47 protein-coding genes, 1 tRNA gene and 1 rRNA gene (1 of these 49 cut by a window edge) are annotated in these 50,318 nt (G+C 60.1%); 33 read left to right on the forward strand and 16 right to left on the reverse strand.

From position 1 onward, the window contains the following. Positions 1-974, forward strand: partial view of a hypothetical protein gene (locus U1A53_RS07735; RefSeq protein ID WP_322280075.1) — the 3' portion only. The gene continues 235 nt to the left of window position 1, outside the view; only the last 974 of its 1,209 coding nucleotides appear in the window; its start codon lies beyond the left edge, outside the window; it ends in the stop codon at positions 972-974. 2 nt (positions 975-976) lie between these two features. Here U1A53_RS07735 and U1A53_RS07740 read toward each other — a convergent pair whose 3' ends face one another. Genes U1A53_RS07740 through U1A53_RS07750 form a run of 3 tightly spaced genes read right to left on the reverse strand, consistent with a single transcriptional unit; the run spans position 977 to position 3,540 of the window. Continuing rightward, positions 977-1,825 carry an amidohydrolase family protein gene (locus U1A53_RS07740; protein WP_322280076.1) on the reverse strand — a complete coding sequence of 283 codons (849 nt, stop codon included), beginning with the start codon at positions 1,823-1,825 and terminating at the stop codon, positions 977-979. Positions 1,826-1,834: 9 nt separating this feature from the next. After that, complete coding sequence (locus U1A53_RS07745) at positions 1,835-2,746, reverse strand: dihydrodipicolinate synthase family protein (RefSeq protein ID WP_322280077.1); 912 nt, start codon at positions 2,744-2,746, stop codon at positions 1,835-1,837. Positions 2,747-2,760: 14 nt separating this feature from the next. Further along, positions 2,761-3,540, reverse strand: a complete 780-nt coding sequence (locus tag U1A53_RS07750; RefSeq protein ID WP_322280078.1) for an SDR family oxidoreductase — start codon at positions 3,538-3,540, stop codon at positions 2,761-2,763. Between the two features lie 51 nt (positions 3,541-3,591). Between U1A53_RS07750 and U1A53_RS07755 the strand changes: the two genes are divergently transcribed. Both U1A53_RS07755 and U1A53_RS07760 read left to right on the forward strand, forming a co-directional pair. Then, positions 3,592-5,028, forward strand: a complete 1,437-nt coding sequence (locus U1A53_RS07755) for a sulfatase (protein ID WP_322280079.1) — start codon at positions 3,592-3,594, stop codon at positions 5,026-5,028. A 22-nt stretch (positions 5,029-5,050) separates the two neighbouring features. Continuing rightward, positions 5,051-6,415 (forward strand): neutral/alkaline non-lysosomal ceramidase N-terminal domain-containing protein, encoded by a 1,365-nt coding sequence (locus tag U1A53_RS07760; protein ID WP_322280080.1) that lies wholly within the window; start codon positions 5,051-5,053, stop codon positions 6,413-6,415. Here the strand turns inward: U1A53_RS07760 and U1A53_RS07765 are convergent. The 3 genes from U1A53_RS07765 to U1A53_RS07775 form a co-directional block, all read right to left on the reverse strand. Further along, a complete protein-coding gene (locus tag U1A53_RS07765) occupies positions 6,399-7,034 on the reverse strand; it encodes a DUF3226 domain-containing protein (protein WP_322280081.1) in 636 nt (211 codons plus the stop codon). The two genes, U1A53_RS07760 and U1A53_RS07765, sit on opposite strands and share 17 nt — an antisense overlap. After that, complete coding sequence (locus U1A53_RS07770; RefSeq protein ID WP_322280082.1) at positions 7,034-7,999, reverse strand: AAA family ATPase; 966 nt, start codon at positions 7,997-7,999, stop codon at positions 7,034-7,036. The genes U1A53_RS07765 and U1A53_RS07770 overlap by 1 nt, the downstream gene beginning before the upstream one ends. Before the next feature lie 112 nt (positions 8,000-8,111). After that, entirely contained in the window at positions 8,112-9,092 is a 981-nt protein-coding gene (locus U1A53_RS07775; protein WP_322280083.1) for a DUF3500 domain-containing protein, read from the reverse strand. 131 nt (positions 9,093-9,223) lie between these two features. Between U1A53_RS07775 and U1A53_RS07780 the strand changes: the two genes are divergently transcribed. Genes U1A53_RS07780 through U1A53_RS07795 form a run of 4 tightly spaced genes read left to right on the forward strand, consistent with a single transcriptional unit; the run spans position 9,224 to position 13,135 of the window. Next, a complete protein-coding gene (locus U1A53_RS07780; RefSeq protein ID WP_322280084.1) occupies positions 9,224-10,294 on the forward strand; it encodes an ABC transporter substrate-binding protein in 1,071 nt (356 codons plus the stop codon). A gap of 13 nt (positions 10,295-10,307) precedes the next feature. Then, the gene (locus U1A53_RS07785; RefSeq protein ID WP_322280085.1) at positions 10,308-11,069 is read left to right on the forward strand and encodes an ABC transporter permease; all 762 of its coding nucleotides are present in this window, start codon (positions 10,308-10,310) and stop codon (positions 11,067-11,069) included. Positions 11,070-11,073: 4 nt separating this feature from the next. After that, complete coding sequence (locus tag U1A53_RS07790; protein ID WP_322280086.1) at positions 11,074-11,844, forward strand: ABC transporter ATP-binding protein; 771 nt, start codon at positions 11,074-11,076, stop codon at positions 11,842-11,844. Between the two features lie 34 nt (positions 11,845-11,878). Further along, positions 11,879-13,135, forward strand: a complete 1,257-nt coding sequence (locus tag U1A53_RS07795; protein WP_322280087.1) for an NAD(P)/FAD-dependent oxidoreductase — start codon at positions 11,879-11,881, stop codon at positions 13,133-13,135. Here U1A53_RS07795 and U1A53_RS07800 read toward each other — a convergent pair. Continuing rightward, on the reverse strand, positions 13,111-13,509 hold the full coding sequence (locus tag U1A53_RS07800; RefSeq protein ID WP_322280088.1) for a hypothetical protein: 399 nt from the start codon (positions 13,507-13,509) through the stop codon (positions 13,111-13,113). The two genes, U1A53_RS07795 and U1A53_RS07800, sit on opposite strands and share 25 nt — an antisense overlap. A gap of 78 nt (positions 13,510-13,587) precedes the next feature. Between U1A53_RS07800 and U1A53_RS07805 the strand changes: the two genes are divergently transcribed. Next, positions 13,588-14,052: an SRPBCC family protein gene (locus U1A53_RS07805; RefSeq protein WP_322280089.1), complete on the forward strand. Its 465-nt coding sequence runs from the start codon at positions 13,588-13,590 to the stop codon at positions 14,050-14,052. 7 nt (positions 14,053-14,059) lie between these two features. On the opposite strand, the gene U1A53_RS07810 is transcribed toward U1A53_RS07805, so the two are convergent. After that, positions 14,060-17,278, reverse strand: a complete 3,219-nt coding sequence (locus U1A53_RS07810; RefSeq protein WP_322280090.1) for a protein kinase — start codon at positions 17,276-17,278, stop codon at positions 14,060-14,062. A gap of 237 nt (positions 17,279-17,515) precedes the next feature. Here U1A53_RS07810 and U1A53_RS07815 point away from each other — a divergent pair, with 237 nt between their 5' ends. From U1A53_RS07815 to U1A53_RS07835, 5 genes are all read left to right on the forward strand, one after another. Beyond that, on the forward strand, positions 17,516-18,037 hold the full coding sequence (locus U1A53_RS07815) for an RNA polymerase sigma factor (protein WP_322280091.1): 522 nt from the start codon (positions 17,516-17,518) through the stop codon (positions 18,035-18,037). Beyond that, complete coding sequence (locus U1A53_RS07820; RefSeq protein WP_322280092.1) at positions 18,030-18,368, forward strand: hypothetical protein; 339 nt, start codon at positions 18,030-18,032, stop codon at positions 18,366-18,368. The genes U1A53_RS07815 and U1A53_RS07820 overlap by 8 nt, the downstream gene beginning before the upstream one ends. Then, a complete protein-coding gene (locus U1A53_RS07825; protein ID WP_322280093.1) occupies positions 18,365-19,207 on the forward strand; it encodes a periplasmic heavy metal sensor in 843 nt (280 codons plus the stop codon). The genes U1A53_RS07820 and U1A53_RS07825 overlap by 4 nt, the downstream gene beginning before the upstream one ends. Positions 19,208-19,214: 7 nt before the next feature. Beyond that, on the forward strand, positions 19,215-19,448 hold the full coding sequence (locus tag U1A53_RS07830) for a hypothetical protein (protein WP_322280094.1): 234 nt from the start codon (positions 19,215-19,217) through the stop codon (positions 19,446-19,448). A 130-nt stretch (positions 19,449-19,578) separates the two neighbouring features. Continuing rightward, entirely contained in the window at positions 19,579-20,040 is a 462-nt protein-coding gene (locus U1A53_RS07835; protein WP_322280095.1) for an RNA-binding protein, read from the forward strand. A gap of 46 nt (positions 20,041-20,086) precedes the next feature. On the opposite strand, the gene U1A53_RS07840 is transcribed toward U1A53_RS07835, so the two are convergent. After that, positions 20,087-21,385 (reverse strand): MFS transporter, encoded by a 1,299-nt coding sequence (locus U1A53_RS07840; RefSeq protein WP_322280096.1) that lies wholly within the window; start codon positions 21,383-21,385, stop codon positions 20,087-20,089. A 154-nt stretch (positions 21,386-21,539) separates the two neighbouring features. On the opposite strand from U1A53_RS07840, the gene U1A53_RS07845 reads away from it, so the two are divergent. The 7 genes from U1A53_RS07845 (at position 21,540) to U1A53_RS07875 (ending at position 27,691) form a co-directional block, all read left to right on the forward strand. Then, positions 21,540-22,400: a hypothetical protein gene (locus U1A53_RS07845; RefSeq protein WP_322280097.1), complete on the forward strand. Its 861-nt coding sequence runs from the start codon at positions 21,540-21,542 to the stop codon at positions 22,398-22,400. 149 nt (positions 22,401-22,549) lie between these two features. Further along, positions 22,550-24,103 carry a Gfo/Idh/MocA family oxidoreductase gene (locus U1A53_RS07850; protein ID WP_322280098.1) on the forward strand — a complete coding sequence of 518 codons (1,554 nt, stop codon included), beginning with the start codon at positions 22,550-22,552 and terminating at the stop codon, positions 24,101-24,103. 107 nt (positions 24,104-24,210) lie between these two features. After that, entirely contained in the window at positions 24,211-24,573 is a 363-nt protein-coding gene (locus U1A53_RS07855) for a DUF4870 domain-containing protein (protein ID WP_322280099.1), read from the forward strand. A 74-nt stretch (positions 24,574-24,647) separates the two neighbouring features. Then, a complete protein-coding gene (locus U1A53_RS07860; protein WP_322280100.1) occupies positions 24,648-25,148 on the forward strand; it encodes a hypothetical protein in 501 nt (166 codons plus the stop codon). Between the two features lie 11 nt (positions 25,149-25,159). Beyond that, entirely contained in the window at positions 25,160-26,908 is a 1,749-nt protein-coding gene (locus tag U1A53_RS07865) for a prenyltransferase/squalene oxidase repeat-containing protein (protein ID WP_322280101.1), read from the forward strand. A gap of 91 nt (positions 26,909-26,999) precedes the next feature. Next, positions 27,000-27,245: a DNA-binding protein gene (locus tag U1A53_RS07870; RefSeq protein ID WP_322280102.1), complete on the forward strand. Its 246-nt coding sequence runs from the start codon at positions 27,000-27,002 to the stop codon at positions 27,243-27,245. A 17-nt stretch (positions 27,246-27,262) separates the two neighbouring features. Further along, positions 27,263-27,691, forward strand: coding sequence for a hypothetical protein (locus tag U1A53_RS07875; protein WP_322280103.1), 429 nt, complete (start codon positions 27,263-27,265; stop codon positions 27,689-27,691). 8 nt (positions 27,692-27,699) lie between these two features. On the opposite strand, the gene U1A53_RS07880 is transcribed toward U1A53_RS07875, so the two are convergent. Further along, entirely contained in the window at positions 27,700-28,626 is a 927-nt protein-coding gene (locus U1A53_RS07880; protein ID WP_322280104.1) for a metallophosphoesterase, read from the reverse strand. A 210-nt stretch (positions 28,627-28,836) separates the two neighbouring features. Beyond that, entirely contained in the window at positions 28,837-29,457 is a 621-nt protein-coding gene (upp, locus tag U1A53_RS07885; RefSeq protein WP_322280105.1) for a uracil phosphoribosyltransferase, read from the reverse strand. A 77-nt stretch (positions 29,458-29,534) separates the two neighbouring features. Between upp and U1A53_RS07890 the strand changes: the two genes are divergently transcribed. Further along, positions 29,535-30,008, forward strand: coding sequence for a hypothetical protein (locus U1A53_RS07890; protein WP_322280106.1), 474 nt, complete (start codon positions 29,535-29,537; stop codon positions 30,006-30,008). Here the strand turns inward: U1A53_RS07890 and U1A53_RS07895 are convergent. Next, on the reverse strand, positions 30,005-30,655 hold the full coding sequence (locus U1A53_RS07895; RefSeq protein WP_345786482.1) for a DedA family protein: 651 nt from the start codon (positions 30,653-30,655) through the stop codon (positions 30,005-30,007). The genes U1A53_RS07890 and U1A53_RS07895 overlap by 4 nt on opposite strands. 131 nt (positions 30,656-30,786) lie before the next feature. Beyond that, entirely contained in the window at positions 30,787-31,566 is a 780-nt protein-coding gene (locus U1A53_RS07900; protein ID WP_322280108.1) for a hypothetical protein, read from the reverse strand. Positions 31,567-31,694: 128 nt separating this feature from the next. Here U1A53_RS07900 and U1A53_RS07905 point away from each other — a divergent pair, with 128 nt between their 5' ends. Together U1A53_RS07905 and U1A53_RS07910 are read left to right on the forward strand one after the other, a co-directional pair. Further along, a complete protein-coding gene (locus tag U1A53_RS07905) occupies positions 31,695-32,180 on the forward strand; it encodes a phage regulatory CII family protein (protein ID WP_322280109.1) in 486 nt (161 codons plus the stop codon). Positions 32,181-32,188: 8 nt separating this feature from the next. Next, entirely contained in the window at positions 32,189-32,563 is a 375-nt protein-coding gene (locus U1A53_RS07910; RefSeq protein ID WP_322280110.1) for a cupin domain-containing protein, read from the forward strand. Positions 32,564-32,603: 40 nt separating this feature from the next. Here the strand turns inward: U1A53_RS07910 and U1A53_RS07915 are convergent. Continuing rightward, positions 32,604-32,680, reverse strand: a tRNA-Met gene (locus tag U1A53_RS07915). A gap of 113 nt (positions 32,681-32,793) precedes the next feature. On the opposite strand from U1A53_RS07915, the gene U1A53_RS07920 reads away from it, so the two are divergent. The 9 genes from U1A53_RS07920 (at position 32,794) to U1A53_RS07960 (ending at position 45,490) form a co-directional block, all read left to right on the forward strand. Further along, positions 32,794-33,630, forward strand: coding sequence for a DUF1080 domain-containing protein (locus U1A53_RS07920; RefSeq protein ID WP_322280111.1), 837 nt, complete (start codon positions 32,794-32,796; stop codon positions 33,628-33,630). An 83-nt stretch (positions 33,631-33,713) separates the two neighbouring features. Then, positions 33,714-34,811: a polysaccharide deacetylase family protein gene (locus tag U1A53_RS07925; protein WP_322280112.1), complete on the forward strand. Its 1,098-nt coding sequence runs from the start codon at positions 33,714-33,716 to the stop codon at positions 34,809-34,811. Then, a complete protein-coding gene (locus tag U1A53_RS07930; RefSeq protein WP_322280113.1) occupies positions 34,775-35,986 on the forward strand; it encodes a glycosyltransferase in 1,212 nt (403 codons plus the stop codon). The genes U1A53_RS07925 and U1A53_RS07930 overlap by 37 nt, the downstream gene beginning before the upstream one ends. 544 nt (positions 35,987-36,530) lie before the next feature. Then, the gene (locus U1A53_RS07935) at positions 36,531-37,598 is read left to right on the forward strand and encodes a polysaccharide deacetylase family protein (RefSeq protein WP_322280114.1); all 1,068 of its coding nucleotides are present in this window, start codon (positions 36,531-36,533) and stop codon (positions 37,596-37,598) included. Further along, positions 37,595-38,851, forward strand: coding sequence for a glycosyltransferase (locus tag U1A53_RS07940; protein ID WP_322280115.1), 1,257 nt, complete (start codon positions 37,595-37,597; stop codon positions 38,849-38,851). The genes U1A53_RS07935 and U1A53_RS07940 overlap by 4 nt, the downstream gene beginning before the upstream one ends. Further along, complete coding sequence (locus U1A53_RS07945; RefSeq protein WP_322280116.1) at positions 38,848-40,599, forward strand: DUF4091 domain-containing protein; 1,752 nt, start codon at positions 38,848-38,850, stop codon at positions 40,597-40,599. The genes U1A53_RS07940 and U1A53_RS07945 overlap by 4 nt, the downstream gene beginning before the upstream one ends. Then, complete coding sequence (locus U1A53_RS07950) at positions 40,596-41,801, forward strand: GNAT family N-acetyltransferase (protein WP_322280117.1); 1,206 nt, start codon at positions 40,596-40,598, stop codon at positions 41,799-41,801. The genes U1A53_RS07945 and U1A53_RS07950 overlap by 4 nt, the downstream gene beginning before the upstream one ends. Further along, positions 41,798-43,042 (forward strand): glycosyltransferase family 4 protein, encoded by a 1,245-nt coding sequence (locus U1A53_RS07955; protein WP_322280118.1) that lies wholly within the window; start codon positions 41,798-41,800, stop codon positions 43,040-43,042. Before U1A53_RS07950 ends, U1A53_RS07955 begins: the two co-directional genes overlap by 4 nt. A gap of 12 nt (positions 43,043-43,054) precedes the next feature. Continuing rightward, positions 43,055-45,490: a hypothetical protein gene (locus U1A53_RS07960; protein WP_322280119.1), complete on the forward strand. Its 2,436-nt coding sequence runs from the start codon at positions 43,055-43,057 to the stop codon at positions 45,488-45,490. 7 nt (positions 45,491-45,497) lie between these two features. Here the strand turns inward: U1A53_RS07960 and U1A53_RS07965 are convergent, their stop codons facing one another. Then, positions 45,498-45,959 (reverse strand): PH domain-containing protein, encoded by a 462-nt coding sequence (locus tag U1A53_RS07965; protein WP_322280120.1) that lies wholly within the window; start codon positions 45,957-45,959, stop codon positions 45,498-45,500. Positions 45,960-46,077: 118 nt separating this feature from the next. Next, the gene (locus tag U1A53_RS07970; protein WP_322280121.1) at positions 46,078-48,957 is read right to left on the reverse strand and encodes an aconitate hydratase; all 2,880 of its coding nucleotides are present in this window, start codon (positions 48,955-48,957) and stop codon (positions 46,078-46,080) included. Positions 48,958-49,909: 952 nt separating this feature from the next. On the opposite strand from U1A53_RS07970, the gene U1A53_RS07975 reads away from it, so the two are divergent. Further along, positions 49,910-50,318, forward strand: a 16S ribosomal RNA gene (locus U1A53_RS07975); the annotation flags it as partial.

Genomic DNA, 50,318 nt, shown 5'->3' on the forward strand with positions numbered 1-50,318 from the left:
GTGTTTCGGGGCCGAAGGGCATGGAGAAGAACATCGGCTATCACGAAGGACGCGTCGGAGGCGAATGGAAGCACACGCTGGCCGTTTGCACGTTGGGTGAGCCGGACAAAACTGCACCTCTTGTCATCGGAGGACTGCCGGAAGGCTGGCATCCGGTGCAGATGGTGACGTTGCGGCTGAAGGATGGCCGCACGCGGCTCTATTTCTGGGCGCATGGCAAAGGCGTCGTACGCTACCTCGCTGCGGACAGTGCGGATGGCCGCGCCTTCAAGGTCGTGAATGCGCTGACACCCTGTTTGTATCACCCCGTTGATCGTGCGGTCGATGGCAAGACGGCGCTAGAGGGAGGATTGGAGCATTTCGCGAAACGCAAGGCGGCGCCCGTCGAAGGCGAGTCGCTCGCCCCAGCATCTTTGATCTCCAATGACGCGACGAATGTGTATCAGCTTCCCGATGGCAGCTTTGAGATGTATTCCGTCGGCTTGATCCAGGTGGGCAAGGACGATCCACGCTATGCCGCGCAGGACAACATTCCCGGCCTCGTACGCGTGATCGACCGCTACACCAGCGACGACGGCCTGATCTGGGGCAATCGTCAGCGCGTGATCACGCCCGATGAGCGCGATCCGCACGATTTGCAGTTCTACTACCTCTCCGTCACCCACACCGAGCGCGGTCGCATCGGCCTGCTCGGCCATTACCGGCTCGGCGGGCAGACCATCGACATCGAACCCTGCTTCTCCGCCGACGGCATCATCTGGCAGCGCGCGTTGCGCCAGCCTTGGATCAAACGCGATGCCCCCGGCACTACCGTCGCCAGCTACATCCTCCACGCCCCACACGCGATGGTGCTACGCGACGGCCAATGGCACCTCTTCTACACCGGCGGCAACTTCGCCCACAACCACCGCGACTCGCACGGCGCGCCGGATCGTGCGGTGATGCTGGCGACGTGCGAATCACTCTGGAAATAGCGTCAACGCGTCAATCCGAGCAGCTTCAAACTGTCGCGGTGGATCATGGCTTCGATCTGATTCACATCGAGACGTGGCAGCTTCGTGCCTTCCAGCATGTCATTGAGCTTGCGGATGCCGTCGATGGATGCGTTCACGGTGGTGAAGGGGAAATCCGTGCCGAAGAGCAGCTTGTGCCACACGCCGTATTCCTGCGCGAGCATGAGCGAGTTGTAGAGCTGCCACGGGCGATAATGCAGCGCGCTGACATCGGCGAAGACGTTTTCTTGCTTCCTGATCGTCACCAGGCACTCGCCTTCATATGGATGACCGAGATGCGCGAGGATGATCTTCACGCCCGGATGCTTTAGCGCCACCGGCTCGATCAAACGCGGCAGCGTGAAGGCCAGCGGTGCCTGCGCGATGAACGTGGTGCCCATGTGCAGCAGCACGGGGAGGCCGTTTTTCTCCGCATACTGCCACAGCGGCTCCAGCTTCGGGTCATCGGGGCTGAATCCGGCATACATCGGCAGCAGCTTGATGCCGCGCAGGCCGAGTTCATCGTGTCCGGCCTTCATTTCACGTTCCCAATCGTCTTGCGTCGGATCGACGGACAGAAAGCCGATCAAGCGTGACGGATCATGCGCGACGTAATCCGCCACGGTCTTGTCGTTGATCCAAAGGCCGCTGAGTTTGGCTTTGCCGCCGAAGACAATGGTGCAGGTATCCTCGGGTGCCGTGGCACGATAGGCTTCATACGTCGCGCTGAAATCAACGGCATGTCCGGGGCGTGCGCGGCCCGCTTGACGGATGAAGTCGTCGGAGAAGTCGGAGGGGAAGTTCCAGGCGTGGGTATGAACGTCGATGATCATGGCTTCAAATCACTGGGCTGCTGCAATCATCCGGTCAAACTGTCGCTCCACCTCGCGCGTGGTTTCGGCGTCGAGCTTGAAGCCCACCGGACCGCGAATGAGCGTGTTTTTGAAGATGCCTTGGCGGACGAGCAAATGCTTTTCAACGGCGAGAAAGCCGTCGAGGCTCGTCTGCATCGAAATGAGTGCGGAAAGCGGCCCGTGAATGCGGTCTGCTTTATCCGCATCTCCTGCCTCCAATGCTTTCCAGAGCGGGACAAGGCCGCGAATGAGGTCTGCGCCCGGCATGGTGCCGACGACACCGCGCTTGAAGGAATCGACGAGCGCAATGCCGCCGGTGCCTTCAAAGACACGGGCGCGGCCTTTCGTCGCATCGCGGAGTTCGCTGAGTTTGGGGCCAATCGGTGAGGCTTCGGGCTTGTACTGCACGCGCTCGGGGCCGAACTCGTCCAAAAGCCGCGCCTGCATCGCGATTGGCATCGGTTTGCCGACGTAGCCGCTGGCGTCCTGCACGATGACGGGAATCTGGATCGCTTCGATGATGCGCGTGTAGTAAGCGAGCAGCTCGCTCTCGCCGATGCCGATGGAAACCGGCGGAATCGCCATCACCGCATCCGCGCCGATACTTTCGGCATGTTTCGAGTAGCGTTCCGCTACCTTCGATGACTCCGCACCGACACTGATCACGACCACGCCGCGGTCTTTGCCGAAACGGCACGCGGCGGCGGCGAGTTGCTCGCGTTCTTCGCTATCGAGGCGCAGCGTCTCTGAAACCATCGCCATCACGATGCCATTCGCGCCGCAGTCGTAGAGCCAGGCGATCTCGCGTTCGAGCGTTTCGAGGTCGAGGGTTTCATCGTCAAGCCACGGCGTCTGAAAAACGGGCAGCACACCGCGGAGTTCGTGTTTGGGAGGAGTCATGTTCGATTTCAAGTTCACCACAGCAGCTTGCCGCCATCAATGACGAGCACGCTGCCGGTCATGTAACTGCTCGCTTCACTAGCGAGGTAGAGCGCGAGCGGCCCGATCTCATCAGGACGGCCCCAGCGGCCCATCGGGATGCTGGTGGCGACTTCGCCTTCAAATTCGGGCTTCTCCCCGATCCAGCGCTTGTTCGCATCGGTCAAAAACGGACCGGGCGCGATGGCGTTCACCGTGATGCCGTGCACGGCCCAGTCGGCGGCCACGGCCTTCGTGAACATCGTTAGCGCGCCTTTCGAGGTTTCGTAGCTACGGCCGCGCATCGCCTTGCCGGGCCAGAGGGCGTTGATGGAGGAGATGTTGATGATGCGGCCCCATTTTCGCGGGATCATCGCACCACCAATACGTTTCGTGAGGATGAAGGCCTGCGTGAGGTTCAAATCGAGGATGCGCTGCCAGTCTTCGAGTGCCAGATTCTCCGTCGGCGTGTTGATGCGGCGTCCGCCGACGTTGTTGATGAGGATGTCGATGGGCGCGTGATCGCGCAGCACGACATCGCAGAGGCGTTCGGCTTCCTCCGGCTTCGAGAGGTCGGCTTGGATCGAGGTGACGTGCAAATCCTCGCTGCACAGCTCCTCGCAGGCCTTGTGAAGATGATCGGCGTTCGAGCCTGAGATGATGATCTCCGCACCGGCTTCACCAAGCGCACGCGCCATCTCTAACCCAAGACCGCGTGAGCCTCCCGTGATCAAGGCACGGCGTCCGGTGAGGTTGAAACGGTCGAGGATGGGCATTGAAAAGGAATCGGTGGAGTGAAACGACTCTTTCAGCCGTTTCATCCATCCATGAAGCGATTCATCCCCATGGCTCTGGTTTGTCTGCTGGCAAACTCCTTGCACGCGAAGCAGCCGAACATCCTCTGGCTCGTCGGCGAGAACCTCTCGCACGATCTCGGCTGCTACGGCGCGAAGAACGTCCACACGCCCAATCTCGACCGGCTGGCGCAGGAGGGTGTGCGTTTCACCAATGTGTTCTCGACGAATCCGGCCTGCGCACCGAGCCGCAGCGCTTTCATGCTGGGCATGTATCAGACCACGACGGACACGCATCACATGCGCTCGCATCGCACGGATGATTTCAAGCTGCAGCAGGGCGTGCGGCCGCTGACGCACCGCTTGCAGGACGCGGGCTACACGACGGCGAACATCAAAATGATCGGTGAGCATTCCGTGGGCACGGGGAAGCTCGATTTGAACTTTGTGAACGAAGGCCCGACCTACCAGACCGACGACTGGGCGTCGCTGAAATCCAAGCAGCCATTTTTCTCACAGATCAACTCGCACGAGGTCGAGTATGACATCTACGACCGCCAAAGCGCGAAGAAGGAACGCGTCGAGTGGGTGGGCGAACGCGAGCATGTGAGACATGCGACGCCGGAAAACGTCACGCCGCCGCCTTACTACCCGGATCATCGGCTCGTGCGGGAGGAATGGGCACGCTATTTGAACTCGGTGTCTGGCATGGATGTGCGGATCGGCTGGGTGCTCGACCAGCTTCGCAAGGACGGCCTGGAGGACGACACCATTGTCATCTTCTTCGCCGACAACGGCCGCCTGGAGCCGCGCGGCATTCATTGGTGCTACGATTGCGGCCTGCGTGTGCCGATGATCATCCGCTGGCCGTCCCACCTCAAAGCTGGTACGGTGAACGATCAAATCGTGAGCCTCATTGATGTCACGGCGACCACACTCGATCTCGCAGGCGTCGCGAAGCCGCCGTTGATGCAGGGACGCGTCTTGTTTGGCCCGAATGCGGAATCACCACGGAAATTTGCCTTCGCGGCGCGTGATCGCATTGATGAAACCGTGCAGCGCATCCGCTCGGTGCAAGACGAGCAGTTTCATTACATCCGCACGTTCACCAAGGGGCCAACGTTTGCCTCGCTGAACCGCTACAAGGAGAAATGCTTCCCCATTCTGCCGCTGATGCGTGAGATGCAGTCTGCTGGCACGCTCACCGGCCCGCCGCTCGCGCTGATGCAGCGTTCAGGACCGTGCGAGGAATTGTATGACACGAAGGCTGATCCGCATGAGATCAGTGACCTCATTGATTCGCCGAAACCGGAGCATCGCGAGGCACTGACGCGGTTGCGGGCAGCGCTGGAGACTTGGATTGTCGAATCGGGTGATCGTGGCGGTATTCAGGAGGCTCCAGAGGTGTATGCGCCGTTTGAAAAGGAGATGGATGCGTGGTTCGGCACGCCGAAGTGGTTCAAGAAGTGAGTGCCGCTGCCGTATTGGTCCCATGACCACTCGACTGCTGTTCTGCCTTCTCCTTGTCACGATTCATGTTCAAGCCGGTGATTTCCGTGTCGGCGCTGCGAAGGTGGACATCACACCGAAGGACGGCACGCCGCTCGGCGGCTACTACAAGTTTCGCGGTTCCGCAGGAGTGCTCGATCCGCTCTATGCGAAGACCATCGTCGTCGAACAAGACGGCACGCATGCCGTGATCGTGGTGCTCGATCTCTCCGGCACAGTGCGGCCCGTGGTGGAGGCGGCGCGGAAGGCGATTCAGGAGCAGTGCGGCATCGAGGGTGATCATGTCATGATTTCCGGCACGCACACGCACACCGGACCGCAGCAGCCGCGTGGATCGCTCATGGATGACATCACAAAGGTGAATTCGCCGCCCGGTGTGTCCTACATCAGCGCGCTGCCGGGTCTCATCGCGCAATCGGTGAAGCAGGCGAAGTCCAGGCTGGTTCCCGCCACCGCTTCCGCCGCCATCGGCAAGGCTGAAGGCATCAGCTTCAACCGCCGCGTGCTGCGTGAAGGTGTGAAGGAGGCCATCTGGCAGCCGAAGTCGCTCACGGCGCTCGACAAGCCTGCGGGGCCGGTCGATCCTGATGTGGGCGTGCTGGTGTTTCAGTCCGGCGGCAAGCCCGTCGCGAGTTTCCTCAATTTCGCCATGCATCCGACTTCGGTCGGCGGCGGCGTGAAGATCTCGGCGGATTATCCCGGCGTGTTTACCAGACTCGTCAGCGAGCGTCAGGGCACAAGCATGATCTCCGTCTTCGCCAACGGCTGCTGCGGCAACATCAACCACACTGACTACATCACCGGCAAACGCCGCAGCACGCAGGAGCTTGGCACGGCGCTCGCCGATGCCGCCGATGCGGCGTGGCCGAGTCTGAAGACGGTCACGACGTTCAAGCCGCGCATCCGCTCCGAGCAGGTCACGCTGACGCGGAAGAAGTTCACCGAGGCACAGATCGAGAAGGCCAAGGACATGGCCGCCAACATGTTCACGAAGAACTTCGGCACGGTGCCGATGGCGGAGACCGTCTGCATTTTGGAGACCCTCGATAAGAAAAACGTGCCGCTGCTAGGCGAGGTGCAGGTGATCGCGTTCAGTGACGAACTGGCGATCGTCGCGTTGCCCGGCGAAATTTTCGTCGAACTCGGCCTCGCGATCAAAAAAGCTTCGCCGTTCAAGCACACGCTCATCGCCGAGCTGGCGAACGGCAGCGTCGGCTATGTGCCGAACCGCGAAGCCTACCCGCAGGGCAACTACGAAGTCGTCAGCTCACGCGCCGAGGCGGGCAGTGGCGAGAAGCTCGTCGAAGTGGCGCTGAAGCTTCTGGGTGAGATCAAGTCAAAGGACTGAAGGTGCGCAGCAGAAACGCCTTCAACGGGGCAAAGCATGAGTGATTGAAGTCCACCCACTTTTCTTGCATCCACGGCTTGTCCGTGTCTTTCCGCCCATGCCACGCAGCGATTCCGAATCGCTCGTTTGGAACGTCTTTGGTCGCGATCCAGAGCTGGGCTCGGGCTTTGTCGTTCTTAGCAAAGGTGTCGGAAGGCTTCCAGCCCTTGGCTTCGATGCAGCCAAGGAATTCCTCAACGCATGGCGCGAAAGGTTCATTTTCCAGAGAGGCCAGCCAGAGGGATTCCAAAGCCCCTTGCTTGTCATCGCCAGGCAGCACGAAAATCTGCGGTCCGAGAGCACGGATGGACGTGGAGGCATTGTCCATAGCATGCTGGACACTCTCCAAAGCTGACCCGGCATTTGCATCGGCATCACGGGTGATGCCGATCCGCCGCACTTGGCCAAACCCGCTCGCTTTGCCGAGATCGCCGAGGAACTCCGCGAGTTTCGTTTTTCCCTCATAGGCGATGACCTGCACATCGGTGATGTTGAGTTCGGAAAACCAAGCGTTGAAAAAGCTAACCTCATCTTTGCCCTCGCACAGCAGCAGGTTGGGTCGCGAAATGTTGACAGGCATCACCGCACCTCCCAGTCACGCTCTAACATGCGTTCTAGTTCATCCTCATTCATGGTAAGACAGCGGATGTCACCGGAATCGGTGCGCTCCAGACGGTGGACGGCTAGATCATTCTTCGGCTCGCCTTTGAAAGCTGCAGCAGCAGCAGAGATGCATTCCAGACTATGTGTGGTGGCAAAAATCTGCACTTCTTCCTTATTCACGGCCTCGCGAATGCCCGTCCAGATTTGTGGCAAAGCACTCCAATGCAGGCCATTCTCGATCTCGTCGATGAGCACGATATCGGCTCCCTCGCCAATAATGGCACCATAGATTTGCACGAGGCGGTTGAAGCCTTCGCCAAGGAGCGGAAGCGCGATTCGCTCCGGCAGACGAACGTCGGCGTAGAGCATACGTTGGCCAGTGTGCTCCATAGCACGTAAAGACTTCAAGCGTGGATCCACTGATTGGAGAAACCCAACAAACCTGTCATCATTCTCTGACCGAAGAGTCCAACGATCGAAACTTCGTGCTAGATCTGCGGCGGACAGCTTGCTTGTAGTCACAACACCAATTTTGCGGCTCGGTTTGCGGGGCACAAACCGCACAAATATGGGTGGATTGCACTTCAACGAAAAATCCGAGCCTATTGCCGGATCAGTTACCAATGACATGACGGTCTGCGTTTCACGCGGATGATCATCTCTCGATGCCGTAATGATTATCTCATGCTCAAGACACGAATCATTAAATAGCCATTTTGCATACTCATCATTTGCGAGTGCATCAGATGCTCCATTGCGAAACAGCATCCAATTCATCCCTCCTATAGGGTGTGCACCCGTTCCTGGCAGCATTGAAACCGCTTCCAGGACGGCAGTTTTGCCTGCATTGCTGGTTCCCACGAACAAATTCACCTTCGCCAGCGGTTCGATTTTGAGCTGGTGGAAGCACTTGAAGTTTTCGATCTCGAGGGAGGTCAGCATGGACGGCCCGGAGTATGACGGTCCGGGAGGATGATGCAACCGCTCGGGCGAAAAACTCGTCTAAGTCGCGCTGAAGCTGCTTGGTGAGATCAAGGCGGCGAAGTAATCGCAATTACGCCCCCTGCGGGGCGCGGATGTGTGCCCAGCAGTGGACGTGGGGATCGCCGCGGAAGAACCAGACCATGTTCGGGCCTTCGATCTGCCAGACGTCCCAAACGCCGTCCTTGCCGACATCCTGGTTCTTGTAGAAGGCCATGTGCAGGTTGTCGAAACCGCCGGCTTCGATGTATTTCATAGATTCCTCGGCCTCGGATTTGCGGAAGGGCTTCAGCAGGTCGGCGATGACTTTTTTGACGAGGTCTTTCTGGTCGGCGCTCATGTCGGCGAGGCGTAGGCCTTCGAGGCCCGAGGTCTTGCCGGTGAGCTTGACGGTGTCGTTGCCGTCCTCATCGCGGGATTCGGCGAGGAGGGCTGTTTCGCGTTGTTTGCCGTCGAGCGCTTGGAAAACCTCGTTCGCACGCTTCGCTTGGTACCAGTAGGCGTTGCCGGGATGGTCGGGCTTTTCGTTGAAACCCTGAGCCGCATGGCCGTAGAAGATCGGACCGCCGAAGGCCGCGCCTTTTTCGCTGTCACCATCGCAACGGCGGGTGCAATGGCGGCCGGTGAGGACGAACTCGAACTGGCTGGTGCCGGGCTCGCCAAACAGGGCGATGGAGGCGCTGCCGAAGCCGCCGTCTCCCTTGTTGTCCTGGTCAAACTGACGCCAGACCTCGGATTTGTACTCGTCGCTGTGGAGTTTGTCGAAAATCTCGCGCACCAGCTCCTGCTGGTCGGGCTTGAGCACCTCGCGAATCTTCTGCGGGGTGATGTGCCAGTTGTTATCGACCATGAGGCGGCGCGGATGGCTCCAGCCGAAGCAGAGAGCCTTGCGCTGGGCTTCGTCCATGCTGCCGTAGAGCTGCTGGACGAGCGTTTCGGAGGTGGCGGCCTTGGTTTCAGCGGCATAGGCGGAACCGAGGAAGCCTGCGGCGATGGTTTGTGCGCCGCGGGTGATCATTTCACGACGGGACAGGGAAGAATGGAGCGTGTTCATGGCGGGTTTGTATCAAACATGGCCCGAAAGAGGAAGTTTTTGTTTTGCCGGGTGTTTGATCGCGAGCCGGCATCAAAGCGATGCTGAACGGGTATTTTCGACATGGAGCGACTTCGTCGTTAATCATGAGAATGAAACTCATTGGCACCACCTTCCTCTGCGGCGCGCTCTGGCTGGCCTTGATCACCGCCATGCATGGATCGCTGAACTTGAAATGGTTCGCGCCCAAAGCCGTGGGCACGACCGCAGCGGATGAGAAGTTTCGCATCGGCTTCCTGCCGGTGACCTGCCACCTGACCTGTCCGGTGACGGATTTCATCAACCAGCAGGTCGAGGGACAGAGCAGCTTCGAGCCGGTGCGTTTCAGTGGATGGCCTGAATTGAAGGAGGCGTTTCTCTCCGGCTACACGCCCGCCACTTTCATCCTGGCACCGATGGCGATGGCGCTGCGCGAGCAGGGTGTGCCGATCAAGATCGTCTATCTCGGCCATCGCGATGGCAGTGCCGTCATGGTTCACAAAGACTCACAAATCTACCGCATGGAAGATCTGCGCGGCAAACGCATTGCGGTGCCGAACCGTTACTCGAACCAGCGCCTGCTCGTCTTCCGTGCCCTGCGCAACGCGGGCATGACGATCAAGGACATCGAGCTTGTGGAAATGCCGCCACCCGACATGCCTGCGGCACTTTACTCGAAAGCGGTGGATGCGATCTCCAGCGGCGAGCCCTTCATGGGCCAGACAGAGATCGATGGCTATGGCCGCGTGCTCTGGCTGACGAAGGATGTGTGGCCGAACTTCATCTCCTGCGTGCTCGCCGTGCATGAGGACTTCATCAAAACAGATCGGGCTACGGTGCAGCGGCTCGTCGATGGCATCGCCAGCAGTGGCAAGTGGATCGACCAAAGCATGGACAACCGCATGGACGCGGCAAAGTTTGTGGCGAAGAACTACTACAACCAGCACCCTCGCCTGCTGGAGTTCGTTTTGAGCAAGCCGCCTGACCGCGTGACCTACACGAATCTCGCGCTGCGAAAACCGGACTTTGAAGAGATCGAGGATCTGGCGCGTGAGGCTGGCATCATCGGCGGCGATGTTCGCTTTGAAGACTACACGGACGCCTCTTTTGTGCCGGAAGCCTCGGAGATGAAAGCGTCCGCCTATGAAGGCCTGAAGGGTGGCGAGGTGCCGCCGAGGAAATAGCCGCTGTCACCCCATGAGTCGTTTTTTCTCCGTCCTCCTGCCCCTCATCACCGCGACGATCTTCCTGATCGTCTGGCATTCCCTCGTGCGTCTTTCCGGTAGCGATCTGTTCCCCACACCCATGGAAGTCATGCGTGGCATCCGTGAGTTGATCGAAAAAGGCCTGCTGCTCAAATACATCGTCGCTTCGCTCTTCCGCGTGAGCTGGGGCTTCCTGCTGGCTGTGCTTGTTGGTGTGCCGCTCGGCCTCGTGCTGGGCTGGTTCCGACCGGCGTTTCAGGCGCTGAATCCGATGATTCAGATCCTGCGCCCGATTTCGCCCATTGCCTGGATCCCCGTGGCGATTCTATGGTTCGGCATTGATGACACCGCGCCGGTTTTTCTCATCTTCCTCGCCAGCGTGTTCCCTATCACCGTGTCTTCGATGGCAGCGGTGCAGAACATGCAACTCGTGTATCTCCGTGCCGCGCAGAACTTTGGCGTGAAGGGGCCGCAGCTCTTCCGCCGCGTCATTCTGCCCGCCGCACTGCCGCAGATCATCACCGGTATCCGCATCGCGCTCGGAATCGCGTGGCTCGTTGTCGTGGCGGCGGAAATGATCGCCGTGAACAGCGGGCTTGGTTACCTCATCATCGACGCACGCAACGCGGGCAAGCGCTACGACCTCGTGGTCGCTGGCATGGTGATGATCGGACTGATCGGGCTGGTGCTCGATCTGCTCATCCGGCAGCTTGAAAAATTCGACGAAGTGAAATGGGGCTATGGACAACGCTAAGACCATGATTGAAGTGCGCGACTGCTGGAAGTCCTTCCCGGGCAAGAAAGCCGGGGAGCAGGTCCATGTGTTGGAGCGTGTGAACTTGGATGTGCATGCCGGCGAGTTCGTCTGCGTCGTCGGTCCGTCCGGCTGCGGCAAATCCACGCTGCTGAACATCATCGGCGGCTTCTTCAAAGAAACGCAGGGCGAGGTGAAGGTGGCCGGTGCGCTGGTGAACGGGCCTGATCCGCGCCGCATCTTCGTCTTCCAGGAAAACGGTGTCTTTCCGTGGCTTACCGTCGAGGAAAACATCGGTTTCGGCCTCATGTCGAGTCCAGCAGCAGAGCGTGCGGAACGTGTGGCGCATTACATCGGCATGGTTGGCCTCACAGGCTTCGAGAAATCGTATCCGCGCGAACTTTCCGGCGGCATGCGGCAGCGCGTGGAGATCGCACGCGCCCTCGCAGCAAACGCCGAGGTGCTATACATGGACGAGCCCTTTGGCGCGCTCGATTTCATCACGCGCCTGAAGATGCGCGCCGATCTCATTCGCATCTGGCAGGCAGAGAAGAAGACCATCGTCTTCGTCACTCATGACATCGAGGAAGCCGTGCAACTCGCCGACCGCGTTGTCGTCATGAGCAAACGGCCCGCCACCATCAGCGAAGAAGTCGTGGTGAACCTGCCGCGCCCGCGTGATCTCGACTCCCCCGGCTACCTCACCGCCCGCGACCGCATCTTTGCCATCATGGGCATGGACGTGCATGGTGGCGGTGTCGGCGATCCGAAGTGACTTTTTGCCATTCAACCGCGTAATCCTACCCACCATGAACAATAACCATGACGTTCTCATCATCGGCGGCGGACCCGCCGGTACTAGCACGGCGGCGATACTTGCGGAGTACGGCCACAAGGTGCTCGTCATCGAGCGCGAGAAGTTTCCACGCTATCACATCGGCGAATCGTTGATCCCGTTCACGTTTGGGCCGCTGGAGCGGCTGGGATTGATCCCGACGATGAAGAAATCGCACTTCACGAAAAAGTACAGCGTCAGCTTTGTGCAGCCGGACGGACGCCGCTCGCAGCCGTTTTACTTCTTCAACCGCTATGACCGCGAGACTATCGCGCAGACGTGGCAGGTGATGCGTTCGGAGTTTGACCAGATGCTCATGGATCATGCGCGGAGCAAGGGTGCGGAGGTGCGCGAGGAAACAACCGTGACGCAGCTTCTCAAAGATGACAGCGGCAAGGTCATCGGTGTCGAGGTGAAGAACAAGGATGGCAGCGTGGAGCATCTGCTCGCCAAGCTCGTCATTGACGCCTCCGGCAAGGAAGCTTTCGCCTCCGTGCGCGAGGGCTGGCGCGTGGGTGATCCTTATCTCAATAAGGTGGCCGTGTGGACTTACTACAAAGGCTCCAAGCGCGAATCCGGCATCGATGAAGGTGCCACGACGATCGCCTTCGTGCCGGACAAAGGCTGGTTCTGGCACATCCCGATGCACGATGACATGGTGAGCGTCGGCGTGGTGGCCGAAGGCAAGTATTTGAGCCGTGATGGCGTGCGCGATCCGAAAACGATGTTCGAACGCGAGATCGGCGAGAACCAGTGGATCAAGGAGCATCTCTCTGCTGGTGCCAGCACCGGTGAATACTGGATCACCAGTGAGTACTCGCGGCATTCCAAGTATGGCGCGTCTCCGGGCCTGCTGCTGGTCGGCGATGCGTATGCCTTCCTCGATCCGGTGTTCAGCAGCGGCGTCATGCTGGCGCTGAAAAGCGGTGTTCTGGCCGGTGACGCCGTGCATGAGGCCCTGGTGGCGAATGATCTCGCCCCACAGCGTTTCGGTGAATATGCCCGGCTCATGCGCCAGGGCATCGATAACATGCGCAAGCTCGTCTATGCCTTCTATGACCCGAGTTTCTCGTTCAAAGAGGTCGTGATGAAGTATCCCGAGGCCGGCGACGAAATCACCGACTGCCTCTCCGGCGACGTGAACAAGGACTACTCGTCACTCTGGACGAAAATCCGCGAGTTTGCCCCGCTTCCAGACACGCTGCCCTACGGCATGCCGTTGGCGGCGTGAGGTCTCTTCACCAACCAAACCAGCAGCAGAAAAAGAGCGATCAATCCCGCGCCGACGGCGTTTTCACGCACTGACGGAGGGAATACCAGCACATAGCCGGCGTCCTTCACCAGCGCGGCAAAGCTGGAGACACAGAATGGCATCAGGAACAGCCGGAACATCACCCACGGGTCCATTTTCACCCGTGCTCCGTTGGAAGGCTGCGTGCTGATGATCAGCGCCGCACCGATGATGCCGCTGAGACCGACCGACGTCAGCCAGATGCGCGGTGTGGCGTCGAAATGGTTGATCACACTCAAGGCCCACCAGATGAAGTAGCACCAGAGGATGGTTCGGCCGGTGGAGAGATTTTGAAGGTAACGTATCAGCGTCATGGGGGTGTTGAGTGCAAAAGCAACAAACGTGCCTCGGCCGTCATGATCTGAAATCAGCAACGAAGCGTAATCAAGGCCATGCCTGTTCATACTCTGCTGACGAAACAGATCATTCCAGTTCCTTGGTCGCGCGTGTGGGAGTTTTTCTCGAACCCGCGGAATCTGGCGCGAATCACGCCGCCGGGGATGGATTTTGAAATCCTGACGCCGGATTTGCCGGAACGTCTGCGTGAAGGGCTGATGATCACGCATCGGCTACGGCCGCTGTTTGGCATTCCGGTGACGTGGCTGACGGAAATCACGCAGGTGGTGGAAATGGAGCGGTTCATTGATGAACAGCGCATCGGTCCGTATGCGGTGTGGCATCATGAGCATGAATTTCACGATCTGGACGGCGAACGCACGGAAATGGTGGACCGCGTGACTTACGTTCTGCCGTTCGGCCCGCTGGGTGATCTGGCACATCTATGGCTGGTGAAGCCGCAGTTGGAGCGCATCTTTGCGCATCGCGAGAAGGCGGTGCGGGAGTTGTTCCCGGCTTGATGCGGGTTTAGCGGTTCACGCGGCACTGGGGCATGGTTTTCTGAAACTCGGCGGCGGCTTCGAGAGTGACGGTGGTGCCTGCGAGACTGAGAGAGGTGAGTTTTTTGAGTGATTTGAGCTTCACGAGACCCGCATCAGTGATCTTGGTGCTGCTCAGATCGAGATTGGTGAGATTGGGCATCGTGACGATGACGCTGGCGGCTTCGTCATCAAAGGTAGAGCCATTGAGAGTAAGGGTGACGAGGGTTTTAAGATGGGTGAGGGCGGCGAAGCCTGCGGCGGTGATCTTGGGGGAGGTGAGGCGGACGGCCTGGAGCTTTTTGAAGGTGCTGATGGCCTTCATTCCTTCATCGGTGATGCCGGATGCGAGAAATTCGAGATTGGTGATCGAGGAGGCGCCGGCGATTTTGTCGAGGCCCTTGCCGGTGAAACTATCCGCGTACTGGATGGCGAGGTAGTCGAGCTTTTTGAGGCCGGCGATGTGGGTGAGCACTTCGTCAGTGAGCGCATTGGCACCCTCGAAATTCAGGTTGGTCAGCTCGCTGTTGTTGGCGAGGAAGGCGAAGGCGGCGTCGCTCAATCCGTTGTGCATCGGGCGGAAGTGGACGCGGCGCAGATCACGCAGGCCGTTGAAAGCGGCAAAATCGGCATCCTTGGCGGGAGGGAGGACGGAGTTGAGGCGCTCGAAGGTGAGTTCGATGATGTCGAAGCGGCCGGCGGGGATTTCCGCAGGCTTGGTGACGGGCACAGTGACGCCGTTTTTGAAGGCGGTGAAAAAACCGCCGTTGTTGACGAGGTAGTCGGCGGCGGTGCGCCAGGAACTGCCGCCGCCAGGAGGTGCTTTCGGAGCAGGTGTGATGGAGGTCTTCGCCTGCGTGCCGGTGGCCGGAGTGGTGGCGGCGATTGCAGGCCTTTGCGTGGCTATTTCATCACGGAAGGCCTTCACTTGGGTCGCTTCGTCGATCTTGTTGCCTTGGGTGAGGTCGGCAGTGTGGGCGTCGAGCGCCTTGAGGTAGAGATCGTAGAGCGGGGCGGCCTTGGCATCGCGCTCGGCGGTGATTTTGGCATGGGCGGCACGGTAGGTGGAGCGCAGGGCTTTGAGGGATGCGGGCGTGTCAGTGGCGTCCTCGGCAGGAACGCCTTCACCTTTGTCGATGGCAGCTTTCTCAGCATCCAGGAGGGTGACTTCGTAGAGGCTGCCTTTGGTCTGCGCGGCGGCACGAGCTTTGCCGATGCCGTTGGCGACGTAGCTTTGATTCAGTTTGGCGACAGCGGCGAGCCACGGCTGCTGGGCGTCGGTTTCGTGGCGGGTTTTGAAGCCGGACTCGATTTGAGCGATGCGCGGATGCGCGGCGAAGAGCGCGGCCTTGCGCTCCGCAACGACATCGATCACGCGTATTTCGGCTTGGGTGACGATGATTTCACCCGAACAGACGCCGATGCCGAGGATGGGACCTTTGATCTTGTCGGGTTTGAAGTAGGCCTGGTCGGTCTGGCCGGGTGTCAGGGGACCGGTATGATCGATCTGCAACACGCCATCGTGGCTTATGCGGACGCGGTTCTCACGCACTTCGATGAACAGCTCATGGCTGCTACCGTCGGGTGGGAACCAGGTTTTAGCCATTTGATCCGCCGTGGAGGTCAAACCGGCGAGGGTGAAGCCCGCGCCGCCATCCATGAACACGGTCTGAGCCTCCGTGCCGCGCACAAACGGCAGAATCATCGAGCTGCCGGGCTGGTCGCGGCTCACGCGCAGACGCAGTTCGTAATTCAGCAGGGGCTCGGTCTGCAGGAAGGTGAAGGTTTCATGCGCGGGCGCGGCTAGCGGGCTGTGCAGCACGCCATTCTCCAACCGCCAAGGGGCCGCGATGGCGTCCCGTGCTCCATCGGCAGTGGCGAGGAGGTTTGTCCAGCCGGGGGTGGTTTTGACCGGCTGCGGGGCAGGACGCGCGAGCGCAGGTGCCAGAGTCGCGGCTGCCATCGCAGGCGTGGTGCTGGCGACGGTGGCGGGCATTGGCTCCGCAGGCGCTGGAGTCGGCGTGGGAGCTGGTGTGGTGGCGATTTCCGGAGCGGGAGGCGTGGAGGAGGGAGGTGGCGTGTTTTCGACTGGTTTGGGCGTGCTGGAGTCTTTCGGCAGGGGCGAGGTGGAAGCGGTGCTGTCATTCTTCGGCACCGGCTTCTTCCCGTCGTCACCCGTGAGAATGACGTAAAGGCCCGCGACGAGGATCACGCTGGCGACGATGCCGAGCACGGGGCCGAGCATGGATTTTTTCTGCGCGGTTCTGGCATCTTTGCCGGTGGGAGATTGCTTTTGTGATTGCGTGGCGCGTGCGGCGGCCTCGGCGGCGGCCTGTTGCTGGGCGATGAGCGCGGCACGCGGTGTCACCAAAATGGTGTCGAGATCTCGGCGGAGATCGGCGGCTGTTTGATAGCGGTAATCGCGGTCCGTCTGCATCGCCTTCGTGATGATGGCGTCGAAGCGCGGATCGGTGCCGAGTCGCTGGCCGGGCAGCGTCCAGAGGCCACGCGGAATCTCGCCAGCGAGCATTTGGTACAGCATCACGCCGATGGCATACAAGTCAGCACGGCCATCAAGCGGAATGCCGGGGATGAGTGCCTCCGGCGCGACGAAATCCGGGGTGCCCATGGCCATGTTCGTCTTCGTCAGGCCGCTCTGGCCTGCATCGTTCGCTTTGGCGAGTCCGAAGTCGGCCACTTTGACCGCGCCGTCCATGTTGATGAGGATGTTGGCCGGTTTGATGTCACGGTGGATGACGCCGTTTTTGTGCGCGTAGGCCAGCGCGTCGCAGACGTGCGCGGTGATCGAGAGCGCATAGTCCTCCGGCAGCTTGCCTTGAGAAAGGATCATCTTGGACACATCCGTGCCGTCGATGAACTCCATCACGATGTAGAGCAGGCCGGTCCGTGTCTCGCCGAAGTCGTACACATTCACGATGCTCGGATGGTTCATCTTGGCCATCGTACGCGCCTCGTTTTTGAAGCGCTCGGCAAAGTTCGCATCGGTGTCGTCGATCAAATCGCCCGGCAGCACTTTGATGGCCACCAGACGGTCCAGAGAGACCTGCAGAGCCTTGTACACCGCGCCCATGCCGCCGCGACCGAGCAGGCACTCGAACTGATACTGCGGCAGCATGGCCTGCATTTCCTCCAGCGATGGCGGTTGCCAGCCGGTGGTGGGTTTGGAGCCGGAAGATGCGGTGCTCATACGAAAACGTGGAAAATAGTCCGGCAGACTAGCAGGGAACGTTCCGGCAGGGCAAGACTGATTCGGGGGCTAGAAGATACGCCGGCTGATCCTCAGCGCGGAGCGAGTGGCGGCAGGCTTCAGTGAAGCTTCACCAGCGGCACGGGCATGATCACATCGAGATCACGCCGTTGGCGATGGTATTTTTGCCATGCGTGTCATACATGCTCACGTCCCGCGTCACTCAGCGGGAAATGAATGGAACGCGCCACCGCCGACCAGCTCGAAGCCCTGCATCCCGACGCCTTTGGCTGGGCGATGCATTGCTGTGCGGGCGATCATGCACGGGCGGAGGACGTGCTGCAAAACGCCTACCTCAAGCTCGCGCAGGAACGCGCGCGGCACGACGGCCGCTCCAGCTTCAAGACCTGGTGGTTTGGCGTGATCCGCTTCACCGCGCACGAGGAGTTCCGACGGCAGCGCTATCGCGAATCCCTGCTGGGCAAATTGTTGGCTCAAATCACCGTCGAGGCGCACGACCCGCGTCCATCGCCGTCACGAAAGATGGAGATGGACGAACGTACCGCAGAACTGCGGCGCTGTTTGCAACAACTGCCCGCACGGCAGGCGGAGGTGCTGCATCTCGTGTTTTATCAGGATCTCACCATCAACGAGGCGGCTCAGGTGATGCGGGTGGGCCTCGGCTCGGCGCGTCAGCATTACGAACGCGGCAAGGCGCGCCTGCGCACGCTGCTGCAACCCGCTTCCGACCATGAATGACGAACAAGATTTACGCGCGCATTTTGCGCAGCAGCGCCAGGGCGATCATGAAAACGCTCCTGCGTGGCGTCCTGAGCTGTTGAATCGCCCGATGAAGCGTCCGCGCACCCCGGCACGCTGGCTTCCTGTGTCACTGGCAGCAGCATGCATCATCACGCTGGCGTTGTTTCTGGCCGATGCGCCGAAGCATGACGCCAAACTGAGCGAACTGCCGCCGCTGCTCGACACGCCGCCTGGAGAGCTGTTCGCGAGCCTGGAGCCTTCGTTCACCACGTTTGAAGCGCCTTCGGACTTCCTCCTTCCAACCCACCTCAACCTGCACATCCCATGAAAATCATTGTCTGTTTCCTTCTACTGCTCGTCACCGTGAGTCTGCCCGCCGCCAACGTCGAAGACTGGCTGAAAAGCGGCCTGCTGCATCCTGATTTGATCGCTTCGGTGCGCGAAGAACTCGCACTGACGGACGATCAGCAGTCCAAGTTCAACGCCCAGCTCAATGAAGCCCGCCAGCAGGCCGAACCGCTGGAGCAAGCGGTGAAAGAGCAGCAAAAGGCGCTGAATCACCTGCTCAAAGACACCACCACGACCGCCGAGGCCGCGAGCGCCCAGCTCACGAAGCTGCTCGAAGCCGAAGCCGCCGTGAAACAATTGCAACTGCGCACGTTGATCGGTGTGCGCTATGTTTTGACGCCGGAACAGCTCGGCAAGGCCCAAAAGCTCGGCCCGCCAAAGATGGCGGCGAAAAGCAATGCGGAATCTCCAGTGATGGAGAAGGCCGGCAAGCTCCGCGCAGCGGTGGAAGCGCTCGGCGTGCCCCCGACGGAGGCGATGAAGACGCGTGGTGCCGAGATCGAAGCGCTGATCAAAAGCGGTGATCTCGCCGCGGCGGACGCGGCGCTGGACAAGCTGATCGAGGATTCCCGCTTCAAGGAACTGGAGACTGAGGATGATGTCGTGGACTTTTCGAAGTTCGAGACCGGCAGCGCGGATCTTGAGTCATTGCGCCAGCGTTACGAGGCGGTGCAGGTGGCCGGGCAGGAGATCATTTCACTGCCCTTGATGCGGCAGATGATCCAGGCAAAAAAGGCGTTTGAGGAAGCCAAAGAAGCCCAGGACGCCGACAAGGTGGGCCGCATCTTGACCTATGTGGAAGGCAAGCTGAAGCAGTAAGCTCCGGGTGCAGTTGGATGAATTTGATGCCAGGGGCCTCACGATGGAGGTGCTGGCGGTGATTTATTCCGAGGAGGAACGGCTGCAAAGTGCAGTGAAGACGATGGCAGACCTGGTGATCAGCAAAGGCACAGACAGGAGGCGGTTGGAGATGGGGACCGCCGTGGCGCTACAGGCGGCGGCGGGTCCGGGTGAAACCGTAAAAAAGATTCGTTTGCCTTTGGCGTTTTTCCGGCGATAAAACGCCGCAAGTCACCTGTTAAGGGTCAGGCTCAGTCGTTCATCAGGTGATTTTGAATCCATTGGTGTTCATCATACCGAAGTTCGGGGCTGAAACTGGCACGAGGCAGACGACTGCACTCAACAACGATATGAATACCAAGATGTATGTGGGCAATCTGCCCTTCGCCGCTCAAGAACAAGACATTCGTGAGCTGTTCTCCCAGTATGGTGGTGTCACCGAAGTCTTCCTCCCGATGGACCGTGAAAGCGGTCGTCCGCGTGGGTTTGCCTTCGTGACCATGGACTCCGCAGAAGCCATGAATGCCGCGATCAATGCGCAAAACGGCCAGGAATTCCTGGGCCGCAAGCTGGCCATCAATGAAGCCCGCCCGCGTGAAGAACGCCCGGCAGGTGGTGGCGGCGGCGGCGGTGGACGCGGCGGCTACGGCGGTGGTGGCGGCGGCGGCGGCGGCCGTGGCGGCTACGGTGGCGGCGGCGGCGGTGGTGGTCGCGGCGGCTACGGCGGTGGCGGCGGCGGTGGCAAACGCGGTGGCGGCGGCTTTGACCGTGGCAGCCGTGGTGGCGACGGCGGCGGCGGCGAAGGCTGGTAAGCCCCGGCAGTTTATTTTCTCAAGCCCGTGATGTGGCGAGAGGCGTTTACACGCTCTCCTGCATCACGGGTTTTTCTGCGTTCACGAACAGGGCAAAGACCCCGGCGAGTACAAAGGCTCCCGCGCAGAGCCACACGCCCTCGTGGAAGTCGTGGTTCACGTCGAAGGCCTTCAGCACGGCGGAGAAAAGCATGGGCATGATGGCCGCGCCGAAATTTCCCCACATGTTCCCCCAGCCGAAGAGTTGCGCCTGACACTTCCCGCTGATGTCCTGCATGAAGGTCCACATCGCCGGCAGGCCGAGATCGGCGAAAAAGGTGACTGCTCCGAATGCGATGGCCATGCCCCAGGCCGAGTCCATCTGGAGAGCGAGCAGATACAGCGCCGCCGCGCCGAACTTTGTCACCGACATTGGCAACATGCGCCCGAGCCGCCTGCCGTGGTGCTTCGAAATGTAGTCGGTCATCAATCCGCCAATCGGCAGCGCCAGAATGCCGATGGTCAACGCTCCGGTGGTGATGAGGCCGGTCATGCCATCATCGAGATGCTTCACTTTCTTGAGATAATCCGGCAGCGACAGGATCAGGAAGGCCCAGCCAATGTTGGTGAAGAACTGCACACCGTTTGCCAGCCACAGGTTTTTGCTGCGGCATGCGGCAAGCAGGGGAAAACGCCTTGGCGGGTCTTTGATGGGCTGGAAGTCGCCCCGGCCCTCGGCCATGAGGGCGATCTCCGCGTCATTGCACTGCGGGTGCAGGCGAGGATGATCGCGAAAGACTCTCCAGTAACACACTGCCACAACGATGCCGACGAGCCCGTAGAGCCAGCCAGCCCAGCGCCAGTCACCGGCTTGCAGGATCACAAACGCGGTCAATCCAGGAGCCACCGCGCCGCCGACACGCCCGCCCCAGGAGATCACGCTGCTGGCGAAACCGCGAGACTCGATGTGAGCCCAGCGTGTCATCAGCCCGCTGCTGGCGGGGTAATAACCCGCTTCCGCGAGTCCGCACAGCATGCGTGCGGCGAACAAGGTTCCAAATCCCGTTGCGAAGCTGGTCGCCGCCGTGAAGAACGACCATGCTGCGATGTAGATCGTGATCAACATGCGCGCCCCAAAGCGGTCGCTCAACCAGCCGGCGGGCACCTGAAACAGCGCGTAGGCCCAGAAGAACGCACCTTTGATGCCGTCGATCTGGCCCTGGTCGAGGTGGATGTTTTTTTGGAATGAGTCCGAGCTGAGGATGTTCGCCAGACAGATGCGGTCCAGATACATCAGGAAGGCCACCATGGTCGCCGTGGCGAGGATTTGATGGCGGACGGCGGTGGGGCGAGGGGGAGAACTCATCGGAGATGACAAGACGCTGAATTTCCACCAGCCCTAGCAGGATTCCGGCTTGATGAACAGAGCGAAGGAGTGCATGGGCCATGTGAAGCGGCACAAAACCGACGCATTGAATGCCCTTGCACTCCGCCCACGTCTCACAAACTCTTCCTTCGCCATGACTGCCATTAAAAACCTCACCGCGCTGCTCGTGCTCAGCTTCCTCGCCTCCGGCGTGCTGGGCTGGTTTCTGTTTCAATCACACTCGGATCTCACTGCCCTGCGTTCCGATCTGGAGCGCCTCAAGACCGAACACGCTGACGACTTGAAGGCGAAGGAGGGCGAATTCCAGCGCACGCTCAGCGCCCAGGCCGACCAGCATCAGAAAATGATCACCGCGCTCAATGACGAGAATGAAAAGAAGATCGACGCCCTGCGCAAAGGCGAGCGCCAGCGTCTGGCCACCGCCGCGAAGGAGTTTGAAAACATCTTCGAGGGCAACAAAACCACACTGCAATACATCGACCTGCTGGAGGACAAGGTGAAGGCCGGGCAGACGCTCTCGAAGGCGGAAGTGGAGAAGCTCACCATCATCACCACCGGTCTCGGCTATTTGAAGAAGCAGTATCAGAAGCCCATGCAGGAGTTCCAAGAACTCGCGGCTTATTTTGAAGCCCAAGCCTCGAAGCAGATCGAAAAACCCAAGGGTGGATTTTTCAAACGTCTCTTCAGCAAAGACTTCCGTGAAGCCGAGAAAGAGTTTCTGCGGCAGGAAGGTGCCAAAGAGGCCTTCGAGCAGGCGCAGGGCAAGTTCTCCGGCACTTACGCGCAGGCGCAGAAGGTCATGGGCTCGGTGAATCTCGATGCCGACGCGCAGATCCAGAAGCTGCACGCCTACATCGACGACAAGCAGCAGATGAACGCCGAGGATCTCGGTTCGTTCTTCGACAAGGCCCGCAAAGCCCTGCGCACGCATCAGGACGTGCTCGACTTCGAGCCTGACGCTCCGGTGCTTCCCGCGCCAAAACCGCAGCCGTGAGCCGCCGGACATCGCGCCCGCCACAAATCACAAACTGCCGCAGGATGAAAGGAAAGGTTGCCTTTCTCCTCGCGTTTTGGCTAGGCTCGTAAAATCCGTGGCTGTGCTCGTCAGAGTGCGGTTCAGATTGATCCAACCATCTCCATCCCATGCAAACAAACCCAACCCAAACCACCCGCCGCACCTTCATTCGCGGCACTGTCGCCGGAGCAGCCGGCCTCACCGCACTCAGATCCTTCTCCGCACCGCTGGGGGCCAATGGTGACGTCCGTGTCGCGGTCATCGGCTTCAACGGTCGTGGCGCCGGCCACATCAAGAGCCTGGAAGAAATCCCCGGCGTGCGCATCGTCGCTCTCTGTGACGTGGATTCCAACGTGCTCGCGAAAGGCGTCGCCAATCAAGCGAAGAAGAACAACACCGTCACGGCTTACACCGATTACCGGAAGCTCGTGCTCGACCCCGAGGTGGACGCCGTCACCATCGCCACGCCGAACCACACGCACACGCTCATCGCCATGACCGCCATGGCCGCAGGCAAGCACGTCTATGTGGAAAAGCCCGTCTGCCACAACATCTGGGAAGGCCGTCAGCTCTTGAACGCCGCCGAGAAGGTCGCGAAGAAGGGCCTCGTCGTTCAGCACGGCATGCAGCGCCGCTCCAGCCCCGGCTGGCAGCAGGCCATGGACTGGGTCAAGGAAGGCCATATCGGCAAGGTCACGCTCTCTCGCGGCCTCAATTACAAGTCGCGCATTTCCACCGGCAAGGTGGCCGCGCCCGTCGAGGCCAAAGACGGGGTGATCAAGGGCACGTTCCACGATCTGCGCAACGTCAAGACGGATCCCAAGGGAGCACCACAGGACGTGGATGTGGACTACAAGCTGTGGGCCGGTCCGCGCGGCATCGGCCCCGTGAGCCGCACCCAGTTCCATTATGACTGGCACTGGCAGTGGGCCTTCGGCAACGGCGACATCGGCAACCAAGGTCCGCATCAGACCGATGTGGGCCGCTGGGCGCTGGGCAACCCGGAATTGCTGCCCAAGCGCGTGATGAGCTTTGGCGGACGCTGGGGCTACGAAGACGATGGCGAGACCGCCAACAACCAGCTCGCCTTTTACGATTATCAGCCCGCGCCGTTCATCTTCGACAACCGTGGCCTACCCTTGAAGGACATGGACTGGAGACTGGAGCCGGTTTACCGGGTCAATGGCAAGACCGCCGCCGCGCGTGTCGGCAACGTCATCCATTGCGAGGGCGGCTACGTCATCGAGGCCAAGGCCTACGACAACGAGGGGAACACCGTCATGAAGTTCGACAACTTCAATGACGGCCCGGATCACATGCTCAACTTCATCAAGTCCGTGCGCGAAGGGAAGCTCATCAATTCCAACCTCCATGTCTCCCACGGCTTCCACGCTGCCTCGCTCGCCCATCTGGCAAACATCTCTTACCGCCTCGGCAAGGCTGTGGGCGTCGATGAGGTCAGGGAGCGCATCAAGAACGACAAGGCCGGTCTGGAAACCTTCGAGCACTTCGTGCAGAACCTCGTGGACAATAAGATCGACCTCAACGTGGACAAGATCAACGCCGGCCCTTGGCTCGACTTCGACCCCGTCACCGAGAAGTTCACCGGCGAGTTCGCCGAGGAAGCCAACAAGCTCGCCACGGAGAACTATGTCGAGGAGTTCAAGCTGCCGGAAGTTTAGCCAAACTTAAAACGAGCTTCCAAGTTCGTTTTCCAACGCGGAGCCGGGAAACTGGCTCCGCGTTTTTTATTTGGACTCTCCGTTCTTCGCACTACGCTCTCCCCGCCATGGAATCTCCCACTCCACCTCCCGCCCTGCCTTCGTCCGCCGTCACTCAGGATGAAAAGACGCTCGGCATCGTCATGCACGTGCTCTGTCTCGTCGGTTTTCCGCTCATCGGCCCGCTCATCATCTGGCTCATCAAAAAAGATCAAAGCCAGTACCTCGATCTGCAAGGCCGTGAGCTGCTGAACTTCCAGATCAGCTACTTCATCTACGCTTTTGTTGCCTTCCTGCTGTGTTTTGTGCTCGTTGGTGTCGTGCTGCTGCCGGTGATTGCCATTGCCATGATCGTGCTCACCATCATCGGCATCGTGAGCGCCGCCGAGGGGAAGGTGTATCGCTTCCCGCTCACGATCCGCATGCTTTGAGCCTCCAGAGCCAAAACGGTTGCGACTCCAGTGCCGCGATGGTAGCAGAGCGCCCCCCGTTTCCAAAAAACCAGATGCGACCCAACCAACTTCTTCAAGCCATCGGCGCCGAGCTGCGCATGCAGATCATGACCTACCTGCAGACCGAGCAGCGTGCCGCGTACAAGGCCGTCATCGACTCGCTCGCGTCGGCCAGGCGTCTGCGCCCCTCCTTCATTCTGGAAAAATCCCGCGCCAAACAGGCCGAGTGGCTGCTGGAGCAGCTCAACACGAAGTCGAACGAGGAAGTCACCACGCAAATCTTCCAGATCTGGCTGCTCAAAGGCCAGGCGCAGATGCTCATCACCTTCCTCGATGCCGCCGCGATCGCGCATGACGGCAAAGGCGAGGTCACCGAACTGCCCGAAGTGATCGCTGACGACAAGGCCGAGGCCTCGGTGACCGCCTTGCTCGCCGCGTATCCTGCCAAGCAGGTCGCGTTGTATCTCCACATGTTTCAGCAGCAGCGCCCCGGCGGTTGGGATTCCATCACCAAGGCCATTGAGGCGCGCCCTGAGCTGAAACTCGAAGCCTGAGATCTGGTGCCATGATGGACGCCCTCGACAGCGCCATCGCCAATACGCACGCGCATCTCGAGTCGCTGCGTCACGCACGCGGCCACTGGGAGGGACATCTTTCCAGCAGCGCACTCTCCACGGCGACCGCCATCGTCGCGCTCTCGCTCGTGGATCGCGACAAACACGCCGCTCACATTGCCAGCGGCGCGCAATGGCTTCGCGATCATCAAAACGCCGACGGTGGCTGGGGCGACACCACGCTCAGCAAAAGCAATCTCTCCACCACGCTGCTCTGCTGGAGCGCGCTGCATCTGGTCGGGACACGCAGCACCGCGTCCGACGCATGGATCATCGCCCGCGTTGGTTCGCTCGAACCACAAGACATCGCCAAAGCCGTCATCGCCCGCTACGGGAAGGACAAGACCTTCTCCGTGCCGATCCTCATGCTCTGCACCTTGTGCGGCACCTTGGGGAAGAACGGCTGGCGTCATGTCATCGCGCTGCCCTTCGAACTTGCCGCGCTGCCGCGCACCTGGTTTGGCGCGATTGGTCTGCCGGTCGTCAGCTATGCATTGCCAGCCTTGATCGCCATTGGCCATGCGCGTTTTCATCATGCTCCACCCGCATGGTGGAATCCGCTGCGCTGGATTCGTGCGCTCACCTGGCCGCGCATTCGCCCCATGCTGCAAACGTTGCAGCCCGGCAGCGGCGGTTATTTGGAGGCCACACCGCTCACGAGCTTCGTCACCATGGCGCTCGCCGGTGCCGGGCAGCTTGATCATCCCTGCTTGCCGCTTGCCGTCGAATTTCTCACTCGCTCCATGCGCGACGATGGAAGCTGGCCCATCGACACCAATCTCGCCACCTGGGGCACCACGCTGTCGATTCGTGCTCAAGAAGGGAGCGCGGACACTCCTGTCCGCAGTTCCGCCTCCCAGTGGCTCTTGTCCCAGCAATACCGCGAAACGCATCCCTTCACCAACGCCCCGCCCGGCGGCTGGGCCTGGACCGACCTTCCCGGCGGCGTGCCTGATGCCGACGACACCTCCAGCGCCCTCATCGCGCTCAAAAAAATCGGCCACACCGGCGACTTGGCCATTCAACACGGCATCACCTGGCTTCTCGACCTGCAAAATCGCGATGGCGGCATCCCCACCTTCTGCCGTGGCTGGGGCGCGCTGCCGTTTGACCGCAGCACACCGGAAATCACCGCTCATGCCTTGCTCGCCTGGTGGACGTGGCATGATGAACTTCCGCCGGCGCTTCAAACCCGCACCGTTCAGGCCACACAACGCGCATTGCGTTATCTCCAACGCGTGCGCACCGCTGAAAATGCCTGGCTGCCGCTCTGGTTCGGCAACGAGCACACGCATGACGAATCCAATCCCGTCTATGGCACCGCCCAGGTCGTCCACTACCTCGGAGAAAATGCCCAACTCGCCGCTCAGGCCGGCGATTTGATCCAATCCGGCCTCGGTTACCTCCACTCCGCTCAAAAGGCCGATGGCTCCTTCGGTGGCGATGCCTCAGCGCCTCCCAGCATCGAGGAAACCGCCATCGCTCTGCATGCGCTCAGTCTTTCTGACTCTCCGCCCTCCGCCCTCCGCCCTCCGCTGGCCTGGCTCCTCACCGCCACGCGTCACGGCACCCACTTCCCCCCCGCGCCCATCGGCCTCTACTTCGCCCGCCTTTGGTATCATGAGCAGCTTTATCCGGTCATCTGGACGCTCGGGGCTTTGCAGGCGGCGCGAAAGGTGATGGCTCGTGAGAAGCATTGACAACGCAGGGCCGGCTCCTAGAATCGGCCTCGAAATTCACCCCGAAACAACAGCACAGGAATCGTCAGGCAGTTAGTGGAGGTTAACCGGCATGAGGAACACAGAATTCGAAGACGAACGGCGTCCACCACCCAATCCGCCGTTGCATTCCGAAAAGATCGTCACCGACCGGAAGATTTTCTTCCTCGATCTCAAGGAGAACGACCGCGGCAAATTCATCAAGATCACCGAGGACGTGCGCGGCCGCCGCGACACGATCATCCTCCCGATCGATGCCGCCCAGGAGTTCATGGACGCCATGATGCGCACCCTGGACGCCGCCGGTGTGGATGAGTGAAAGTACATCGGACACTCATGTCCGACGATCCACGCATCTCAAAAAACAAGCGATTAACCAAATCGATGAGGTTCCGATCTGCATTGTCGTGGCTGCTGCTTGGAATGCTGGCCGCCGGACTGCCTCTGATCTTGGTATTGGGAAAAACTCAGCATCACTATTCCGAGATTCGTACCTTTTTTGAAGGCACGCTGGGCATTCAGAAAGTTGTCGGAATTACTTTCACCGAATCTCATGGTTTCAGCATCATGGAACGGTCAAAGTGGAAGGTTCAGCTCACGAATGCAGTTGGATCGAGCATCACGATCTACGAAAAGAGTTCTGAATTTCAGGAGAATGTGCCCCACCAACCTGAAATCGAGATCAAGGATGGCCAAATTCACATAGATGATGGCGAAGAGAATTTTGTGATCACGGTTCAACAAACTGCAGCAACCGCACACTGACCAGCTCGCTACACGAACTTGATCACCTGCTTCTGCCCGTGCTCCTCATGCGCGGGATTGAGGGCGCGGAGCTCGAATTCGGCGCGGTCGGAGTTGATGCGCACGATGACCCAGCCGTTGGGACGCTTGGGATCGAAGGTGTAGGCGATGGGGGGCAGGTTGATGAGCGGGAGGCCGGTCTTCTCGTGCTTGGACTTCAACCAGGTGTGCGTGTGGCCGTAGATGAAGCCTTGCACCTTGGAGTAGGAGGCGAGCAAATCGAACAAGGTGTCGCTGTCCTGCAGGCACAGGCCTTTTTTCTTCTCGTCCATGCTGGCCTGGATGGGATTGTGATGGGCGACGATGAAGGTGGGTTTGTCGGGTGAGTTGCGCAGCTCGCGCTCGATCCACACGAGCTGGGCCTCACCGAGCATGCCGGGGGTTTTATTCACGAGGTCGAGCGAATCGAGCAAAATCCAGTTCACCTGGGCGCTGGTGACGGTGACGACGTGCTTGTCCGGCACATTCATCGGGCGTTCGGCGTTCGGCGGCGGCGGGCCGATGACGGCATTGAGGAAGTTGGTGCGGTGGTCGTGGTTGCCGAGGGTGCAATGCACCTGGATCGACTGCTCACGCAGCGGCTGCATGCAGCGCAGGAAGGTGACGTAGTCCTCGCTGATGCCTTCCAGGTAGGCGCAGTCGCCATTGACGATGAGGCCGAAGGGTTTCTGGCCAATTTTGAGCACCTGATTGGCGCAGCGGCGCAGGTTTTCCGCCATGCAGACGCCGCGCACGTTGAGTGCTTCATCGGCGGCGACGTGCGTGTCTGAAAACAGCACCCAGACCTGCTCAGGAATCTCGAGGGCAGGCAGTTGCGTGGCCAGCGCGCCAAACGCGGCGGCCGTGCCGCGTTGCAGAAAGTCGCGGCGGGTCAGTGGGGGAAGGGTGATGGGCATGGGGAAAAAGAAAACGCTGTGACAGGGACAAATCGTGCTGATCCAGAATGGAAGACATGAAAAACGGAGCCTGCTTGAATTTCAACGCGAATGGCCGCGAATCACCGCGAATGTTCACGAATGCAGCGCATCAGGTTCAGATTCGCGGCCATTCGCGGAACATTCGTGCCTATTCGCGTTTTATGGCTGGTCCAGTTCCTCCATTTCAACTCACGTCCCGAAGTACCGGTCTCCCGCGTCACCGAGACCGGGGACGATGTAGCAATGCTCGTTGAGACCATCGTCGATGGCGGCGGTGATAATGGACACGTCGGGATGGGCGCGCGCCATGGCGGCGAGTCCCTCCGGACAGCTCACGACGCAGATCATGATGATGCGCAGCGCCCCTGCTTCCTTGAGCTGGCGCGCGGCCTCGCACGCGCTGCCGCCGGTGGCGAGCATGGGATCGAGCAGGAACACGTCCGCCGCGCCGAGGTTGGCGGGCAGATTGGCATAGTAGGGCTGCGGCAGGGCGGTCTCCTCGTTCCGCTTGATGCCGACATGCGCGACGATGGCCTCCGGCACGAGCGGCAGGATGCCATCGAGCAGGCCGAGGCCGGCGCGCAGGATGGGCACGCAGACGAGCGGCCGTGCGAGCTGCACGCCGTGGGTCTGCGTGAGCGGCGTCTGCACGCTGATCTCCTGCACTGGCAGTTCCCGCGTGGCTTCGAGGAAGAGCATGCGCGCCAGATGGTTCAGATGCCGCCGGAAGTCGTGCGAGGGCGTGCTGACCGCGCGAATGGCCGTGAGATGGCACTGCGCCAGAGGATGCTGAACGACGACGGGCTGCATGGGGCGCATTGTGTCGCGTTTGCCTGCGCTGGCAAAGTTTTCCACCACCGGATTGACGTTCGTGATACGATAGGGGCATGAAAACACGTCTCTGTGCGCTTGCCCTCGGACTCCTTGCACTGTCTTCCTGTGAAACACCCACTGCGCAGGACGGATCGAGCTACTACTACCCCTCCTCCAATCGGACGCCTCCGCCCGCCAGCACGACGACCACGGCCAGCAACCGCGCGCCGGTGCCCCGAGGCGGTTACGCGCCTGGATCGGGACCGACGGCGATGCCACAGGGCAATCAGTTCATGTATCAGCAGAATGAATCCGGCCCGTTCGGCACGCGCAGCACCAGCACGGTGATCCAATCCTCTGGAGGAGTGCAAAGCTATCAAACCATCGGCGGCATGCCGGTGTATCCCGGCGCGCCGATTCCCGGCTACATGCCCAATCAGCCGTACCTGGGCGCTCCCACCTCACAGCAGCCGGTGTACGTGCCCGGTGTCGGCGGCAATCCGGGCTACTACCTCAATCCCAGCACTGGCATGCGCGTGCAGCCTTAGTCCTGGCTGTTTTGCCTGGCGCGCTTCGCTTCCGCACGGTGCCTGAGCACCTCGATCACGATGGGCAGCACGGAGACGACGATGATGAGCAGGAACACCAGCTTGATGTTGTTTTTGATGATCGGGATGCTGCCGAGGAAGTAACCGGCGATGCTGAAGCTCAGCACCCAGAACAAGCCGCCGCCGAGGCTGTAGCAGAGGAAGCGGCGGTAATCCATGCGGCCAAAACCTGCGGTGAAGGGCGCGAACGTGCGCACGATGGGCACGAAGCGGGCGAGGATGATGGCCTTGCCGCCATGCTTCACGAAGAACGCCTCGGTCTTGGCGAGGTAGTCACGCTTGAACCAGCGCTGGCCCACGATCCAGCCGCCGGCCTTGCGTCCGATCCAGTAGTTCAAATTGTCGCCGATGATCGCGGCGCACATCAGCAGCGGGATGATGTACTCGATGCGCATGAAGCCCTGCGCGGAAAGCGCCCCGACGGCGAACAGCAGCGAATCGCCCGGCAGAAACGGCATCACCACCAGGCCGGTCTCGCAGAAGATGATCGCGAACAGCAGCCCGTAAATCAGCGCTCCGTGCTCCAGAGCGAAGGTTTGCAGGTGTTTATCGACGTGCAGGACGAAATCGAGAAGCTGGGAGATCATGCAGGGCGACTGTCCGGCGTCAGGACGGTGCGGCAAACGAAAACTCATGCCGATCCCGGCATCTCAAACAAAATGGCCGGAGCGTGGTGCTCCGGCCATTGCGTGTTGAATTTGTGGAACGGTGAGGCGGCTTATTTCAGCTCCATCTTCACGGTGCCCTTGCCTTCGATCTTGATGCCTTCGACGCCTTTGAATTTGTCGGCGGCCTCGGCCATGGAGAGGTTCTGCTCGGCGGACTCCATGAAGCCCATGAAGTTCTCCGGCTTGTCCATGAGCTTGTCGATCTGCATGTCGAGAACGGTCATCGTGTCACCAGCGAAATGCGTGGCGTCGGAGCTGGCGACGCCGCCCGGGGCCTTGATCTCGGCGGTCATGCGCATGCCGGCGAACATCGGTTTCATCATGGCCATCTGCGCCATCATCTGCTCCTTCGGCACCGCAGGTTTCTCGGACTTCGGCTTGTCGGACTTTTTGTCCACCGGCAGTGTCATCGTGAGTGTGGAGCCGTCCAGCGCGAAGGTGGCGGGCTTTTCCTCTTTCCCTTCCTTCGATTTCGCGCCGAAGGGCGTGTACTTGAGCTTGCGGATATCGGCCACCGCGTAGGTCACCTTCACGCCACCACGACCATCGGGCAGCTTCACGTCTTCGTGTGACTTCACTGTCACGCCTTCACCGAGCTGTTTCGCACGCTCTTCGGCTTTCGCCTTGTCGGGAACGAGGTCTTTCATCGAATCGGCTCCGCCAGCGCCGCCGCCCTGCGCCATCATGGCCTGGAGCTGAGCGCCGAGCAGCGCGGTTTCTTCGATCGTGGCGGTGCCGTCCTTGTTCACACTGACGACTGATTTGACTTCAAGGCAGGAGGTCAGGATGAATGACACCGCCGCGAGGAGGAGGAGGTTTGGAATTTTCATGGGCGTCCAGCTTACGCGGGAGGCGCTTTCTGCTACAAGTCCAAAGATCGCCGCCGTGTGACATTTGCCATGCCAGAACGGCAAGGATGCTGCTTGCCAAACCGCTCCGCTTCTGAAACAAATCTGGCATGGACTCCCATGAAGTGATCAGCAAGGCCGTCGAGAACACCAGCTTCAAGGAGGTGGCCGCGCAGATGGGCGTGTCCCTCTCGCTCGCTTACAAATGGTCCCAGCCCGATGAGATGCAGGGCAGCGGCACCGCGAACCCGCTCGACCGCGTGCGCCAGCTCTTCGAGATCACGCAGGATCCGCAGCTCATCCAGTGGCTCTGCCACAAGGCGAACGGCGTCTTCGTGCAAAACCCCGCCGGTGGCGGTCCGCGCGGCATGGAACTCATGCCCGCCACGCAGGAGATCGTGCAGCAGTTCGCCGATCTCCTGACTGCGATCAGCAAGGCCGCCTCCGACAACCGCATCACGATCGAGGAGGCGGAGCACATCCGCAGCGTGTGGGATGAACTGAAGCGCTTCACCGAAGGCTTCGTGCGCCTCTGCGAGAAAGGCGATTTTGTGCACCTTGCTGAGGAGATCAAAGCCCATCGCGCTGGGAAATAGCCAATCTCATGATCAAATCACCCACAGGTCCGCTGCTCGTTCGCCACGAAGGCCACACGCCGCGTGAACGCAGCACCTGCGGCTGGCGGGATCGTCTCATCAGCCGCGAGGACGTCGATCTTTCGCCCGCCGCCTGGGCGCATGCCGTGGACATCGACGGCGCAAAGCTTCACTACCACAAACGCTCCACCGAGCTCTACTACGTCCTCGACGGCGGCGGTTCCGTCATGCTCGACGGCGTCGAACAACCCGTCAGCAAAGGCTCCCTCGTCCACATCCCCCCCGGTGTCGTCCACGGCGCCCGCGGCAAGATGCGGGTTCTCGTCGTCGGCATCCCTGACATCGCGGAGGATGATTATTTTGAGGTGGAAGGGCAGTCGTGACAACAAAAAGCCCGCAGCGATTGCTGCGGGCGTTTGAAATTGGTTGCGGGAGTAGGATTTGAACCTACGACCTTCAGGTTATGAGCCTGACGAGCTACCGGGCTGCTCCATCCCGCGATTTGATGGAACGAGAGTGTCCGCTCTCTCAGGCGATTGGCAACCTCTTTTTCCCATTACTTCACCGCTTGTGCTGCAACATCGGATGCGGCCTCTCGTTTGCTGCATCCCTCATGAAAATCATCGCTTCCACTCTCGCCTTCGCCCTGACCGGCATCGCCGCCTTCGCTGCGGACCCCAAACCGGCTGCTCCGGCGGCTGAAAAGCCCTCGCCCATCGGTTACTCGGACACGCCGGTGATTCCCGGCACGCAGTGGAAGGTGCATGACATCGACCGTCCACGCCCGAATGCCGTGGCCCCTGGCGAAAAACCCGGCGCACCACCTTCGGATGCGATCGTGATTTTCGACGGCACCAACACGGACGCCCTCCAGGCGAAGGAGAAGGACGCCAAGGGCAAGGAAACCGGCAAGATCATTCCGTGCCCGTGGCCGGTGGACAGCGGAGTGATGATGATTTCCGGCGGCGACTGCTGGACGAAGCAGGAATTCGCGAGCTGCCAGCTTCACTTGGAGTGGATGAGTGAGCCGAACACGAAGGGCAATTCGCAGAAGAAGGGCAACGCCGGCGTGTTTTTCATGGACCGCTACGAATCCCAGATGCTCGACTGCGACAACAACCCGACCTACGCCGACGGCATGACCGGCGGTGTTTACGGCCAGACGCCGCCGCTGGTGAACGCCGTGCGCCCCGCCGGCCAGTGGCAGGTCTATGACATCATCTTCACCGCCCCCAAACTGGAAGGCGGCAAGGTCGTGGAGCCGGCCTACATCACCACCTTCGTGAACGGCATCTGCGTGCAGAACCACACGAAGATCATGGGCCCGACGAAGCACAAACAGGTCACTGATTACACCGGCGAATTCCCTGAGAAGGCGCCGATCCGCATCCAAGATCATAAAAACGACCCGCCGGTGCGTCTGCGGAACGTGTGGATCAGACCGCTCTGATTTTTCCAGCGAGGACTTTTGCACAAGGTCGGGGAGCTGCACTCTCCGGCCTTGTTGCTTTTATGCGATAAGCATCAAGCTTGGTGAAGTTAAAAAGCCACTCCGCTGTCATCGCCTTGCCTCTTTCTTTCTTCTACAACCGTCTCGCTAAAGCTGTGTTGGTGGACAGCGGTTTTGCGGCCTTCGCACGCACCCGGCATCCTTCGAGAGCTGCGATTTTGACTTTTCATGGCCTTTGTGAGACTGCGGACGATGCCGACAGCCTTGAATGGTATCTGCATCTGCCGATGGACATCTTTGAAGGCATTTGCAGGCTTCTAAGGGACGAATTCCGGGTTGTTCGGTTGTCAGACCTGATTGACGCGCATGCTCGTGGCGTTCGTTTGCCCGACAATGCGGTGGTCATCACCTTTGACGACGGTTTTGCCTCCAATCACGCGCTGGCCTATCCCATTTTGCGAAAGTTTGGCCTGCCAGCCACCATCCATGTCGCCACCGGGTTTCTTGCCGGGGAGGATGTGTTGTGGTTCCAACGCGTGGATCTGGCATTGAGCCGCACGCAGAAACCGCAGCTCGATTTCAAGATCAACGGCAAGCTTCTGAGCCTGCGGTTTGGCAATCACGCGCAACGCCTGCAATCGCTCTTATGCCTGATGCCGGAATTCAAACGCTTACCCGATGTCGAACTGCGTCGAGAGGTGGACCGACTTGAAGCGGCATTGGAGGTCAAAAAGCCGCAGGTCGGGGATCTTCCAGAACGGATGCGCCCGATGTCCTGGGACATGGCGAGGGAAATGTCCGCCAGTGGTCAGATCGAGATCGGGGGACATACTATGACGCATCCGATTTTGGCACGATGCGATGCCGCCACGATGCGCACGGAAATCGTTACATGTCGCGACCGCATTCATGATGAGCTTGGGAAACCACCCGTCAGCTTCGCTTATCCGAACGGCACGGCAGATGATTTCACCTGTGAAACGATGAATATAGTGCGGGAAGCCGGGTTCAAAGCCGCCTGTTCGATGATTGAGGCGCGTGTTGATGAGCAGACGTCCGCCTTTCGGCTTCCTCGCTATGGTGCTCCTTGTTCTTCTTGGTGGGCTAATGCCGTGGTCTCCGGGGTGTTTGAAACATTTCAGGAATGGAAAAGCCGGTTCAAAATGCTGTCGCAGACATGAAGATGGACGTTTCCAGCGCTGAGGGCAGAGACATGCGTCCCACCATACTCCATTACACTTTCCACCTCGGCGGTGGTGGAGCCGAGGCGATGCTGATGAACCTGGTCGAAAAGCTCGACCCCTCGCGGTTTCGCAGTGTTGTGGTGGCCGTCAATACCACACCGTGGCCGGATTTGGTGCAGCGTCTCGTCGCAGCGGGAGTGACGCTGCATTCCTTGGAAAGCCTCTCGTTTGGTTCATTTGCCAGACTGTGTGCCATTTTGCGCGCAGAGAGGCCTGATATCGTGCAAACTTGGATACAACAGTCTGATTTTGTCGGAGGCTGGGCCGCCCGGCTGGCGGGAGTTCCGAAAGTCATCTGGAGCATCCACACGCTGGAGACATTTCACGACCCAAAGGAAAGCCGGTTCATGATTGCCTCCCTGCGCTGGGCGCTGGTCATTAGTTCTCGTTTTATTCCGAGCCGAATCATCTCCTGTTCCGCGGCTGCTATCGAAACGCATGCAGCCATGGGCTATCCACGTTCTAAAATGCACTGGATTCCCAATGGCATCGATACTGAACGATTTATCCCTGATGCAAAGGCCGCATTTGCTACCCGTGCGGAATTGCAACTGCCATCAGATGTGCCGGTGATCGGCTTTGCAGGGCGTTTTCACGGAGCCAAAGATCTGACCACTTTTTTGCGTGCGACAGCTTTGTTGCAGTCGCGCATTCCTAGAGCGTATTTTTTGCTCTGCGGTGGTCTGGAGTCTGATTTGAGCGATAAGGAGCGTGCAGCCTTCGCATTGCTGCCGTCTCCTGGCCAGGTGCGCTTCGAGGCGTTTCGCACGGATCCTTGGTGCATCTATCCGGCGTTGGATGTTTATTCGCTTTCCTCACGCAGTGAAGCATGCCCCATGAGCATTATTGAAGCGATGTCCTGCGGTGTGCCTTGTGTGGCCACGGACGTTGGGGATTGCGCGTTTCTGCTCGAAGGTGCTGGCTGTGTCGTGCCTGCGGGTGATTCGGAAGCGCTCGCGAATGCCTGGGAACAAACATTGCGACCAGGTAGGGAGTCAAAAAACGAAAACGCCACACGGTTGCGTTCGCGAGTGCAGGAGCGCTTCAGTATCGCACAAGCAATCGGCAGCTATGCAGAGACCTATTTGCGGCTGCTGGGCAAGTGGAAATAAGTGGTCCAAAGCAGCTCGAAGGGAAGTCCTCTGACACGGTTGTGAAAATGCTACAGCATGGGCTTTTGGAGGGTCGCACGTTGCCCTACATCATCGTGGCGCGCATAGATTGTACGCCCAAGGCGGCCGCCGCCTCATCGAGGTGTCCGGTAACACCTACTGCATTTTGGCTTCGCGCCGCCCCACGGCGCTCACTTCCCTGCAGGAACAATCATCCGCAGACGAGCACGCCAATCAGTGCTCTACATCGCCCCAATCTGGGTAAGAGCAAAAAGCACAATCCCTTGATGGGCAGTGTTTTGGAGTGGCGAAAACGAACTTCGTCGAAATTGACCTACGTTCACCCGTCTCCGCCACAAGCGAACTCCAGTTCTCAGCCCACTTTGGAGCCAAGATAATTATACAGTAATTATGATTATTCTATTGAAGTTAACAAATCGGCTCCTAAAGTATGGAGAATCGCTTTGTTTTATCAATTTCCATAACCACAATCGCCGCCAGCTTTCTAAGCTGACGACGTCATCCCTCAGCCGTCTTTTGGATCATGCCGCTCGCCCTTCACTCGCGCGCCATCAAAGCCGCCGCCCTCGTCGGCAGCGGTCTTGCGTCCTTCGCGCGGACGCGCCGTGCCTCGGAAGCTACGATTCTGGCCTTCCATGGCTTATGCGAAGACGCCGGTGATCCTGACATCCTCGACTGGACACTGCACCTGCCGGTCTCGGTCTTCCGCAGCATCTGCGCCTTGCTGGCAGCGGATTACAAGGTGGTTTCACTGGCGGATCTCATCGAGGCCAGGACGAAACGCACCCGGCTGCCGGACAATGCCGTCGTCATCACCTTCGACGACGGCTACGCCTCGAACTACGAACTGGCGTACCCAATCCTGAAGGAGTTCGATCTCCATGCCACGATCTTCGTCGCCACGGGGTTTCTTGATGGCGAGGACATGCTGTGGTTCCAGCGGGTGGATCTGGCCTTGGGACGTACGCGGAAGCAACTGATCGACTGGAAGATCAACAACAAGAAGCTCCGTCTCTACCTCGGCACGCGTGAGCTGCGCCAGCAGTCCCTCGTGCGCCTAATGCCCGAACTCAAAGAACTGCCTGACACGGACCTGCTCCGAGAGGTGGACCGCCTGGAAGAGGCGCTCGAAGTCTCCTCGCCCACGCTGGCGGACCTTCCCACTCCCATGTGTCCGATGACTTGGGAAATGGCCTGTGACATGTCCCTCAGCGGTCATGTAGACATCGGCGGGCACACCCATACCCATCCGATTCTCGCACGTTGTGACTCCATGGCCATGCGTGCTGAGATTTCCGCCTGCCGTGACCGCATCCGGGCGGAAATCGGCGATTTGCCCGCCACTTTTGCCTACCCGAACGGCAGTGCTGACGACTTCACGCGCGAAACCATGCTACTGGTGCGCGAGGCGGGCTTCAAGGCCGCCTGCACCACCATCTCCGGCCGTGTGAACAACGATGTCTCTCTCTTCCAACTCCCACGCTACGGGTCACCAGAATCCGTGTGGGAGGCGGAGGCCACCGTTTCCGGGGCTTTTGAAACGCTCAAAGAATGGAGGCAGAGCTGCCTGAAGGCGATGTCGATGATATGAAGACGATCACGCTCAGCACGAGTGACACGCTGCTGCTGCCGGGCCGGCAGCGCGCGCGTGTTTTTGTGCCCGCGCGATCACTGCCTGCTCCTGCGCGTGACAAACGCCCGGTGGTGCTGCACTTCGCCTACACCATCGGCGGCGGCGGTGCGGAGGCGATGCTCATGAACCTCGCAGAATCGCTCGATCCCGCGCAGTTCCGCAGCGTTGTCGTCGCCATCAATGCCAAGCCCTGGCCGCATCATCTCAAGCGGCTGCATGAGGCCGGTGTCGATGTCCATGACCTCGAAGGCAGCGCGTATTTGCACCGCGAAACGCTGGCCAGGCTGCGTGCTGTCCTGCGCGCGGAGCGGCCGGACATCGTGCAGACGTGGATGCATCACGCCGATCTCGTCGGCGGCTGGGCTGCCCGGCTTGCTGGTGTGCGCAACATCGTCTGGAGCATCCATTGCCGCGAAATCCATCGCAATCCCGGTGACGGCAGGAGCAAGACGGCTCTCTTCCGTCGGGCGCTCGCGCTCAGCTCACGCTTCATCCCGTCGCGCATCATCTCCTGCTCTGCCACGGCCATCGAAGATCACGCCGCCATCGGTTATCCGCGTTCCAAGATGCGCTGGATTCCCAACGGCATCGACGCCGACCGATTCGTGCCCGACACCGATGCCGCGCTCGACACCCGTGCTGAACTGAAGCTGTCTCCCAACGTCCCTGTCATCGGCTACGTCGGCCGTTTTCATGAGATGAAGGATCTGCCGACCTTCCTGCGCGCGGCGGCGTTGCTGCAAACACGCCTGCCTGACGCTCACTTCGTCTTCTGTGGCGGCGTGGAGGTCGAAATGAGAGCCGAAGAGCGTGAACTCCTCGCGCAACTGCCGCATCGTGATCAGGTCCGCTTTGAATCCTTCCGGCCCGATCCGTGGCGTTTGTATCCAGCGCTGAACGTGTTTTCGCTTTCCTCGCGCACCGAGGCCTGCCCGATGACCGTCATTGAGGCGATGTCCTGCGGCGTGCCATGCGTCACCACCGACGTGGGCGATTGCTCACGTTTGCTCGAAGATGTCGGCAAGGTCGTGCCGATGCGTGATCCTGCGGCGCTTGCAAGTGCTTGGGAACAGGTCTTGCGCCTTGGCCTCGTCGCACGCGAAGACATTTCCATCCGGTCACGCCAGCGCGTGCTGGAGCGTTTCACCATCGTGCAGGCCGCCCGCCAGTATGCGGAAACCTACGCACAACTCCTGGAGGTGCGGTCGTGAAGACAACGTTCCTGCTTCTCGCTTTGACCGCCCATGCTCTCGCCCAGCCGGTGAGGGTGTCATTCTGCGACGGCATGACACGCATCTCCCGCGATGGCACACCGCCAACAGCGCAAACGCACACCCTGCACGCCGCGCGCGGCGAATGGGAGCCGCTGCAAATCATCGTCTCCGCCACACCGGAGCAGCTCAAAAACATCGAGATCATCGCCACGGGCATCGCCAAACACGATTCCGAGATGCTGCTGCCCGCGCCGAAAGTGTTGCGCGAGCACTACGTCCGCGTTTCCAAGTCCACCCCGATGGCTCCACTGCCTCCGGGTGATTATCCCGACGCGCTCGTGCCGCTCGACATGCCCGCGCATGAGATCAGCGGCTCTGCGATCGTGAACCAGCCGTTTTGGGTCGATGTTTTCGTGCCCTACACCGCCGCGCCAGGCGCTTACACCGGGGAAGTGCGTTTCAAATTCTCCGACGGTTCCGCCGCCATCGCCGCTTACACGCTCAACGTGTGGGACTTCGATCTGCCCGTGGTGCCGAAGCTGCGCACCTCCATCATGACCACCGTGCGCCGCATTGCCGAGGTGCATGGCCTGGATTACCAAAACAACACGCCCTCGCTCACCCACGTCGGTTTGCTCAACGCATACTACGATCTCCTCGCCGAGCATCGTCTCAGCGTCGATCAAATCTACGGCAGCTATCCCGATGCCAGCACCGGCAAGATTGACGAGGGCAAGGTCGAACGCGCATTGAGAAAGCACCTGCTGCACCGTCATTGCAGCACCATCGGCCTGCCGATCTGGCCGCAATGGCCGTTCAACGACCCGCTCGGCAAGGATCGCGAAGCCGCCATGGGCTACGTCGCGCAATGGATGAAGCTGCTGGCCAAAATCCGCTGCGAATCACGCGGCTATGTCATCATGGGCGATCTCGATGAGCCGAACGACGCCGCAGCCTACGAGAATGTGCGCCGCTGGGGCGAGTTCTTCAACGAAGTCGAGGAGAAGCACGGCATCCGCGTGCCGCTGCTCATCACCGAGCAGCCCACGGCGGAAAAAACCGCCTGGGGCACGCTCAACCGCGCCGTGGACATCTGGGTGCCGCATTTCAGCGAAGTGTGGAAGGACATGGAGTGGGCCGGTGGCAGGCATGACATCGCCGTGCGCCGCCAGGCTGGTGATGAAATCTGGGCCTATGCGGCGCTCGTGCAGATGCCGGATGAATGGGAAAAGCAGCAGGGCAGGCCGAAGGAACTGCGCAGCAGCTTCCCGCCCGTGTGGGCGCTCGATTATCCGCCTCTGGCGCATCGCATCGTCGGCTGGCTGCTGCCGAAGCACGGCATCACCGGCCTTACCTACTGGGACACACTGTTTGCCGCTGAAGGCGTCGATGTCTGGAAGGACGCGGGCACATTCAAAACGCCCGACGGTACGGTTTACAACGGCGACGGCTCCTACATTTACCCCGCCACGGAGAAACGCCACGGACGGCATGCTCCCGTGGCCTCGATGCGCCTGAAATGGCTGCGCGAAGCTGTGGAGGACTATGATTACCTCATGCTGGCACGCCAGTTGGGCCTCGAAGACGACGCGCGTCGCCTCACATCGAGTTTTGCGCGCGGCTTTGGCGACTGGGACAACAATCCCGGCGCGCTCATGGACGCGCGGCATCAACTCGGTGCCATGATCGAAGCCGCACATCATCGCAAACAGACCGCCGCAGCGGAGAAAGGAGGCGCGCCATGACCGTCACATTGCCCAAACCGTCTGTATCGCCCGTACAGTCACGCCACGGCGCCCTCACACTCGACCTCGTGCGTGATGAAGCCGGATTTCACGCGCTTGCGCCGTTCTGGGACGCGCTTGTCGATCAAACCGTCACGCGTTCGCCCTTCCTGCGCTGGGACTGGGTCAGTTTGTGGTGGGCGGAATGCCGTGAACGTGATGCCAGGCTCGTCATCGGCCTGCTGCGTGATGAGGAGGGCGTTCCCCATGCGATCGCGCCGCTCATGCTTTCGAGAGAGAAAGATCGCGCCCGCCGCCATCTTACCGCGCTCTCCTTCATCAGCGGTTTTGGCGACGCGCATGGCGAGCGCCTTGATCTCATCGTGCCTGCCGGGCAGGAGGACGATCTCACGCCGCGCCTCTGCCGCATCTTCAAACTGCTGCGTCACGAATGCGATGTCGTGCGTCTGAATCATTTGCCGGAGGAGTCACCGAACACTCCGCACATCCTCGCCGCATTGGAGGAATCCTTCATGCACACCGGCGTGCTGAACCGCTATGCCTGTCATTTCATCCGCCTGCCCGCCGCGTCGGAAGAGTATGAAGCACGCCACACGGGCGCGCGGCGCAGCAAGCTCCGCCGCCGTCGCAAGGCCTTCGCCGCGCAGCACGCAGGTGTCGCCTCGCTGGCGGGAGAACGTGTGTCGTTCGAGAGCGCGATGAATGCGCTGGGCGCGCTGCATGCCCGTCACTGGCCTGAAGACGTCAGCACTTTCATCACACCGGCCTCGTGGCGTTTTCACCAGCGTCTTGCCGCGCAATGGCTGCCGCAGGGCCGCGCCCTGCTGCCTTTGCTGGAGGCAGACGGTCAGATCATCGCCGCCATGTATGGTTTTGTGGAGCGCGACGAGTTCTTCCAGTTCCAGATGGGCTGGGATCCCGCTTTTGCCCGACTCTCACCCGGCAAGCTCGTCATGCGCTGGTGCATTGACTGTTCCATCCAGCGTGGTCTGCGCGTGCATGACATGCTGCCCAGTGACTACGAGTACAAACGCCAGTGGTGCGAGGGGCTGCGCTGGTTGCTCGATCTCGAGGCCAGCAATCCATCAAGCTGGCGCGCCGCCGCCTTCCACGCGCTGCGCGCCGTGCGCCGCCTCTTCCCGCGCTGTTTGAAACAACGCGCCGACAGCGTCAACGAACTTCAGGAGGATCACGAATCATGAAAGTCCTCGTTCTTACCGCAGATGCGAACACGCTCGTCTATCACCGTGGCGATCTGATCCGCGACTTCGCCGCGCAAGGCTGTGAACTCGTCACTTCTGCCGCCGAAGATTATCCGCATGTGCGGGAATTCGTCGCCAGTCTCGGCGGCAGACATCGCGCCATCCGCATGGCGCGTTCCAAAATCAATCCGCTGAAGGATCTCGTGACCATGTGGGACATGTGGCGGCTGTTCCGCTCTGAAAAGCCGGACGCGCTGTTCGCCTACACCATCAAATCGGTCGTGTATGGCTGCGTCATCGCCCGTCTGGCCGGCATCCGCCGCATTTACGCGTTGCTGCCCGGCTTGGGCTTCACCTTCGTCAAACCGGTGACGTGGAAGCAGAAAATCCTCAGTTACATCTCCGAGGCACTGCATCGCTTCGCCCTGAAGCGCGCGGATGTCATCTTCATGCAAAATCATGACGACTTGAAGCTCTTCACCGAGTCGAACATGCTTCCTGCCGGTGTTCCCGTGCATGTCACCGCCGGTTCCGGCGTGAACATGGATGAATTCGCGCACGCTCCGCTCGAAAACGACGCAGACATCGTAGCGGGCCGCATCCGCTTCGTGCTTGTGAGTCGTCTGCTCATCAGCAAAGGCGTGCGTGTTTTCGCGGAGGCCGCCCGGCGCATCAAACAGCTCTTCCCGCATGCGGAGTTTCACCTCGTCGGCCCGTTTGATCCGAATCCGAACCGTGTGTCGGAACATGAGGTGCATGACTGGGTCGCGGAAGGCACGCTCATCCATCACGGCATGGTCAAGGATGTCGCTGCGTTGCTCAAGACGATGCATGTCTTCGTTTTGCCCACCTGGTATCGCGAAGGCGTGCCGCATGCGACACTGGAGGCGCTCGCCATGGGCCGTGCGGTCATCACCACGAACTCCGTTGGTGCCCGCGAATGCGTCAAACTCACCGCCGAGGGCGAAACGCAGCGCGAGGACGGCGAGATGCTCATGCAAGGCGAGAACGGCTTCCTCTGTCAGCCGCAGAACGTCGCCGCCGTCGAATGCGCGATGGAATGGTTCCTTACCAAGCCGGAGCAGATCGCCAGCATGGGCCGTGCGAGCCACCGGCTCGCCGCAGAAGTCTTCGACGTGCGTCTGGTGAACGAGATCATCCTGAAAGCCATGCATCTGCACGAGTCCACGCCACGTGCTTCTGCGCTCCACCACGAATCCGCCCTTCCTCTAGCCGCTTAATTCTCCACGACCATGGCCATTTCCTACAGCATGCAGCCTTCCAACGCCGCGCCACAGCACGGGTTTGGGACGATGCTTGCCCTCACGCCCTCGCGTGGCCTGATGCCGATGGCCCCCTCCATGACCATGCCGGCACATCCGGGCATGTCGCCCGTGTTTGATCCGCGTGCCTTCCTGCCGCCGATCAATCCGCGTGATTTCGAGGTGCAGCCGCTCATCAGCATCGCGGACGTGTTCGGTTACATCCGCAAGCGCTGGCTGAGCGGCGCCGTGCTGGGACTGATGCTTGCCGCGTTCACGTTTTATTACCTCGGCATGGGGGTTAAAATTTACGAGGCCGAATCCCAGCTGCTGCTGCGCATCCAGGACGCCAACGTGTTCAACTTCGAGGCCATGTCCACGCGTGGTGTCACGGAACTCAGCGCGCCGCAGTTGATCAACAACCACCGCACCGAGCTGCTCTCTCGCCGCTTCCTCAGTCATTTCTATGATCACTTCCCGGCGGCGCAGCGTGATGCGTATCTGCAACGCGAAGCGAACTCGCTCAGCCGCAAGGATGAGCTGCTGAAGCTCATGGGCCTCTACAAACCTGGCAAGCCCGGCGATCCGCGTGAACGCTTCATCGACCTCATGATTTCCTCCGTGCGGGTGGAGCCGCTCAAGGAATCCCATGTCCTGCGCGTGCAGGTGCGCGACCGCGATCCGCGTCTCGCCGCCGACTTCGCCAATCGTTACGTCGAGGAGTACATCCATTACGTCGCCGACCAGGAGGGCAAGCTCAGCGCCGATGCCTCCAGCTATCTCGAAACGAAATCGCAGGAGTTGCAGAAGCGTTTGCAATTGTCCGAGCAGAAGCTCGCCGAGTATCGCAAGAGCCAGGGCATCATGGAAGACACCGACACGAAGGATGTCTCCAACGACAAGGTGCGCCAGCTCAACGCCGCCATCACCGAGGCCGATTTGAAGCTCACCAAGGCCCGTAGCGACCTCGACAACCTCGTCGCAGCGCAGAAATCTGGCCGTGATCTCACCGAATTGAGGCTTTTTGCCGACAACGCTGACGTGGCCTACATCCGCAAGCAGTTGGATGCCAAGATCGCCGAACGCGCCCCGCTGGAGGCGACCTGCGGCCGCAGGCATCCACGCATGATCGGCCTCGCGAATGAGATCGACGGCCTGCGTGCCGCGCTGAATCGCACGGTGAACGCGGTGGTCAGCATGATTCAGACGGAGGTCGAGTCCCAGCAGCGCCAGATCGCGGATTATCGCCGCCAGCTTGACGAGGCACGCGGCGTGGCGTTGGACGTGAACGGCAAGAACGTACAGCAGAGCATGCTGCGCGACCAGGTGCGCATGGACCGCGATTTGTATGAAAAAATCGAGATGCGCCGCAGCCAGGCCGCTCTCACCGGCCAGTTCCGCGACAGCGGCCTGCTGCGCGTGGCGGACGTGGCGATGGTGCCGGAAAAACCCGTGAAGCCGAACAAGCCCATCGCCGCCGTGGCAGCGGCCATGCTGTTTGGCCTTTCTCTGATCGGCCTGCCGGTGAGCTGGGGCATCTTTGACGATCATGTCCGGAAACTTTTCGGCCCCAAAGTCGAAAACCCGGCGATGCAGGATCCCATGCAGCACACCGCGTATGGCCACAGCTATTCAGAGCACCAGCCAGACTCGCCCTTCACCATTTCCTCGCCTGTCGCACCTGCCTTGCCCGCGATGGAGTCAATGGCGTCCACACGGCCCCAAACACGTCACATGCCTGCCATCAAGCCTGCCGATGGTGAAACGACCATCCTTGCCCGGCTGCCGTATGTGCATGGCACCACGCCGGAGGCCATGCTTTCCGAGCTGCTGAAGCCGGAGCCGATCGGAGCCTCCAGCGCCCTGCATCAGCTCACCAGCACGCTTGAAAAGCAGGCTCTGAACCGCAGCACCTCCGCAGGCGTCATTCTCATCACCAGCGCCGGTGCAGGCGAGGGCAAAACACTCGTTTCCGCCGCCCTGGCCGCCGCCTTCTGCCATCAGGGCCGCCGCGTGTTCATGATGGAGTGCAATCCCTCCTCCCCCACGCTGCACCAGTGGTTCCCCCGTGCCGTACAGGGCTACGGAGCCTATGCGCACGACCTCGAAGCTCTGCGCTACGGCCATAGCAATCTCTTCCTGCTCCCCGGCTGCGATCTCCCTGCCCACGCCACCAACGAACTGCTCGATGGCTACCGCATGTGGATCGAACGCGCGAAAACGGAGGTCGATTGGATCATCCTCGACGCTTCCCCGCTGCTCAAAAGCTTCGCCAACGTCGCCCCGCTGGCCCCGCTGGCCTCGGATGTCCTCCTCGTCAACAACCCCGCCGTCAGCAGTCCATCCCAACTCCGTGCCGGTCTTGCCCTGCTCCAGCCGATGATGTCATCGAGCGCTTTGCGCGGGATGGTGGTGAATGGCGGTTAAAGGCCCGTCAGGGTGCGTTTTGCTGCTTCAAGGCGTCAATCAGCGCCCTCGGCTCTGCCACGCTCAGCATCACCGTGTAGCCCTCCGTCGTGGGAATGCGCACGACGTGCGTGCGGTCGGTGACGTAGAGCAGTGCTTTCGTTCCGTTGTGCAGTTTGAACCATCCTGCGGCGTAACCGGGCAGCCCGGTGCCCATCGTGCGCCATTTGGGCTGATGATCCTTGTCGGTGTTGAGGTTGGTGACCACCGCTTCGTCGAGCTTGAGCGATTTGAGCGGGATCAAGCGGCCGTAGAGATCGCCTTGAAGGCGCAGGCCTTCGTTGGAGACCGTGAAACGCACATGCTGCATGGACCACGCCAGCCAGATCATCAGGACAAGGGCACCGACGAGGATGAGGCCGATGATGGCGAAGAACCACAGCGACTTGCTCGCTACGGGGATCATGGGGAAGACGGTGGAGGCGTTCATGGCGGGAGTTTGATCGTTGTGCCCGGCGATTCCAAGCAAACAAAAACCCGGCAGCCTTTCGGTCTGCCGGGTTTAGGTGAGTGGTTCGAGGAACGAGTTGGAAAACTCGTTCTACGGATCAGGCGTTCGCACGCAGGATCTGCGCGAGCACATACGGCAGGATGCCGCCGGCGCGGTAGTAGTCGATTTCGACGGGGGTATCGATGCGGACGATGACGGGGATGTCGAAGGTGCTGCCGTCGGCCTTGTGGACGCGGAGGGTGGCTTCGCTCATGGGCTTGAAGTCGTTGGAGATGCCGAGGAGGTCGAAGGTAGCAGTAGCGAGGTCTTTGACCTTGTCGTAGTCGGCCTTGTCCTTGAAGTTGCAGGGCAGGACGCCCATGCCGACGAGGTTGCTGCGGTGGATGCGCTCAAAGCTCTTGGTGATGACGGCCTTCACGCCGAGCAGACGGGTGCCTTTGGCGGCCCAGTCGCGGCTGGAGCCCATGCCGTAGTCTTCGCCGCCGATGACAATGGTCGGCGTTCCTTCCTTCTGATAGGCAACGGCTGCATCATAGATTGAAGTGGCGATTCCGTGGGCTCCATGTGGCGGCACTATGTCCTGCACGTCTTTGTAAGGAGCGTCGACAAAAGTCACTGGTTCAACTGACCCCCTAAAATAAAACGTATAGCCACCTTCTTTGCCGCCCATCATGAGGTTCTTGATGCGGACGTTGGCGAACGTGCCGCGGGTCATGACGAGGTCGTTGCCACGACGGCTGCCGAAGCTGTTGAAATCGGCCTGGGTGACGCCGTTCTCGAGCAGGAAGCGACCAGCGGGGCTGTCTTTCTTGATGTTGCCGGCAGGGCTGATGTGGTCGGTCGTGACGCTGTCGCCAAAGATGCCGAGCGGACGCGCGCCTTTGATTTCAACGATGTCGCCGGGCGTCATGCTGAAATCCGCGAAGAACGGCGGATGCTGGATGTAGGTGGACTTGCCGTCCCACTCGAAGACTTCGCCAACGCCGCCTTTGATCTCGTTCCACTTCGGATTCTGGCTGGCGAAGTCGGTGTAGAGCTTACGGAAGACATCAGGGCTGAGCGCGGAGGCCATGGCGTCACGCACTTCTTCGAGTGTGGGCCAGATGTCCTTCAAATGGACGCCGCTGCCGGGAACGAGTTCGTCCCGGCTTAAATCAATGTCCACCGTGCCGGCGATGGCGTAGGCGACGACGAGCGGGGGCGACATGAGGAAGTTCGCCTTGATGCTCTGATGCACGCGGGCCTCGAAGTTGCGGTTCCCGGAGAGCACGCTGGCGGCGACGATATCCTCGCCTTTGACGACGTCTTCGATGCCGGGATCAAGCGGGCCGCTGTTGCCGATGCAGGTGGTGCAGCCGTAGCCGACAGTTTGGAAACCGAGTTTGTCGAGTTCAGGCTGAAGGCCAGTTTTGGTGAGATAATCCGTCACGACGCGACTGCCAGGTCCAAGGCTGGTTTTGATGGAAGGCTTGATGGTGAGGCCGAGTGCATTGGCTTTTTTGGCCAGCAGACCGGCGGCAAGCATGACGCTCGGGTTGCTGGTGTTGGTGCAGCTCGTGATGGCGGCGATGAGCACGCTGCCGTGAGTGATGGCGTCTTTGACACCTGCTTTGCTGTCCACGGTGACTTCCCAAAGCGGGTAGGATGGCTGGTCGCCGGGCTCCGTGACCACGCCCATCTGCGCACCGAAGACCTCGGCGAGTGAACCCGCGCCATCGGGCACGGAGTCGAGCGAGGGCGGCAATTCTGGAGCCTGAGTGGCAACCTCTGGCTGCTTGCCGTAGCCCTGAGGCGTGGGCTTGGTGAGCAGGTCTGCCCAGGTTGTCTTCAAATCGCCGACCGTGATGCGGTCCTGCGGGCGTTTCGGACCGGAGACGCAGGGCACGACGACGCCAAGATCGAGTTCGAGTTCGGCGGTGAAGTCGAGCACGCCCTTCGCGGTGGGGATGCCCCACATGCCTTGCGCCTGGTAGTAATTTTTGACCGTGGTGCAGAGTTCGTCACTGCGGCCAGTGCCGCGCAGGTAGGCGATGGTTTCTTCATCGACGCCGAAGAAGCCCATGGTGGCACCATACTCAGGAGCCATGTTCGCGATGGTCGCGCGGTCAGTCACGGGCAGGCTGACAGCGCCAGGGCCGTAGAACTCGACGAATTTGCCGACGACGCCGAGCTTGCGCAGCATCTGCGTGACATGCAGCACGAGGTCGGTGGCGGTGACGCCTTCTTTGATCGCGCCGCTGAGGTAAACGCCGACGACTTCGGGCACCAGGAAGGTCACGGGCTGGCCGAGCATGCCGGCTTCAGCCTCGATGCCGCCTACGCCCCAACCGACGACGCCGAGGCCGTTGATCATGGTCGTATGCGAGTCGGTGCCGACGAGCGAATCAGGATAAAACACGCCGTCCTTCTCCAACACGCCCTTCGCGAGGTATTCGAGGTTCACCTGATGCACGATGCCGATGCCGGGAGGAACGACTTTGAAGGTGTCAAAGGCCTGCTCGCCCCACTTGAGGAACTGGTAGCGCTCCTTGTTGCGCTCAAACTCCAGGGCGAGGTTTTGATTCAGCGCCTGCTGTGTTCCGGCGAAATCGACCTGCACGGAATGGTCCACGACGAGGTCCACCGGAACGAGCGGCTCGACCATCTTCGGATTCTTGCCGAGTTCCTTCACTTTGGAACGCATCGCAGCCAGATCGACGAGCAGAGGCACGCCGGTGAAATCTTGAAGCACAATACGAGCGACCGTGAACGGAATTTCGTATTCGCCCGGAGCCTCTGCATTCCAGTTCGCAAGGTTTTTGACATCCGCTTCGGTGACCTTCTTGCCATCCAGATTGCGCAGTAGCGACTCCAGCACGATGCGGATCGAAACCGGCAGACGCGAGACTTTGCCGATGCCAGCTTTTTCGAGAGCGGGGAGGGAGTAAAATTTGCCGGCAGCGCCGGAGCCAGTGGTGAAGGTCTGAGGGGTGTTCATTGTGTTGGAGAGCACTAAATGGAATAGCAGGCGTAGCACGAAAGACACCACTTTTTTGATGCACGCCTCGATCCAACGCACTCATGCCTTGTTACGGCATGCTGGATTCAAGGACTGCATGTGAGGTTATCTGCCACAGGAGCGAAGAGTTGAATGGAGATCGACCCACAAGGTCTTGGATCCTGTTGTGTGGGTCTCTGACAAAATCATTCGGATGCAAATCGTGCTCACGAACATGAGGCCAAGGGAGAAGGCTCAAATCATGCGTGTGATTTCAACATGCGTCATGTGATTGGAAGATCGTAACAGGCGCACAATTGTGCGCCCTTCTTGGAAGCATCGCACGCTGAAGGAAAAGCTACCGCGTATGGATGTGCGGCAATGTTTCGTTAGCGGTTGGTGTCGAAACAATCTCCGTCGGCGAGAGAATGAACGATGCACCCGTGCAGTTGGATTGTTTGGTTGTTGCCGTGCAAACAAAGCCCGCGTGTTACGAATGGATCTTGCTGCGACACCACGCAGCGCCGTGGGCGTCAGCGTTTATTTTCTCTCTTGGCATGTGGCAACACCCCTTGCTTGCCCGAACGTGAAACAACCCGTCGTCTAGTGATGTGTTCACATCGGGGAAAGCATGTTGGCGGAACGAAAAAACGAGGACTTGGAGAAAAAAGATCAAAATCATGTTGCAGGGTCTCGGAGTTGTACTAATCTGCTCGTCCGCCAGCGGAAAACGGCGGCTGAGAAAAAGGAAACGCGAGACGCAAAAGCTGCTCACAATTCCCGAATTTCAGAAACGATCTTTCAGAAAACAGAAGCAGCAAAGCGAGGCGAAAGCCGAGCAATGTTGTTAGAAAACAAAAGGCTAAATTGTGCGCTGCGCGAATAAGTGCGCAGGTGCCTGTGGTTTAAACAGGCACAGTCAATGGCTGGCTTGAAATAAAGCCGGCAAATATTTTTGGAGAGTTTGATTCTGGCTCAGAACGAACGCTGGCGGCGTGGATAAGACATGCAAGTCGAACGGGATCATTGAGGTAGCAATATCGCGATGATCTAGTGGCGAACGGGTGCGTAACACGTGGATACATTCCGGGAAGCGGGGGATAGCCCAGGGAAACTTGGATTAATACCGCATGTGGTCGAAAGACTAAAGACGGGGACCGCAAGGCCTGTCACTTCCCGATTGGTCCGCGGCCTATCAGCTAGTTGGCGGGGTAAAAGCCCACCAAGGCTACGACGGGTAGCTGGTCTTAGAGGACGACCAGCCACACTGGAACTGAGACACGGTCCAGACACCTACGGGTGGCAGCAGTCGAGAATCTTTCACAATGGGGGCAACCCTGATGGAGCGACGCCGCGTGGAG

It is taken from the genome of Prosthecobacter sp. (assembly GCF_034366625.1).
Taxonomy (GTDB): Bacteria; Verrucomicrobiota; Verrucomicrobiia; order Verrucomicrobiales; family Verrucomicrobiaceae; genus Prosthecobacter.

Excerpts from the sequence above, each read along its gene's own strand:
- U1A53_RS07855 (WP_322280099.1), top strand. The coding sequence starts at position 24,211 with ATGGAATCTCCCACTCCACCTCCCGCCCTGCCTTCGTCCGCCGTCACT.
- U1A53_RS07920 (WP_322280111.1), top strand. The coding sequence starts at position 32,794 with ATGAAAATCATCGCTTCCACTCTCGCCTTCGCCCTGACCGGCATCGCC.
- U1A53_RS07950 (WP_322280117.1), top strand. The coding sequence starts at position 40,596 with ATGACCGTCACATTGCCCAAACCGTCTGTATCGCCCGTACAGTCACGC.
- U1A53_RS07790 (WP_322280086.1), top strand. The coding sequence starts at position 11,074 with ATGATTGAAGTGCGCGACTGCTGGAAGTCCTTCCCGGGCAAGAAAGCC.
- U1A53_RS07860 (WP_322280100.1), top strand. The coding sequence starts at position 24,648 with ATGCGACCCAACCAACTTCTTCAAGCCATCGGCGCCGAGCTGCGCATG.
- U1A53_RS07970 (WP_322280121.1), bottom strand. The coding sequence starts at position 48,957 with ATGAACACCCCTCAGACCTTCACCACTGGCTCCGGCGCTGCCGGCAAA.
- U1A53_RS07910 (WP_322280110.1), top strand. The coding sequence starts at position 32,189 with ATGATCAAATCACCCACAGGTCCGCTGCTCGTTCGCCACGAAGGCCAC.
- U1A53_RS07750 (WP_322280078.1), bottom strand. The coding sequence starts at position 3,540 with ATGCCCATCCTCGACCGTTTCAACCTCACCGGACGCCGTGCCTTGATC.
- U1A53_RS07890 (WP_322280106.1), top strand. The coding sequence starts at position 29,535 with ATGAAAACACGTCTCTGTGCGCTTGCCCTCGGACTCCTTGCACTGTCT.
- U1A53_RS07850 (WP_322280098.1), top strand. The coding sequence starts at position 22,550 with ATGCAAACAAACCCAACCCAAACCACCCGCCGCACCTTCATTCGCGGC.
- U1A53_RS07935 (WP_322280114.1), top strand. The coding sequence starts at position 36,531 with ATGCCGCTCGCCCTTCACTCGCGCGCCATCAAAGCCGCCGCCCTCGTC.
- U1A53_RS07835 (WP_322280095.1), top strand. The coding sequence starts at position 19,579 with ATGAATACCAAGATGTATGTGGGCAATCTGCCCTTCGCCGCTCAAGAA.
- U1A53_RS07870 (WP_322280102.1), top strand. The coding sequence starts at position 27,000 with ATGAGGAACACAGAATTCGAAGACGAACGGCGTCCACCACCCAATCCG.
- U1A53_RS07780 (WP_322280084.1), top strand. The coding sequence starts at position 9,224 with ATGAAACTCATTGGCACCACCTTCCTCTGCGGCGCGCTCTGGCTGGCC.
- U1A53_RS07785 (WP_322280085.1), top strand. The coding sequence starts at position 10,308 with ATGAGTCGTTTTTTCTCCGTCCTCCTGCCCCTCATCACCGCGACGATC.
- U1A53_RS07760 (WP_322280080.1), top strand. The coding sequence starts at position 5,051 with ATGACCACTCGACTGCTGTTCTGCCTTCTCCTTGTCACGATTCATGTT.
- U1A53_RS07800 (WP_322280088.1), bottom strand. The coding sequence starts at position 13,509 with ATGACGCTGATACGTTACCTTCAAAATCTCTCCACCGGCCGAACCATC.
- U1A53_RS07955 (WP_322280118.1), top strand. The coding sequence starts at position 41,798 with ATGAAAGTCCTCGTTCTTACCGCAGATGCGAACACGCTCGTCTATCAC.
- U1A53_RS07820 (WP_322280092.1), top strand. The coding sequence starts at position 18,030 with ATGAATGACGAACAAGATTTACGCGCGCATTTTGCGCAGCAGCGCCAG.
- U1A53_RS07930 (WP_322280113.1), top strand. The coding sequence starts at position 34,775 with ATGGAAAAGCCGGTTCAAAATGCTGTCGCAGACATGAAGATGGACGTT.
- upp (WP_322280105.1), bottom strand. The coding sequence starts at position 29,457 with ATGCAGCCCGTCGTCGTTCAGCATCCTCTGGCGCAGTGCCATCTCACG.
- U1A53_RS07810 (WP_322280090.1), bottom strand. The coding sequence starts at position 17,278 with ATGAGCACCGCATCTTCCGGCTCCAAACCCACCACCGGCTGGCAACCG.
- U1A53_RS07875 (WP_322280103.1), top strand. The coding sequence starts at position 27,263 with ATGTCCGACGATCCACGCATCTCAAAAAACAAGCGATTAACCAAATCG.
- U1A53_RS07895 (WP_345786482.1), bottom strand. The coding sequence starts at position 30,655 with ATGATCTCCCAGCTTCTCGATTTCGTCCTGCACGTCGATAAACACCTG.
- U1A53_RS07900 (WP_322280108.1), bottom strand. The coding sequence starts at position 31,566 with ATGAAAATTCCAAACCTCCTCCTCCTCGCGGCGGTGTCATTCATCCTG.
- U1A53_RS07960 (WP_322280119.1), top strand. The coding sequence starts at position 43,055 with ATGGCCATTTCCTACAGCATGCAGCCTTCCAACGCCGCGCCACAGCAC.
- U1A53_RS07845 (WP_322280097.1), top strand. The coding sequence starts at position 21,540 with ATGACTGCCATTAAAAACCTCACCGCGCTGCTCGTGCTCAGCTTCCTC.
- U1A53_RS07815 (WP_322280091.1), top strand. The coding sequence starts at position 17,516 with ATGGAACGCGCCACCGCCGACCAGCTCGAAGCCCTGCATCCCGACGCC.
- U1A53_RS07940 (WP_322280115.1), top strand. The coding sequence starts at position 37,595 with ATGAAGACGATCACGCTCAGCACGAGTGACACGCTGCTGCTGCCGGGC.
- U1A53_RS07745 (WP_322280077.1), bottom strand. The coding sequence starts at position 2,746 with ATGACTCCTCCCAAACACGAACTCCGCGGTGTGCTGCCCGTTTTTCAG.
- U1A53_RS07965 (WP_322280120.1), bottom strand. The coding sequence starts at position 45,959 with ATGAACGCCTCCACCGTCTTCCCCATGATCCCCGTAGCGAGCAAGTCG.
- U1A53_RS07795 (WP_322280087.1), top strand. The coding sequence starts at position 11,879 with ATGAACAATAACCATGACGTTCTCATCATCGGCGGCGGACCCGCCGGT.
- U1A53_RS07765 (WP_322280081.1), bottom strand. The coding sequence starts at position 7,034 with ATGCCTGTCAACATTTCGCGACCCAACCTGCTGCTGTGCGAGGGCAAA.
- U1A53_RS07740 (WP_322280076.1), bottom strand. The coding sequence starts at position 1,825 with ATGATCATCGACGTTCATACCCACGCCTGGAACTTCCCCTCCGACTTC.
- U1A53_RS07865 (WP_322280101.1), top strand. The coding sequence starts at position 25,160 with ATGATGGACGCCCTCGACAGCGCCATCGCCAATACGCACGCGCATCTC.
- U1A53_RS07755 (WP_322280079.1), top strand. The coding sequence starts at position 3,592 with ATGAAGCGATTCATCCCCATGGCTCTGGTTTGTCTGCTGGCAAACTCC.
- U1A53_RS07880 (WP_322280104.1), bottom strand. The coding sequence starts at position 28,626 with ATGCCCATCACCCTTCCCCCACTGACCCGCCGCGACTTTCTGCAACGC.
- U1A53_RS07825 (WP_322280093.1), top strand. The coding sequence starts at position 18,365 with ATGAAAATCATTGTCTGTTTCCTTCTACTGCTCGTCACCGTGAGTCTG.
- U1A53_RS07770 (WP_322280082.1), bottom strand. The coding sequence starts at position 7,999 with ATGCTGACCTCCCTCGAGATCGAAAACTTCAAGTGCTTCCACCAGCTC.
- U1A53_RS07805 (WP_322280089.1), top strand. The coding sequence starts at position 13,588 with ATGCCTGTTCATACTCTGCTGACGAAACAGATCATTCCAGTTCCTTGG.
- U1A53_RS07905 (WP_322280109.1), top strand. The coding sequence starts at position 31,695 with ATGGACTCCCATGAAGTGATCAGCAAGGCCGTCGAGAACACCAGCTTC.
- U1A53_RS07840 (WP_322280096.1), bottom strand. The coding sequence starts at position 21,385 with ATGAGTTCTCCCCCTCGCCCCACCGCCGTCCGCCATCAAATCCTCGCC.
- U1A53_RS07775 (WP_322280083.1), bottom strand. The coding sequence starts at position 9,092 with ATGAACACGCTCCATTCTTCCCTGTCCCGTCGTGAAATGATCACCCGC.